Raw genomic sequence first — 57,671 nt, forward strand, 5'->3', positions numbered from 1 at the left:
TCGGCGGCTTTGTGATCAGTTTCGTTATCCATTTTGGTATCGGCTTCTTTAACAAGGTATCTGGCGCAACGCTTGACGGCGGATTTATCGTTTGGCTTTTCAATGCTCTATGGATGTTTTTCTGGCAGTTCATCGTTGTACGGATGATGCTTCGAAAACATTACAAAGGTTTTCGTCTAGCGATTGTCGCCGATGACGTGCCTGAAACGGCAGAAGCCAGTCACACCGTGACCTCCGCATGAAAATCGCGCTGTCGGCTCGCGCGCTTCAGGTCTCCAGATGTAAAAACACCCCGGTTTTGGCCGGGGTGTTTTTCGTTATCCGATCAAACAGGATCATGGTTGGTGATCAGGACTGCGCCGCCTTGCGATCGGCGATCATTCTGATGGTCAGGCTGATGATGCCAGCCAGGATACCGACCGCCATCACCGACAGATAACCGCCGCTGGCAAATAGCTGGGTGCCAAGAACCGATCCGGATGCCATGCCGACAAACATCACGGTAAAGAAGACCGAGTTCAGTCTGCTGCGGGCTTCGGGGGCGATTTGATAGACAATGGTCTGGTGCGAAACCAGAGACGCCTGAACCCCCAGATCAAAGCCGATGGTGCCGATGGCAAGGATGGCAAGCTGTGCACTGACCGATGACAGTGCGGGCACCATGCACATGATGGCAAAGGACAGGATCAGGATGACGGAGCCCAGTTTGGTAACCCGTGCCGGGCCATGGCGATCGGCAAGGCTTCCGGCATAGCGTGCCATCAGGGCCCCGACAGCACCGAGCAAGCCAAAGGCACCGGCAACGTCACTGCCAAGCCCATAGCGTTGATGGAGGATCAGCGAAAGCGACGACCAGAACGCGCTGAAGGCAACCGCAAGGAATGCCTGTGCAATGGCCGCATGGCGCAGCGATGGATGTTCAGTCCAGAGATGGGCAAGGGATTGCAGGAGTTTGGGATAGCTCATCGTTGCGTGGGTTTGGAACGGCGGCAGGATTTTCCAAAGCGCAAAGCCGATGATCAGGATTTGAACCGCAGCGAGTTGCAGCACAATCCGCCATCCGAAATATTCGGCGATCACGCCACTGACCGTGCGTGACAGCAGGATCCCGATCAAAAGACCGGTCATGACGGTACCAATGGTTTTGCCATGCAGATGTTTGGGCGACAGGATGGCGGCGGCCGGAACAATGTCCTGGGCCATGGTTGCGGTGATGCCGATCAGAAGACTTGTGAACAGGATGGTGTTCAGGCCCGGTGAAATGCTGCCGGTCAGAAGCATGGCGGCAAGCAGGACACTTTTAAGAACGATCAGGGTCCTTCGATCATAACGGTCGCCAAGCGGCAACAGGAACAGAATGCCCAAAGCATATCCGACCTGGGTCACTGTCGGGATCAGTCCGGTTGTCCCGGCACCAAGCCCAAGTTCGGTCCCGATCATGTTGAGAACCGGCTGGGTATAATAGATCGAGGCCACGGCCGATCCCGCACCAAGGGCAAGCGCAAAGATGATGTTGCGCGACGGGGCCGCCGTGATCTGCTGCGGATCAGCAGTTGTTTGCGCGGTGGTCATTGAAAGCTCCGTAAAGCGGAATTGATTTTGGCCCAGAATATGGATGACACGCTGGTTTGGTAGAGGGTTGTGCGGTAAGATGGTTATACGTAAAGCGTATGATAGGTGATGAATGTCTTCCGTTGATCGTATGGAGTTGATGCAAACATTTGTGCGTATCGTGGATGGCGGAAGTCTGTCGGCGGCGGCAGGATTGCTTGGCACGACCCAGCCGACCATCAGTCGCCGGTTGCGGACGCTTGAGGATATGCTTGGGGTCGAGCTGATCCTGCGCAATACGCATGCGATCAAGCTGACCGATGACGGGGAACGGTGTTATGCTCATGCCTGCACCCTGATTGAGGGGTGGGACGCCCTGACCGAAGAACTTTCGGGTACGGATGGCGAACCGGTCGGGCGGCTTGCGGTCAAGGTGCCCCATGCCTTTGGGCAGGATCAGTTGCTTCAGCCGCTGATCAAATTCCTGAAACGCTATGACCAGGTCAGTGTCGACTGGGTCCTGAGCGACCGGCCGCCGGACTTTATTTCCGAACGGATCGATTGTGCCATTCATGTTGGCGCGGTGTCCGATCCGTCACATGTTGCCGTGCTGCTTGCGGAAATCCCGCGTATTGTTGTCGCCGCACCCGACATTCTGGCAAACAGACCCGTTTGTGATGTCGGGATGCTGGCGGATCTGCCGTGGGTGTCTCTCAAGACATTTTACGGGTCGGAGATTTCGCTGCAAAATATCGGCAGCCGGGAACTGATCCGGTTTCCGATCAAGCCGCGTCTGAGTACAGACAGTCTGTTTGCAACCCGTCAGGCGGTGCTTGGCGGGCTGGGGGCGGGGATTGTGTCGCGCTGGATCGTGACCGATGACCTGCGAACCGGAAAGCTGATGCATTTATGCCCGGACTGGCAGGCGTCATCCTTGCCTGTTTATCTGGTTTATCCCTATGCCAGCTATTATCCGGCACGCATGCGGAAGTTTTTTGAAATCCTGCGCGATTTCATGCCAGGCCTGGCTGAGGTCGAAGCCCCGGCGCACAGGCGATAAAGCCACATATGAAAACACCCCGGTTTTGACCGGGGTGTTTGCGGTTGGATTGGATCCGGGATCCGGTGATCAATCGGTATTTTTGGAACCGAAATGCTTGTTGAAGTGCAATACCAGCAGGGTAACGATTGCCCCTGAAAGCAGGTAGGCACCAACACCGGGCAGACCGAACTTGTCACACAGATACAATGCGATCAGCGGTGCGAAACCGGCACCGAGCAACCATGCAAGGTCGGATGTCAGGGCAGACCCGGTATAGCGGTATTCACGCTTGAAGTTCGATGCCAGCGTGCCGGCCGCCTGACCAAAGCACAGGCCCAGAACCGCAAAGCCACCTAAAACAATCATGCCTTCATTGATGATGTTGAAGGAATAAAGCAGCGGGGTCAGAACAGCACCCAGGAAGATGATCCCGGCACTGTATCCCAGCAGGCGACGACGACCGAGCTGATCGGCGATGAAGCCCGATGCGACAATGCCAAAGGCGCAAAGTACGGCACCGACACCCTGGGTCAGAAGGAACTGCCCCGGATTGCCGTTGGCATACAGATAGACCCAGCTGAGCGCAAAGACCGTGACCAGATGGAACAGCGCGTAGCTGACCATCGGGACCAGTGCCCCAAGCACAACGGTACGACCGTTATGTTTGAGTGTGTCCATCACGCGGGCTGCTTCCAGTTCGTTCTTTTCAAGAAGATGGCCGAACTCCGAGGTGGCAACCAGACGCAGGCGGGCAAACAATGCGACCACGTTGATGGCAAAGGCCACGAAGAACGCATAGCGCCAGCCAAAGGCCAGGAAGTCATCGGGATGCAGGGTCAGAAGCAGATAGGCAAACAGTGAAGATGCCAGCATGAAGCCAAGCGGTGCGCCCAATTGCGGGATCATCGCATACCAGCCCTTGCGGTTGTCCGGCGCATTGAGGGCCAGAAGCGATGCAAGACCATCCCAGGCACCACCCCATGCAAGACCTTGCAGGAAGCGGAAGCTGCACAGCAGATAGATCGCAAGAACACCGGCAGAGGCATAGCTTGGCAGGAAGGCCATCGCCGCGGTCGAGCCGCCGAGCATGAACATGGCAATCGTCAGTTTGACGCCACGGCCATAATGCCGGTCAACCGTCATGAAGACCAGCGAGCCCACCGGGCGGGCGATAAAGGCCAGAGAGAAGATGGCAAAGGAATACATGGTGCCGACCAATGCCGTTTCGCCGGGAAACAGCAATTGCGGGAACACAAGTACCGATGCGATGCAGTAAACGAAAAAGTCGAAAAATTCCGAAGTCCGGCCGATGATCACGCCAAGCGCGATCTGACCGGGATCGTTGGTTGCGTCGGCATTAAGATGCCGTGCGTCGCGTTCCAAACCTGATGAGGTGGCGGTCGCGTAGTTTTCTGTTGTTTGGTTCACGCCGTTCTCCCTAAATCACTGGTCGGACCTTTTGGTCCTAACTACTTTTGATTGGATCACAAATTCGGATCAAAGGACGATACGACTTTGGATCGAGTCTAAGTATAGACATGTGAATTGCAAACGTCAGTGTCAATTATCTTTCTGCACCGCACAACGTTAGGTTTACATTGGAATGATAATTGTCATTAAGACCCAGCTATGCACGGCGGGTATCTTGACATTGTTGCGATGCAGCTATAGCAATTCCCGCGAAATTCCGACCTGGCGGGTTTTTGAAAAAAATTTGCCAAAATTGTGCCCTTTCCGTGGATGTTTGGAATGATTATTCCTATATGCCGTTGCGACGGGGTACGACGTGTGGCGATCTCCGATGGGTCGTTCATGCGGCTCGCAGGCATATTGTTGCCTGTGAGAACATCTTCCAGAAACTGACAAAGTATGAAGCGCATGCTTTCAAAACTTGTACGCGGCGTCGCTGTAGCCTCGATGTTTTCGCTTCTGGCCGGTTGCAACCTGGTTGTTATCGACCCGTCGGGTGATATCGCGTCCCAGCAGTCCGATCTGATTATCGTTTCCACGATCCTGATGCTGCTGATCATCGTTCCGGTGATGGCACTGACTGTCTTCTTTGCCTGGAAATACCGTCAGGGCAACAAGGACGCGGAATATGATCCCGAATGGCACCATTCCACGAAGCTGGAAGTCGTCATCTGGTCCGCACCACTGGTGATCATTATTGCGCTTGGCGCGATCACCTGGGTTACGACGCATACGCTTGACCCGTATCGTCCGCTGGACCGTATTGACGCTGAACGTCCGTTGGCCAAAGATCACGAACCGATGGTGATCGAAGTCGTTTCCCTCGATTGGAAATGGCTGTTCCTGTATCCGGAACAGGGCATTGCGACCGTCAATGAACTTGCAGCTCCGATTGATACCCCCATTCAGTTCAAAATCACTTCTTCGGGTATCATGAACTCCTTCTTCATTCCGGCTCTTGCGGGCCAGATTTACTCGATGGCGGGTATGGAAACCAAACTCCATGCCGTGATCAACGAAGAGGGCGTTTATGAAGGCTTCTCGGGGAACTATAGCGGTGAGGGCTTCTCTCATATGCGCTTCAAGTTCCACGGCCTGAGCGAAGAAGGCTTTGACAAATGGGTCGCTGATGTGAAGTCCGACGAGAACTTCCTTGGCCGTTCCCAGTATCTTGAACTCGAAAAGCCGAGCGTCGCCGAGCCGGTTCACTACTACAGCGCAGTGGACCCGGAACTCTATACCGCGATCCTCAACATGTGCGTCGACCAGTCGAAAATGTGCATGAACGAGATGATGGCGATCGACGCGAAAGGCGGCGGTGGACTGGCTGGCATCTATAACGTGATGTCGCTGACCTATGACGTTCCGCATATGCGCGGAAGTCAGCCGTTGCCCGAAAGCAAGTCCTATGTGGCGTCGCTTTGCACCACCCCTGAAAGTGGTTTTTCTGGCGAGCTTGCCAATCTGCCCTTGTTTGACAATGGACAGAGTGCACGCGCCATGAGCATTGCGCCCGCAGGCGTTTCGACAGGGTTCTGAAGCAGTGCCGGTTGGTGAAAGCCAACCGGCCCTTCGCAGTTTTCGCACCGGGTATCTGGTGCCTTGCTGCATTTGAAAGAAGAGTAATCCGATGTTCTCTAATCCGGACCTTTTACATTTTATATTTGGCCGGCTGTCAATCGACTCCATCCCGATGTTCCACGAGCCGATTGTCGCCGTGACATTTGCTGCCGTGGTGCTGGGCGGGCTCGTCGTTGTTGGCGCGCTTACCTATTTCCGTTTGTGGGGATATCTCTGGAACGAGTGGATCACCTCGATCGATCATAAAAAGATCGGCATCATGTATATCATTCTGGCGATCGTCATGCTTTTGCGTGGCTTTGCCGATGCACTGATGATGCGCGCCCAGCAGGCGATCGCGTTTGGGGATGTTGCCGGTTATTTGCCGCCCGACCACTATGACCAGATCTTTACCGCGCATGGCGTGATCATGATCTTCTTCGTGGCGATGCCGCTGGTGACCGGTCTGATGAACTTCGTTGTGCCGCTGCAGATCGGCGCGCGCGACGTTGCATTCCCGTTCCTGAACAATTTCAGCTTCTGGATGACCACCTGTGGTGCCGTCCTGATCATGGCGTCGCTGTTTGTCGGTGAGTTCGCAAAAACCGGTTGGCTGGCCTATCCGCCGCTTTCGGACATTGTCTATAGTCCGGGTGTGGGGGTTGATTACTATATCTGGGCCTTGCAGATTGCCGGTGTCGGTACGTTGCTTTCGGGTGTGAACCTGATTGTGACCATCGTCAAAATGCGCGCACCGGGCATGTCGATGATGAAAATGCCGGTCTTTACCTGGACCTCGCTTTGCACCAACATCCTGATTGTTGCAGCATTCCCGGTTCTGACCGCGGTTCTGGTTCTGCTTGGTCTTGACCGTTATGCAGACACCAACTTCTTCACCAACGATCTTGGCGGTAACGCCATGATGTATATCAACCTGATCTGGATCTGGGGTCACCCGGAAGTGTACATCCTGATCCTGCCGGCGTTTGGTGTGTTTTCCGAAGTTGTTTCGACCTTCTGCCGCAAGCGCCTGTTTGGCTACAGCTCGATGGTTTATGCCACGGTGGTTATTACCATCCTGTCCTATATCGTCTGGCTGCACCACTTCTTCACCATGGGTTCGGGTGCAAGTGTGAACGCCTTCTTTGGCATCACAACCATGATCATCTCGATCCCGACCGGTGCAAAGGTCTTCAACTGGCTGTTCACCATGTATAAGGGCCGCATCAGCTTTGATGTGCCGATGCTGTGGACGATCGGTTTCATGCTGACCTTTGTCATTGGTGGCATGACCGGTGTTATGCTGGCGGTTCCGCCGGCTGACTTCGTGCTCCATAACAGCCTGTTCCTGATTGCCCACTTCCACAACGTGATTATCGGTGGTGTGGTCTTCGGGATGTTTGCCGGTATCGTTTACTGGTTCCCGAAAGCATTCGGCTTCAAGCTGGATGAGTTCTGGGGCAAGATGTCGTTCTGGCTGTGGACCATCGGCTTCTACTTTGCCTTCATGCCGCTTTATGTTCTTGGCCTGATGGGCGTTACCCGCCGCATGAGCCACTTTGACGACCCGTCGCTTCAGATCTGGTTCGTTATTGCGGCCTTTGGTGCGGTTCTGATCGCCGGTGGTATCGGTTCGTTCCTGATGTCGATCGTGGTTGCCGTTATCAATCGCGAGAAGCTGCGTGACGAAACCGGTGACCCGTGGGGTGGTCGTACGCTGGAATGGTCGACTTCGTCGCCGCCCCCGGCCTACAACTTCGCCTTTACCCCGGTTGTTCATGAACTGGACGCCTGGGCGGATATGAAAAAGCGTGGCTTTGTACGTCCGACATCGGGCTTCATCGATATCCACATGCCGAAAAATACCGGCGCTGGCTTTATCCTGGCTGCGATTTCGCTTGTCCTTGGTTTCGCCCTTGTCTGGCACATCTGGTGGCTGGCGGCTGTCAGCTTCATCGTGCTGGTGGTTGGTGCGATTGCGCATACCTTCAACTATGACCGTGATTATCACATCCCGGCAGATGAAGTTGTGAAGACCGAAGACGAACGTACCGCCCTTCTGGCAAAACAGCAGGCGTAAGGGAATGACAATGGCGAATAATACTGCCTCTCAGACCGAAACGCCGGTCTTTTACCTGAAAGAAGAGCATCACCCGGAAACCGGTACGATGCTTGGCTTCTGGATCTATCTGATGAGCGATTGCCTCATCTTTGCGATCCTGTTTGCAACCCATGGCGTGCTTGGCCGCAACTATGCGGCCGGGCCTTCGCCGGCGGATCTGTTCGATCTTGAACTGGTGGCGATCAACACCTCGATGCTGCTGTTCTCGTCGATCACCTATGGCTTTGCCATGCTTCAGATGGAAAAAGGCAAGATTGCCGGCACCCAGCTGTGGCTGGCGATTACCGGTCTGTTCGGGATCGCGTTCGTCGGGCTGGAACTTTACGAGTTCCATCACCTGTGGAGCATTGGGGCAACCCCGATGCGCAGTGGCTTCCTGTCGGCGTTCTATACGCTGGTTGCGACCCACGGTCTGCACGTGACGTTCGGCATCATCTGGCTTGTGACCCTGATGGTTCAGGTGTCCCAGCGCGGACTGATCCCGGAAAACAAGCGTCGCCTGATGTGCCTGTCGATGTTCTGGCACTTCCTTGACGTGGTCTGGATCGGTGTCTTCTCTGTCGTTTATCTGCTGGGAGTTCTGGGATGAGTGCACATTCACACGCACATGATGACCATCACGGCGATGGTGCCTCTCACGGTACTTTCAAAAGCTATCTGATCGGTTTCATCCTGTCGGTTATCCTGACAGCGATCCCGTTCTGGCTGGTGATGGATGGCGTTCTTGACAGCAAGGTCGCGACCGCACTTTGGATCATGGGTCTTGGTGTGGTTCAGATCGTGGTTCACATGATCTACTTCCTGCATATGAACACCAAATCCGAAGGTGGCTGGAACATGCTGGCGCTGATCTTCACCATCGTGATCGTGGCGATTGCCATCGCCGGTTCGCTGTGGGTGATGTATCACCTCAATACCAACATGATGCCGCAGATGGATCATGAAATGATCAAGAGCTTTGGCTAGGCCGTTGCTTGATATCTGAAGGGGGCGCGATACTTTACCGGTATCGCGCCCTTTTTCGTTCGCAGACACAGATGCCCTTGGAAAGAAAGCGAGATGACGGACAACCGCATTTCCCGAACCGCCAAAACGACCACAGCAACGCAACCATCCCGGCGCGGACCATCCATGACCACCCGGATCGTGGTTCTGGCACTGGCGGTCATTCTGTTTTCCGGGTTTTGCGCCCTTGGATACTGGCAGATCGAACGCCGGGCCTGGAAACTTGATCTGATTGCGCGGGTTGATGCACGCGTGCATGGTGATGCCCAACCGGCCCCACGCCGCGATGACTGGGCCAATGTCAGCCGCGAACGCGATGAATATCGCAAGGTTACCGTTACCGGCACCTATCGCAATGATCTGGAAAGCCATGTCTATGCCGCGACCGATTACGGGGCGGGCTATTGGGTGATGACGCCGCTTGAACGCGACGATGGTACGATTGTCATGGTCAATCGCGGCTTTGTCCCGACCGACCGCCGCAACCCCGACACCCGCAGCGATGGCATGGTCGACGGGCAGGTCACGGTGACGGGGCTTCTGCGTCTTGACGAGCCGGTCGGGACATTCATGCGTGACAATGTGCCCGGGGATGATCGGTGGTATTCGCGCGATGTCCGCGCCATGGCCGAAAAGCGCGGGCTTGATGCCAATGATGTCGCCCCGTATTTCATTGATGGCGACGGGGCGGAAAATTCGGCAAAGCTTCCGGTCGGCGGACTGACCCGGATCAGTTTCCCCAACAATCACATGTCCTATGCGCTGACCTGGTTTGGCATGGCGGCATTGACGATTGTTGCAGCCTGGATCGTGTTGCGCCCGCGCCGGCGCCGCGAAGAGGGTGACGACCCGGACGAGGATTGATCCTTCCCCGATCTGATACCGAAGAACAAAAAGCCCGGCATTTCAGTTGCCGGGCTTTGTTTTGCAGATTACGTCGCGACAGGTTGGGGAAGGGACCTGTTCGCATGTTGGGCAGGATCACGGATTGGTGTGATCAACCACTTCGCCGCGTGCCGGGTAGCCCTTGGCAATCACGAAATCAAGCGCGCCAAGGATCTGGTCAAAGGCCGGGCGGGCAAACGGCATGGTCTGGACGGTGCCGAAATAAAGGGTGCCGTCCGGACGGACCAGAAACAGACCGGGTTCGGAAAAGATCGCCGGTTCTTCATAGCCGCTTGAGGTCACGCCGTTCGAGGTCGAGATATAAAGACCCCATTCGCGGGCCTTATCAAGATCAAGCCCATAGCCGAGATCAAGGTTTTCAAGGCCCCATTTTGCCTTGGCCTCGGTCGCACGGTCTTCGCCGTCCGAGGACAGGACGACAACATTTACACCGCGCTTGGCAAAATCGGCGAGCTTGTTATCAAGGTCTTTGAGATATTTGCCGCAGATCGGGCAATGCAGGCCGCGATAAAACACGACCATGGTGAAGTTTTCCGGTTTCTGATCGGCCAGCGACCAGGTGCCGCCCCCGACCAGCGGAACGCTGAGAGACGGGACAGGCTGACGGGGCAGAAGCGGGGTAATTGCAGACATTTCGTTCCTCAAGACTTGGTGTATGTGTTGTTTGACCTTATTATGGAATGATCATTCTATAATGCAACATGTTTCGAGACCGATCACTGAACCGTGATCGGAAACAGCGGTTTGCGGGGTTCACAAACCGGTCAGTTCAGGACTTCGAGAATGGTGTTGGTGTAATCTTCAAGCGTTTCACGATCCGCACCGCGGCGCGACATCAACTGAACGCCCTGGATCGACCCGGCAAGGAAGCGCGCCAGTGCGCGGATGTTCTTGTCCTTTGAAATCGTGCCATGTTTGATGCCACGGCTAAGCGCGGCGGCAAACATGTCTTCGACCCGGCGAAAGGCCTGATGGGCGATAGCAGCGGTTTCGGGATCATGCGGGGCCAGTTCCATCCCCGAATTCACAATCAGACAGCCTTTATGTTTGCCTTCTGCGCAGCCGGTTTTGGCGGTGTCGCGGAAAGTCTTTTCAATTGCTTCGCGGCCGTCTTCGATTTCGCGAAGATTGGCAAAACGCTCGGAACTGATTTTCTGGCTGTAATGGTCAAGCACACGCAGGAAAAGAGCCTTTTTGTCGCCAAAGCTTGCATACATGCTTGCCCGGTTCAGGCCGGTTTCTTCCACCAGATCCTGAACAGAGGTCGATTCAAAGCCTTTGCTCCAGAAGATGTTCATTGCGTTATCAAGAACGCTTTCTTCATCAAATCCGCGGGGGCGCGCCATGACATTTCCTTGGGTAGTGACGAGAACACTGGAACGAGTGTTCTATAACTGTTTTAAAGATGGATCGGCTGGCCTGGAAAATCAACCGCTGTGGCATCACGGCAGGGTGCAGCCACACGCATATCGCGCCTATATCCGATCAAGGGTCACGAAACTGTAGTCCGGACCATCGGGATTGTCGATCCTTTGACGGGCGGTTTCGCGCCATTCATCTTCTGCCAGCGGATCAAGGAATGTGTCGCCGTCGATCTTTGCGTGAACTTCGGTCAACTCAAAGCGCGTCGTAAAAGGCAGGGCGAGGTGATAAATCTGGGCGCCACCGGCAATGATGACTTCATTGATCCCGTCGCGCAGCGCAATTTCGTCGGCAAGCCTGATGGCCGTTTCGATGTCATGGCAGACGCGGACATTTTCATGATCAAATGACCAGTCCTTATCGCGGGTAACGACGATATTGGTCCGTTTGGGCAACGGGCGGCCAATGGCTTCAAACGTGACGCGGCCCAGGATCATCGGTTTGCCAAGGGTCAGGGCCTTGAACCGTTTAAGGTCTTCGGGCAGTTCCCACGGCATCCAGCCATCCTTGCCGATGGCGCCATTTTCGGCCGCAGCAACAACCGCAACCCGTTCAATCCGTTCATTGTTGTTTGCCGGCATCAGACAGCAACCTTGCCGGCAATATGCGGGTGCGGGTCATAACCGACCAGTTCGAAATCCTCGAACTTGAAATCAAAGATCGATTTGACATCGGGATTGATTTTCATGGTTGGCAGCGGGCGGGGATCGCGCGACAGCTGCAATTCAACCTGTTCAAGGTGGTTGGTATAAAGATGTGCATCGCCAAGGGTATGGACAAAATCGCCAACGCCAAGATCACAAACCTGGGCAATCATCATGGTCAAAAGCGCATAGGATGCGATGTTGAACGGCACACCAAGGAAGATATCGGCACTGCGCTGATACAGCTGACAGGAAAGCTTGCCGTCCGCGACATAGAACTGGAACAGGCAATGGCAGGGCGGCAGCGCCATGTTGGGCACATCGGCCACGTTCCAGGCCGAAACGATCAGGCGGCGGGAATCGGGATTGTTTTTGATCTGATCGATCAGGCCGGTGATCTGGTCAATGGTTTCCCCATTGGCCCCGCGCCATGACCGCCACTGGCCGCCATAGACCGGGCCAAGATCGCCGTTTTCATCGGCCCATTCGTTCCAGATGCGCACACCGTTGTCTTGCAGATATTTGACATTGGTGTCGCCATCAAGGAACCACAGCAATTCATGAATGATTGATTTCAGATGCAGTTTCTTGGTGGTGACCAGCGGGAAACCTTCGGACAGATCAAACCGCATCTGATGGCCGAAAATCGATACGGTGCCTGTACCCGTGCGGTCTTCCTTGCGCGTGCCGGTGTCGCGCACCAGACGCATCAGATCAAGATATTGCTGCATGCTCAGTCCTGCGTTTTTCGGAATCGTCTTTGGGGCAGCATAGTCAGGTCGGCGGTCATCGGCAAGCAACGCAGTGTCCCCTTTGATATCGCGTTTTAAACACGCCCCTGCTGACGGTTCCTGTCAGGAGAGATCGCGCAAATTCACCCCGTGTGGCTATACTTGATCGCATGAAATTTTGGCGCGTTTAACGCAGGGAGTGTCGGTCATATGCGAACGGAAGTTCAGTGGGTTGATTGGGACGGAAAGGGGCTTGAACATTGTGTCTGCCAAACCGACGCGGACGGGATCAAGCTTGAGGGTGTGGTGATTGGCACGCGTGAAGGCCAGTATGGCGGATCGTACCTTGTTGTGACCGACGCGTCATATGCAACGCGCGAAGTCCGGGTAAGCTATGTCGGCGGGGCGCATATGCATGTCACATCTGACGGCAAGGGAAACTGGTTTGACTGTCTGGCTGATCGGGATTTGCCGGCTCTGACGGGCTGTTTTGATGTGGATATCGGCATCACGCCAGCAACAAACATGCTTCCGATCCGGCGATTGCAACTGCCTGCGGGGGAGGCGTGCGATATTTCGGCGGCCTATGTGCCGCTTCCAAGTCAGATCGAGGGTGATTTTCTTCCGTCGCGTGCAGCGCAACGTTACAGCTGTCTGATTCCGGGGCGTCGTTATCGCTATGAAGGGCTGTTTCGCAATTTCTCGGCAGAGCTTGAAATCGATGAAGCCGGGCTGGTGATCGATTATCCCGATACGTTCCGCCGTGTTTGATGGTGGGCAAAATCGGCAATCCGGCATTGCCCGGATATCGGAATGTTCCGTTCGAATGAAAAAAAAGATTTCCCAAATCCCCTTGTGAAAAGGACCCGGTTTGACCTATATAGGGGCTGTCGGGGCAACCCGACTACGGCGCTAAACTGCGTGACAGAATAGGCTTTACGGACCCGGGGGCGGTACCCGGCGGCTCCACCAAATTTATCGGTTGTCCGACTCAGACAATCTTCGTGGGGCCGAAATAGGATCGACGTGAGCAGTAAAAGTCAATGTGGGCGCTCGGCATGGTACCACCGCATCGGGCCAATGTTTGTAAATGCAAACGACAACAATGCTCCGGTTGCTGTTGCCGCCTAAGCGGTACTAGCACCAAAGCGAAATTCCGGTTGCCGGGAGCGGTAATCTGGTGGGGGACGGGGCACCTAGCAACAGAACGCCCCACTCTTGTATTTATTCCCCGCTTCGTTATGAATAGAGTCATTATAAGGCACTCCAAGATGCAATTGGCGTGCAGAGATGCTATATGACAATGACGGGATTTGCCGGAAAGCACCGGTATCCCGCCAGATACAGGATTACTGATGCAGAAACCGGAAGAATTCCGTTACGATCTTATGGTCGACCAGGCGCTGCGCGGCGTGGTGAAAGATATTCTTGCGCGCGTGGCTGAAGAAGGCCTTTTCGGCGAGCATCACTACTATATCACTTTCCAGACCAACCATCCCGGTGTTGCACTGCCTGAAAGTCAGCGCAAAGCGCATCCCGACAACATCACGGTGGTGTTGCAGCACCGGTTCTGGGATTTGAAGTCCGAAGATGACCATTTCTCGGTTGGAATGAGCTTCGATGGCATGCCGACCACTGTGGTCGTGCCTTTTGATGCGATGCTGGCCTTTGTCGATCCGTCTGCCAACTTCATGCTGACCTTCAGCGTCGAAGAAGAAATGGATGACGATGATTTCGACTTTGAAGAAGATGATGATCTGGATGCCGATCTGATGGATGACGAAGAAGCGGCACCGACGCTGGTGGCCGAACCGTCAAAATCATCGCGCAAAAAATCCAAACCCGATGCGGGCGAAACCGGCGAGGTCATCGCACTGGACGCGTTCCGCAAGAAATAAAACCGACCCGCCTTCGGGCGCATGGCCGGAACATCGATCGCGGGTCTGACACCAATGTGTCGGACCCGTTTTCAATTGCGGTCAGGCAATCGCCAGATAGGCCGACAGGGTGCCAACCGACAGGATGGTGGTGATCAGGATCATGCGCCCGGTCAGTACACTTTCGCGGTTGTAAAATTCGGCCAGCATGAAGGGCCCGGTCCCGGTCGGAAGGGCTGCAAGCAGGACCGCAAGATGGGCCATGTGGCCCGGCAGGCCAAGAACCGGCACCGCCATCACCCAGGTCAGGGCCGGTTGGACAACCAGTTTGAGGATCACGAAAATCCCCGTGGTGCTCCATTTTTCGTGCTTCTGATTGGCGGTGCGATCAGCCAGAAACAGTCCAAGTGCAATCAGCGCACACGGGGCGGCCGCCCCGCCAACAAGTTTCAGATAAACATCAACCGGGCCGGGAATTTCCCACGGGGATAGCATCACCACTGTGCCAAGGGTCGGCGCAATCAGAAGCGGGTTTTTGACCAGTGCCTTGAGGGTCTTGAGAATGATGTCAAAACGGCTGGTTTCCTGTTGCAGGCCAAATTCGATCAGGATGATGGCAATGGCAAACAGCACACAGGCGGTCAGGATGGTGGCAATCAGGGTTGCGGCCAGACCGCTTTCACCAATCAGGGCCAGAACAAGCGGGAAGCCAAGAAAACCGGCATTGGCGTAACTGGTGGTAAGGCCGTCAATCACCGCATCGACCAGATGATGGCCGCTGGCAATCCGCATGATGATGGTCAGGATAAAGACCACGCCACAGCCGAAACCAAAAGCCAGAATGAAGTCAGGTTGCCAGATTTCATGGGGTTCGGCCTTTGCCATGATGTCAAACAACAGGGCGGGCAGGGCAAAATAGACCACAAGCCGGTTGATTTCGCGCGTGGCGGTCGGACCAAGGGCACCGCCTTTGCGCGCGATCCATCCTGTCAGGATCAGTGCAAAAATCGGCAGGATAATCAAAATCTGGGAAAGCATGGGCAAACCTGAAACAAAAAACGCACCCGATTGTGGGTGCGCAACCTTGATGCACTTTTAGAACGGGTAATGTCTAGGGCAGGATCAATCAGCGCGCTATCAGAATGATCGTTTACAGGCAATAGACACCCAATAACAGGCTTTGCTTATCCGCAGAACTGCGTATTTGCGGGCAAAAAACGCATACAAGGGCAAAGAACGTGGAAATTTCTTTGTCGAGGCGCTATGTTCCGCGTCAATTATCGAAAAAAACAATCCCACCTTGTTTTGAGAGAGACGAGAGCCTTCCATGAGTGATTTTGTCTATAAACCCATGTTCGATCAGGGGAAGGACACGACCCCGTACCGCAAGATCGGCGATGAGGGTGTTTCCACCGTTGACGTCAATGGCGAGACCTATTTGAAGGTCGAACCCGAAGCGATTGAAAAACTGACCCTTCAGGCGTTTTTCGATTGTTCGCACCTTTTGCGTCCGGGCCATCTTGAACAGCTTCGCAAAATCCTTGATGACGAAGAAGCCACACCGAACGACAAGTTCGTTGCGATGGATCTTCTGAAAAACGCATCCATTGCCTCGGGCGGTGTTTTGCCGATGTGTCAGGATACCGGAACGGCAATCGTCATGGGCAAACGGGGTGGCAAGGTCATCACCGATGGTTCGGATGAAGAAGCACTGTCCAAAGGTATCTGGCAGGCCTATCAGAAACATAACCTGCGCTTTTCACAGGTTTCCCCGATCAACATGTTCGAAGAAAAGAACACCGGGTCGAACCTTCCGGCACAGATCGATCTTTATGCGACCAAGGGCGATGAATATAAATTCATGTTCATGGCAAAGGGCGGCGGGTCTGCCAACAAGACCTTCCTGTTCCAGCAGACCAAGGCGCTTCTGAACCCGGAAAGCCTGCGCAAGTTCCTTGACGAGAAAATTCGCACCCTTGGCACTTCGGCTTGCCCGCCGTATCACCTTGCCATCGTTATTGGCGGTACGTCGGCAGAATCCTGCCTCAAGACCGTGAAAATGGCGTCAGCGCGTTATTACGACAACCTTCCGACCGAAGGTGGCGAGCATGGTCAGGCCTATCGTGACCTTGAATGGGAACAGAAGGTTCTTGAGATGACCCGCGAAATGGGCATCGGCGCACAGTTTGGCGGCAAGTATTTCTGCCACGATGTGCGTGTGATCCGTCTGCCGCGCCACGGGGCAAGCTGCCCGGTTGGTCTGGGTGTTTCGTGCTCTGCCGATCGTCAGATTCTGGGCAAGATCACCAAAGACGGTATCTTTATCGAGGATCTTGAACATGATCCGGCGAAGTACCTTCCGCAGGTGACGGACGAACATCTTGATGACGAAGTGGTCAAGGTTGACCTGAACCGTCCGATGGATGAAATCCGCAAGCAGCTTTCGCAATATTCGGTCAAAACGCGCCTGTCGCTGACCGGGACCGTGATTGTGGCCCGTGACATCGCGCATGCCAAAATCAAGGAACGCCTTGATGCCGGTGAAGAGATGCCCGAATACCTCAAAAACCATCCGGTCTATTATGCCGGTCCGGCGAAAACCCCGGAAGGCATGCCGTCGGGTTCGTTCGGCCCGACCACGGCCGGTCGCATGGATGCCTATGTCGAGCAGTTCCAGGCCGCTGGCGGTTCGTTCGTGATGCTGGCAAAAGGCAACCGTTCGAAGGCCGTCAAGGATGCCTGTGCGAAATATGGCGGTTTCTATCTTGGTTCGATCGGTGGCCCGGCTGCGCGTCTGGCACAGGATTGCATCAAGAAGGTCGAAGTTCACGAATATCCGGAACTTGGCATGGAAGCCGTCTGGAAGATCGAAGTCGAAGACTTCCCGGCCTTCATCGTTATTGATGACAAGGGCAATGATTTCTTTGCCGAATTCGGCATCTGATTTCGATCCGGTCATCGGGAAAATCAAAAACGGCGCAGGGGCAACCTTGCGCCGTTTTTTCATGGATTTTGCCGCGCATAGCTGACCTCCGGTCAAAGGGGTTGCCGTATTGGGCGCGGCATGGTCTGATTCGGGCAAAATCAACCCTTTATCGGATAACCTGTTATGTCTGAAACTTCCGCGCTTCGTGCCACCAGTGCGACGGAAAGCCGACTTGTCGGTGTGACATCTGCCTTGGCGACGGTCTTTATCTGGGCCGGTTGGCTTATTGCGACCCGCTATGCCATGACATCAAGCTTTACAGCTGTGGATATTGGTCTTTTGCGCTTTGTGGTGCCGTTTGTTCTGCTTGCCCCGATCTGGCTGAAAAAAGGCATCTGGCCCAAGGGGCTTTCGATTGCCAATGGTCTTTTGATGCTGGTCGGGTCGGGGGCGTTTTACACGCTGATGGTTGCCAGTGCGCTGCAATTCGTTCCGGCCAGCCATGTGGGCATTTTGTTGCCTGGTGTGATGGCGGTCTGGGCGGTTCTGATTGCTGTTGTGATGTTTGGCGAACGTCCGGGCAAGCTACGTTTGACCGGGTATGGTGCGGTGATTGTCGGGGTCTTGTCGCTTGTGGCGCTTAAACCGGCAGGCGAGGTCAGCAGTGACATGTTGCTGGGCTATGGCCTTGTTTCAGCCGGGGCGTTCATGTGGGCGTGCTATACCCATGCCATGCGCCAAAGTGGCCTTGGCGCGCTTGAGGCCGCGGCCTTTGTCGGTTTCTGGTCCTTTGTGATCATGGCCATCATTGCGGTCTTTACCGGCACCACGCTTGCCGATGCGCCGGTTGGCGATGTCATGATGCTGTTGACTGCCCAGGGGCTTTTGGCCGGTTGTGTTGCGGTGATTACCTATGGCCTTGCCGTGCGTCATATCGGATCAACCGGTGCGTCGGCATTCGGGGCGATGACGCCGGCCCTGACAGCACTTGGCGGTGTGATCCTGCTGGGTGAGCAGGGCAACCTTGCGCTGGCACTTGCCGTGGTGCTGGTGATCCTTGGTGTGATGATCGCATCGGGTGTCTTTCGCAAGGTCAGGGTTTAGGTCCGCTGATTGCCAACAGCGTGTTTCGCGCACCAGGTGGCGTGGCAAAGCACCTGCGGTCCGGTCTAAATGATTGATTGTATTGCACACGCGAAATGTTCTTTTCGCGTGTGCAATAGTACGCTAATATTCCCTTGTGACCGGGCAATGGCGCCCGGACATTTCGATGATTGGCAGGCAACGAGGCTTGCATGACCTGTTTGGTTTCCGTGTGGGGACCGAACTGTTTCAGCCTCGGAGTTTCAAGATGCTTGCCGGTTTCATCCGTTCTGTTTCCCCCGAAAACGATCCGCAATTCCGTCGCGCGCCTGATGGTTCTGCACTGGTTGATATTTTGCGTTTGCTGCGCAAGGTCAGCACGGTCGCAGACGAGGCCAGCGCACGCGATGAGGCGATTGGCGATATCCTGACCGCAGTGTGTGATTATTGTGCATGGCCGATCGGGCATGCCTATTTGCGATCAGGTGATGAATTGTCATCAGCGGGCATCTGGTCAATCAGTTCATCAATTTCCGGCGCAAGGATTGCCGATTTCCGAGCCCAGTCCGAACAGACTGTTTTTGCCCTGGGGCAGGGATTGATCGGCAGTGTCGCGGCCAATGGTACGGCGGTTTGTATCGCGGATGTCACGCAAAAGGACGGTTTCCTGCGTGCGCCGTCTGCGGCGCGAAACGGGCTTCGGGGATGCTTTGCCCTGCCGGTCAAGCTGTCAGGCCGCACAGAAGGCGTGATCGAGTTTTTCAGCCCCGACATTGCCCGGCTTGATGATGAATTGCTGGAACTTCTGGGATTTGTCGGCGGGCAGGTTGCCCGCATTCTGGAACGTGAACAGGTTTTGAAATCGCGCGAACAGCTGGCATCGGATTTTGAAAATCAGGTTCAGGGCACGGTCGGGATGCTTGGCGCTGCGGTCAGTCAGGTGCGCAGCGCGCTTGACGTTCTGGGCGACAGCCATGATCAGACGCGCAACTGCAATCAGGGGATCGCGCAGGCGGCACAAAGTGCGCTTCAGCGTATTGAAAATGTTGCCCAGCAGATGGAAACCCTGAAAAGCCAGCTGGTACATGTTGGCGGCGAGGCGGCCGAAACCGTGCGCACCACCCACGAAATCGGGTGTCAGGCCCGTGACATGCGCGAAACATTTGCCACCCTTCAGGCCCGCGCCGCCGATGCGGAAAAGATGCTGTCATCGATTTCTGCGATTGCCGCACAAACCAAGATGCTGGGGCTTAATGCATCGATCGAAGCTGCGCGCGTCGGCGAGGCCGGCAAGGGGTTTGCGATTGTCGCCAAGGAGGTCAAGGCCCTTGCCGGGCAGTCTGCCAGTGCAACAGACGAGATTTCGCGCTGGATGGAGCTGATGCTTGGAACCATTGCCAAGGCTGGTAATGACATCGATCAGATCGCCCTGGCGATGGATACCTTGCAGGCGCGATCCGAAACCACTGCCGCACAAACAGAAGAACAGGCCGAAATCTGTATTTCCGTGGCATCGGGGGCAACCAGTGCCGTTTCCGAAGCACGGTCGGTCGGGGACAGTGTCGAAGAAATCACCAATGCCATCGCCCATGCCGATGCGGTTGCCGGTGAACTCAGCGATGCGGCTGCAAATCTTGAAACCCAGGGAAGCGAACTTCGCACCCGGGTCGAAGGCTTTATCGGCAAGATCCTTACGATGTGACCTGATATCTGCGTGCGCAGATGTGATCCATCAGGCCTTCTCGTTTTCGGGGCCGGTCAGATGGGCGGTGCGCCGTGCAACCAACCGGGCAAGCGGCGCACCAAAGGCAAGGACCATGAAAAACCGGGTGGCCTGCAACACCAGTATGAATGACAGATCGACATTGGTGCTGGCAGCAATGATCGCGACCGAGTCAAGTCCACCCGGACTTGTCGCCAGATAGGCGGTCAGCGGATCAACATCCATGAAGATCACCAAAAGACCGGAAATCCCCGCACAAAAGCCGATCAGCATGATGATCGACAACAAGACCTTGGGAAAGGCATGGGCGGCGTGGCGCAAGACCGGCGGGGTGAATTTAAGCCCGATCACCCAGCCGATCATCGCATAGGTCAGGCCCAGAAACCATTCGGGCAACACGACATCAATATAGCCGCTGACATGCAGGATCATGGTGACAATGATCGGTATCAAAAGCGTGCCCGACGGCAGGCGCGATTTTTCCCCGACAAGGCAACAGATAGCTGCCAGCCCAAGCGTGATCGCAAAGCCCGGCACATCAAGCGGCGGGAACCATTGATGGGCTAATGCCGCAGCAGCGGCGACTTCGGGATCAACCCAGAAATTGGCAACACTGGATGCCACGGCAACCACGATCACCACCCGGACATATTGCATGAAGGCAACAAGACGGGCATCCGCGCCAAAGGCCTCGGCCATGATGACCATCGCCGATGCAGCCCCCGGTGACGATCCCCAGATGCCCGCGGTTCCCGGCAGAACCTGTTTGACGCACAGGATCCAGCCCAGAAAGCTGCTGGCCAGAAGCGTTATGGTTGTGACCCCGATGATCAGCGGCCAGTCCTGGACAAAGGATGTCAGGATGCCGATGGTCATTGATCCGCCAATCATCACGCCGAGCACGGATTGCGCCCCGAGATAAAGGGATTTCGGCGGTGTTATGGTGGCACCATTGGTTCCCATGACAATACCGATGATCATCGGCCCGACCAAAAGCGCAGCAGGCACATGCCAGCGATGAAGCAGCACCGAAAACACCAGCGATACCGATACCATTACCATCCACTGGACCGGCTTGGGCAATCGGCCAAGGCGTTCTTTTGATGGTATTTCGGGTGTGTGTTGCGGTTCTGATGACACGATGATTGCCTTTGCAAACAAAAGGATCGGCATATCGCGGGTGGCGCGATCTGACAGATATCGGCACAAGGGGCTTGCCGACCGGGTGGGGCAGGCAATTATAACCTTATAATCATTCAGGAATCGAGCTTTTGCAAAAGAGGTAATCTCTGCAACTGTAATTAGCTGCACGTAGCGTTACACATCGCAGCCGTGTGGTTCTGTGATCTGGTCTGCAATGACTGTCTGGAGATTGTCTGATGACGACGTATGAAATCCCGTTTCTGTTTGACGGGGATGAGAAGGCCGGTTTGACCATCGCGCTTGCACATGGTGCCGGGGCGCCGATGGACAGTCCGTTCATGAATGAAATGGCGGAGGCACTGGCTGCTGGCGGTTTGCGGGTGGCACGGTTTGAGTTTCCCTATATGGCCAAACGCCGGGTGGATGGCAAAAAGCGCGGGCCCGACCGCGCGGCAGTTCTTTTGCCGTTTTTAGGCGAGGTCGTGCGCCAGCTTGGTGGGCCGGAAAACCTGATACTTGGTGGCAAATCAATGGGTGGTCGCATGGCCAGCATGGTGGCAGATGATCTTGGGGTGGCGGGGCTTGTATGTCTTGGATATCCGTTCCATCCGCCGGGCAAACCCGAAAACCTTCGGACCGAGCATTTGGCCAGCCTTGTAACGCCCGCACTGATTTGTCACGGAACGCGCGATCCGTTTGGCAAACCCGACGAGATCGCCGGATATGATTTGTCAAAGACGATCGCGCTGCATTGGGTTGAAGACGGCGAACATGATTTCAAGCCGCGCAAAAGTTCCGGACGGACGCAAAGCCAGAACATTATCGAGGCGGCCGGTGCTATATCGGATTTTGCCCGAAAACTGACCTGATGATACCGGCCCGCCATTGACTGGCGGGCCGGTTTGGGTTGGGTTGCGTTGATTTGATTTGGGGCGTTCAAGTCGTACGGTTTGGCGCAAGGGGGATCAGGCCAGAATGGCCTGGGTATCATCAAGGAAGTGATGGGCATATTCCGGTGCGATTTGCCCGGTCTGGCTTGCGATATCAAGGCGCACGCCATTGGGATCAAGCAAGGCAAAATGACGTTGCCCCCACGGTTCGTCACGGACATCCATGGCGAATTCGAAACCGGCATCGCGCAACTCGCTGGCGGCAGTTCCCGCATCTTCGACTTCAAGACACATCACACTGCCTTCGCCAAGGGTGGCGGCATGGAATATGGCCGGCTGGGTTTCGTGGCCCGGTTTCATCAGGCCAAGCTGAACGGACGGAAAATCCGACCAGACAAGCTGGCAATACCAGTCGCCATCAAACACCGGGGTAAAGCCAAGCTTTTTGTAAAAGGCGCGGCTTTGGGTGAATTTGTCGGTGATGATGATGGGGTATGAGTTGGTGACTTTCATTGTCATGCTCCTGACATTGGCGTTTGATCCTGTCCCGATTTCTCAATGGTTGCACATCCCTCCTGACAGGAGCCTGTCAGGAGCGGTATGATAATTTTCAGGGCAGGATGACGAAGGAGCGATCATGAGAAGGGCCGACCGATTATTTCGCCTTGTTCAAATCTTGCGCCGCCGGAAATTGTGCCGGGCATGTGATTTGGCCGAGGAACTCGAAGTTTCCGAACGTACGATTTACCGCGATATTCGCGATCTTGCCGCGTCCGGTGTCCCGGTCGAAGGCGAGGCCGGTGTCGGCTATATCCTGCGTGATGGGTATGATTTGCCACCCTTGATGTTTGATGCCGACGAGATCGAGGCCCTGGTGGTGGCAGCCCGGATGGTGCAAAGCTGGACCGATCCGCAAATGGCCCGCGCGGCCGGGGATGCTCTGACCAAGATCGAAGCTGTCCTGCCGGAAAAAATGCGCGGTCTGATTGGCGGGGTGCCGATTGCTGTTGCCGAAATTGCACAGGAACCGATTTCGATTTCGATGCCTGATCTGAGGCGGGCCATTCGGGAACGCAATCTGATTGATATTGATTATACCGATGCCAAGGGCGACGAGACCAAACGTCGTGTCTGGCCGTTGGGGATGCTGTTTTTTGGCAGTACGTGGCTTTTGGCGTGCTGGTGCGAATTGCGCGAAGCATTCCGCGTGTTTCGGGCCGACCGTATCCGGGGGATGGAAATTTCAACCGCCAAATACCGCCCGGTTCCGGGGCGTTCTTTGCGCGATTACCTGATTTCCGAAGGTGTTGAAGGCGAAATCCTTAATGGCATCGGTCGATAACGAATTTGTTCTGACATTTGCAGAGATCCTTGCGCCACTGGGCACGATCCGGATCAAACGGATGTTTGGCGGGTTTGGCCTTTATTGCGACGGGGTGTTTTTTGCCATCGTTGCCGATGATGTTGCCTATCTCAAGGGGGATGAACAAACCCGCAAGGCATATGATGACATGGGCATGGCGCCGTTTGTTGTGCCATCAGGACGCGCGCAGACACTGTCCTATTTCGAAGTGCCCGGTGAATGGATCGAGGATGGCGATCAACTGATGGCGTTTGCCCATATGGCACTTGGCGCGGCCCATCGTGCCCGGTCGATCAAGGATGCCAGGGACAAAAGACCGCGCAAGACTGCAAAGAGAAATCCGTCAAACAAGTCAACGGTCAAGCCGGCCGGAAAAGGCGGCTAACGGGCCCGTCGGTGCGTAGTTTTTGTGGTACAGCCAAAACCGCTTAAAGTGGTGAATTGAGGAATAAATACGCGCTTTTGGCGAGTTTGGCGATCAAGGTATGTTATCTAATATAAATTCTGTGTAGTATTTTGCTACGACAATGAAAGTATTAGGTTCCTGATCCGTGGCAGTCGGCGAGTTTGGGCAACGTGTTGCCGATATCTTCAGAATACATACAGAGAAACCGGAACTGATCCGTGCACAGGTAAGGGCCCTGTCGCGGCAGATACCGGTGCTTTACATGTTGCTGTTGGCCAATGCGGTTGCGCTGGCCTACACCCATTACGGGGTCGCACCCGACTGGCTGACGATTTACGCCATCGGCATTCTTGCGGTGGTGTGCGTTGTGCGCGCCATTTCATGGAGCCGGGCGGGGCTTGATGTCAGTGACATTGCGGTCTGTATCGGGCATCTGCGCAAAATACGGGTTCTGGCGGCGGCGATCGCCGTGCTTTTCACGGCATGGGCGATCACGATGTTTGGCTATGGCGACCCGTATCAGAAGGGGCATGTTGCCTATTTCATTTCGATCACCGTTGTTGGCTGCATCTTTTGTCTGGTCAATTTCCCGCCCGCCGCGATGCTGGTGGTGGTGATCGTTCTTGGCACCTTTGTCATGTTTTTCGGGCTGAGCGGCAATGAAGTCTATGTCGCGATTGCGGTGAATATGGCGCTGGTGTCGGTGATGATCATTCAGATCATCCGAAGTTTTTATTCCAACTTTGCCGGTTTGATCGATACCCAGCTTGATCTTGAAGATCAGCATCAGACAACCATCGAGCTGTCGCGCCAGAATGAGGCGCTTGCGCTGATTGACGCATTGACCGGGCTGTCCAATCGTCGCGCCTTCTTTGCCATGCTCGAACAAACGGTCGCGCAGGCCGGTCCCAATGACCAGTTCGCCGTTGCGATGATTGATCTGGACGGTTTCAAGCCGGTCAATGACGTGCATGGTCATCCGATTGGTGATGAGTTGCTTATCCAGGCCGGGATGCGGTTGCGCCGTATTCTCGGCGATGAAACATTGCTGGCGCGCCTTGGCGGTGATGAATTTGGCGTCATTCTGACCAAAGGTCGCGATGCCATAGAACTGATCGAACTCGGATGCGAGCTGTGCAAGGCGCTGAACCGTCCATTTGTTCTAAGCAACATCACGGTTCAGGTGTCCGCATCCCTTGGTTTTGCGACATATCCAAGTGTGGCGCGTAATTCGAACGGATTGTTCGAACGTGCGGATTTCGCGCTTTATCACGCCAAGAAAAACTGCCCGGGCGAACCGGTGCTGTTTGCAGCCCACCATGAAACATTGATCCGTCATGATTCCCAGATCGAGCAGGCCCTGCGCAAGGCTGATCTTTCGCGGGAATTGTCGCTTCATTATCAGCCGGTCTTCAACATCAAGACCGGCCGGGTCAATTCGATTGAAGCCTTGGCACGCTGGGACAGCGAAACAATGGGCCGGGTTTCACCCGCAACGTTTTTCCCGGTTGCCGAAAAGACCGGCCAGGTCAGTTTCCTGACCCGTGTGTTGTTTGAAAAGCTGCTTGAAGATATGGCGGGTTGGCCGGGGAGTGTGCAGGTATCGTTCAATCTGTCAGCCCGCGATATTGTTTTGTCCGATACGGTTGAATGGCTGATCGAACAGATTACGCACAAGAATATCGATCCCGCGCGGCTGACATTCGAGGTTACCGAAACCGCATTCCTGCGCGATTTCGCCGCGGCACGCACCAGCATCCGTTATTTGCGCCAGCATGGGGCACGTGTCGCCCTGGATGATTTCGGTATCGGCTATTCCAGTTTGCGCTATGTGCATGAACTGGAATTTGACGCGTTGAAGGTCGATCGCAGCTTCATCACGCCGCTTGCCAATAACGAACGCAGCCGCCGTATTGTTAAAACCGTTGTCGATATGTGTGCCAATCTTGATATCGATTGCGTGCTTGAAGGCATTGAAACCGAAAGTCAGCGCGATGCGGTCATGGCGCTTGGCGGTCGGTTGATGCAGGGCTATTTCTTTGCCCGCCCGGACCGTGAACCACGGTTGGTCGCACTTTCGGATGCGCTTCGGGCGTGAATATCCTGCCTGTGTCAGAAAAAACAACAAACGGTGCAATCGGTGCGACTCGGTTAATCTTCCCGCAACCAGATGACGTTAATCTGTTCTGAACGGGATCATTGCCATCAGGCCAAAATGACGATGGTTCCCGGTTTTTGGCGAGAACGGGGCATCTGGCAATGTCGTCTCAGACACAGATTTCGCAGACATCTGACATCGCAATCGCGGGGGAGATTGACCTTGCCCCCGAGATCCGCACGCGTCTGCGTCAACTGATTGACAGTCTGCCAAGCCAACCGGCGCGGCTGCGCGTTTTGGGGCATGTCCTGCTTGATCTTGGTTTGGGTGAGCTTGCGCTTAATGCGTTCGGGCGGGCGTTGCTGATTGATGATCTTGATGCCGCGACCCATCTGGGACTGACCCGGGTTTATATCCAGACGGGCCGTCGTGACACCGGGCTTGAACATCTGGAAATTGCCATCAGTTTGCGTCCCGATGCCCGTGAATTACGGGTATTGGCCGCCGATCTTCTGGGATGCCGGGATAAAATGCGGGCCTTGGATCAGTTGGGTAATGTTCTTGCGGCTGAGCCCGATCATGCCGGGGCGCGCAAGGGGCTTGCCAACCTGGTGCGCACGGTTATTGCCGGACGCATCGAAGCCAAAAAACGCGATATCGTCATGCGTGACCGGGCCGAACCGATGGTCGATCACAGCCAGTTTGTCTGGAGTGACGCCGAACCGTTTGGTGATCTGGTCCATTCATCGCTTGGACGGGCGCGTTACCATTCCTGATGCCTGAATGTCCCCTGCATCAAATGGCGCAGGGGATTGGCGTTGATTGCAACGAAACGATGGTAAAGTCATCGGCAAGCTGAGCCGGGGCGCGGTCCATGAACTGATCGGCAATCTGGGCGGCCAGATCAATTTCCGACTTACTTTCAATGATGGTTTCACGCAGCATCGACAGCAGCTTTTCCTCGCTCAGGAACTGGCCGTCATCAAGTGTGGTTTCAATCAGTGCATCACTGTAAAGCAGCAGGAAATTGGCACCGGTAAACGGCACCTCGCGGGTTTCGTAACGTGCATTGCGCACCACGCCAAGCGGGACACCCGATCCGTCAAGATACCGTGCCTGACCGGTCAGGCTGTTGCCCAGAACCGGGGATGTGCAGGCCGCACTGGCATAGGTGAACTTGCTTTCGACCCGGTCGATGATCCCATAGAGCATGGTGGCATATTGCCCGATCGGCAAAAGCCCCTTGAGATGGCGGTTCAGGTTTTCAAGATATTCGCCCGGCTCCCGATCATGGAGCTGATCAGACCAGATCAGGGAATGCAGGCGGAATGTGTTCAGTGCGGCACCAAGACCATGTCCGGCAAAATCGACGATATAAACACCAAGTCGGTGTTCGTCGATCGGCATCAATCCCCACATATCGCCGCCAAGTTCCGATGACATCTGGAAAGTCGCACTGATCCGAAGCCCGTAATCAATACCGGTACCGCGGTAGTTTTCCGGGGTGGGGTTGAGGTTTTCCTGCATGTCGCGCGCCATGGTCAGTTCAGAACGCGTGCGTTCCTGATAGGCTTGCAACTGTTTGACCAGAAGCCGGTTTTCAAGATGAATGCGTGTGCGCGCGATCAGTTCCGCCTTGTTAAGCGGCTTAAGGATAAGGTCGGTCGCGCCATCATCGAAAATCCGTGTCCGGCCTTCGTTTTCTTCAAGGGCGGTCTGGGCGATGATCGGGGTTTCGGCGTAATCCGGATTGGCGCGGATGGCCTTGCACACCCCGTAACCATCAAGTTTCGGCATGATGATATCAAGGATGATCAGGTCGGGATTATGGATTTTGACCTGATCAAGTGCATCTTCGCCATCCTTGGCAAAGACCAGATTGGTAAACCCGTCCGATCGCAGATAGGACGCGATGATTTCGCGCGACAACATCGTGTCATCGGCAATCAGAATGGTTGCATTTTGCGGGTTGCGGATATCGGTATCGGGGACCTGGTCTTTATTACCGTCCAGTTCGGATACAAAGATATCCGATGTCGTCAGAAGGTCGGCCTTGTCCTGATCGAATTGCAGCTCGATGCTGCGCCCGCTGCGTGAAAAGCTGACGGAATGGCACAGGCTTTTGATCAGCGGCAATCCGCGGCCAAATGTTGTTTTGCGCCCGGCCACCGCGGTTGAGCAGGAATCGGATGGCGGGGTAAATCCATTGCCCTGATCATTGACGGTAATCACGATATGGCCGTTCTTTTTGCGGCGCGCGGTCAACAGAATGACGCGTGCGCCATGCTTGCTTGACGCCAGCCGGCGTTTGGTTTCTTCGCCCAGTTCGGTGAAGCTGTCCATCGACAGGTGGCCACTGGTATCGAGTTCGAGATTGCCGTGAATAAGCGAATTGGCGAAGGCTTCCTGAACCGCCATTTCAACGGTCGCCGCGATTTTTTCGGCGATCAGGCCGCGATGGCGCAGGGCGGTCACGAATTTGCGCGCGACAGGAAGGTGATAGGCACTGCGCGTTGACATACAGACCGAAAGCGCATGGCTGCGCCCGCCATTTGTCGGGATCAGCGGTGCCAGATCGGCGAAATCGATTTCAGATGAACATTCAACAAACGTGTCGCAGTCCAGACGGGTCAGGCCGCCAAGCCATTCCCGTCCGACACCGGATGGCAGGAAACACACCGAAAACCGCCTGTTGTGCGAAAAGTCTTCGGGTGTTTGCCCCGTAACGCTTTTGACTGAAACACGATCCGGGGCATCCCAGAGAGCACTGCTGGCAAGGAGGGCATCAATGTCGCTTTGGGCAAGCGACTGCGCAATGGCGACCGAATGGGCGGTGCGGCTTTCTTTGCCAGCAGTCATATCTTAGTCTTCCAATTTGAACAAAGTATCGAAGCGGGCGACTTCAAGCATGCGTTTGACCTGTCCCTGTGCGCCGCGAATGACCACGGATGTGTTGGTCTTTTCGCCTTCGTCACGGGCAAGCAGCAGCATGCCAAGGCCTGCGGAATCGATGAATTCCACACCGGCAACGTCGAGGACATATGTGTCTGAGCCGTGCGGGCGGATCTCTTCGATCAGTTTGCGAAAACTGGAATGGTCACCAAATGTAAAACGACCACTAAGTTCAACTTTTGTGGTCCCGTTAGCGGTTTCTGTCTTGTAGTTCAAAACTGGTACTCCTGGTGGCAGGTAACGGCGTAAAAACTATGCCTTTTTTAACCTTAGTCTGATTGTGTATGCTTTAGGAAGCCACTGCAAGAATGTTAGCAGTTGTGACGAACACAGCTCTATCGGTATGTTGGGCCATAGTGGCTATATCGGGACATGAACACGAAAATGCCAGATCAGGCACGCATTGTAATTGTGGAAGATACATTGTCGCTTGCGCGTGTGTATCAAGACTACCTGCGTGCGGATGGTCATCTGGTTGATCATGTGGTCAATGGCACGGATGCGATTGAACGATTGCGTCAAAACCCGCCCGATGTTCTGGTTCTTGATCTTGTTCTGCCTGACATGGACGGGCGTGACGTGCTGCGCAGTGCTGCCCAGATTTGCCCGGATTGCAAAATAGTCGTCATCACCGCGCACGGATCGGTCAATGTTGCGGTCGAAGCCATGCGCGAAGGGGCATGGGACTTTTTGTTAAAGCCGTTTACTGCCGACAAATTGCGTGAAACCGTGACCAAGGCGCTGGCCGGTGCGCCGTCAATTCCCGATGGACCTGATGTGGACCTTGCAGGGGCGGACACCGACGAGATGTATTTTGACATCATCGGCGGGTCGGACAATATGCGCGACATTTATCGCATCATTGAAAATGCCGCACCAAGCCGCGCGACCGTGTTCATCACCGGTGAATCGGGTACGGGCAAGGAACTTGCCGCCGAAGCCATTCACAGGCGATCGGAACGTTCCAAGGAACCGTTCATACCGCTGAACTGTGGTGCCATTCCCAAGGACCTGATGGAAAGCGAGATTTTCGGTCACGTCAAAGGGGCCTTTACCGGTGCGGTTTCCGACCGCGAAGGTGCGGCACACCGGGCCGAAGGCGGTACACTGTTTCTGGATGAAATCTGCGAAATGGATCTGGATCTTCAGACCAAGCTTCTGCGTTTCATCCAGACCGGCACATTCCAGAAAGTCGGTGGCAGTTCGATTGAAACGGTCGATGTGCGGTTTGTTTGTGCGACCAACCGTGATCCGCTTGAAGAAGTGCGTGCCGGGCGGTTCCGTGAAGATCTTTATTACCGTCTTCATGTGATCCCGCTTCATATGCCGCCCCTGCGCGACCGCGATAACGACATCCTTCAGATCGCCAATTTCTATCTTCAACGCTACACCCGCGAAGAAGGCCGTGACTTCGAACAATTCAGTCCGGAAGTATCCGCCCTGTTTGCGCGCTATACCTGGCCCGGAAACATCCGGCAGCTGCAAAACATCATCCGAAATATCGTTGTTTTGAATAACGGTACCGAAGTCACCCTTGCCATGGTGCCGCGTCCGGTCAATAGCGGGACCGAGGATGACCGTTTCGGGTCTGCGACAATCGAAGCCCCGCCGCCCCATCCGGTGGTCTCGCGTGATTCCGGGGGAAGTGGACGGCTGTGGGAAGGCGATCCCGAGGCGCTGGCCTTTCTGGCCGGGGCGCGCCAGATGCGCAAGGTTGTTGAAAATCACCAGTCAGACAAAAGCAGCCAGCTTGTCGGCACCAATGGTGCATCGAATGACCGCATAAGCATGCCGTCGCAAGGTCTTGGCGCGCCGGGACTGGGGTTTGGTGAAATCCGGCCACTTTGGCAGGTGGAAAAACAGGCGATTGAAGAAGCCATCGAACGTTGCGGCGGATCCATTCCGCGGGCTGCCGATGCGCTTGGCGTCAGCCCATCAACGATTTACCGTAAAAAACAATCCTGGGAAGAAAACGGTCTGTAAGACATTTGCGATCCCGACAGGTCAGAAGCGGCGCAAAGCTTTGCCGTCATGAACGATCCTGCCAGTCGTCAAGTGCGCTGATCAGGCGTTGCCAGTCATCTGACGTACCGGGAAAGCCAAACCGGATCTTGGCGCGGTCGTGATCAAACAGCCGGACCAGAATAGCGCGCCGCGCCAGATGATCGGCCAGTTCGGCACAATCGCCGCCATCATAATACCGAAACAGATCGGTCGTCCCGCAAAGGGCAAGCGACGTCTTGGTCGTAACTTCCCGATCCAGTCGCAGACCATCGGCATGCAGGCGTTGTCTGGTTCCTTGCTGCCAGTCTGTATCGGCAAATGCCCGGGTGGCAATTGTCATTGTCGGGCCGGGAATGGCCCATGGGCCAATGCGTTCGCTTAGCGATGTGACCAGATCGGGGGCCATGACAACACACCCCAACCGGATACCGGCCAGTCCGAAAAACTTGCCAAAGGAACGCAGCACCAATGTATGGGGTAAATCCGCGATCATCGGGCAGACCGACTGATCGGGCTGACAATCCATAAAGGCTTCATCAATGATCAGCCAGCTATCGGCCTGCCGTGCATACCGGGATAGTTCGCAGATATCCTTTACCGGGATAAGGCCGCCATCGGGATTGTTCGGATTGACAATGATGATGACGGCGCCGGGACCTGCCGATGCAAGCAGCCGTTTTGCATGATCAAGACGCGCATCGGCCGCGGTTTCATGGATATGGCAGATGTGACCGGCCCGGTCCCAGCAATGCGCATGTTCGCCATAGGTCGGCCCCATGATATGCACGGCAGACACTTCGACATGATCCCTGATCCAGAACGGGATTGTCTGGATTAGCGCCTGGGTCCCCGGTGCGCAGGCAAGATAGGCCGGATCGGGGATGCCGTAATATGCACAGGCAGCATCCCCAAGGGCTGCCAGTTCGGATGCCAGTGGCAGGCGTTGCCACTGAATGGCGGGGATGTCATCAACCTGATAGGGACATGGATTGATCCCGGTGGACAGATCAAGCCATTCTGCGGCCGGAATGCCGTATTTGCGTGCAGCTGTATCAATAGCGCCACCATGATTGATGGGCGCGGCCGTCCGGGATGATGTCATGTTGGGTGCCATTGAAAGAGCCAAACTCGTTTTTGAACGGGCAAACCAGTGCCACGGACCGTTTTGCCATGGCCGAAGGGGACTTGCCAATAGGGCGGGTGCTGCGTATCGTCCGGCCACCTTCAATACCGGACATTTGTCGATGATCACACCGAAAAACGCCATGCTGCCCGAACAGTGGCAAAAGCTTAATCCGCAATTGTCGATTTCTGATGGCGCACCAATCGGTCACGTGGTCGAGGAAATCGGGGCGCGTGACGGCGGCTTTGATGGTGGTGTGCTTTCGGAGCGTTTCTGGGACGAGGGATATTTCCTGATCGAGGATGTTCTGCCGGTTGCCGAACTTGCCAAATTGCGTGACGGGATCGAAACCCTTGTTGCCAACGGCATGTCGCCCGCGCTGATCTATCTATATGACGAGGCATGGCAGGTGTTTTTGCGCCTGCGCCCGTTACTTAGTCATTTTCTGGGCGACCGGGTTGCGTTGTTACCGCATTTCTGGGCCTGGCATGTTGATCCGGGCGAAGGCGGGCGCGGCTGGCCGCCCCATCGCGATTATCAGGGCGAAAGCGTCATTGGCGATGACATGCTGATCAGTCTTTCACTGTGGGTGCCACTGAGCAAGGCAAGCCCCGAAAACGGCTGTATGTACGTATTGCCGCGTTGTTTCGAAAGGTGTTATGGTGCGTCGGTAATGAAGCCAAAAGACGTTTTGTTGCAGGATGTCAGGGCGTTACCAGCCGAACCCGGGGCGGTGATGGGGTGGCGGCAGGATTTGTATCATTGGGGTGGTCGGGCCAGCAAACATGCCACCGAACCACGGATCAGTCTTTCGCTGGAATTCCAGAATGCGGCCTTTGACCCGCTTGCCGAGGAGCTTCTTAGTCTTGAATGTCCGCCGGCCTTTGACAAACGGCTTGTGCTGATTGCGAGCCAGTTCGAAAAATACCGGCATATGCAGGCCATAGACGACGCCACGGTAAACTGGGCGAAAGCGGTGCTGGAACAAGCGGCATAATGCCCCGACGATGCGGTATTGATGTGGGGCGGTGATCCGGTTCATGGGCGGATGCAGTATCAATAAGGTAGCGTCCCGGATATCGGGGATGTGTACGGTCTGAAACCACGACTTGTGACGAAAGATACATGAATGGATCTGATCGATAAAAGCCGGTTTGCAGAAGTCAGTTCAGCGTTGGGCAAAGAACATTTTGGGATGCTGGTCGGGTTGCTGAGCTCATCCTATCAGGAAGAACGCGCGCGACTAGTGAGTGCGGCAAGCAATCATGACAGCAAGGCCCTGCACGAAGCTGCCCACACCATCAAGGGGATGGCGGCAAATATGGCAGCTGCCAAACTTGCCGAAGAAGCCCGCCGCCTTGAAGGGTATGACGGCGCCTTTGGCGACGAGATCACTGCAAGGATTGCCGAACTCGACAAGACGGCCGATGACACGGTTGTGGCCATGAAGGCCGAACTTGGCCTGATCTAGGTCTGATCTCAGCCTGATAAAGATGGTGTGGGGGCGCCAATGTTTGATCGGTGTCAGATCGATATCAGATCGGCATAACGACTGGACTGAAAATGCAAAGGGCAACCCGACACAGGTTGCCCTTTGTTTACATGATCAGCGCGTGATCAGATCAAGGCCATGGCGCGATACGCTGTCATTGCCGGTTTCGGTGACAATGACCGAATGGCCCGGGCACATGGCAATTCCGCTTTCGCTGTCCATCAGGATCATGTGCAGGAAGAATACCATGCCCGGTTCGGCAATCACCGGGTTGCCGTGATAGAACATCGGCCAGTCCATCCAGTTCGGGGCAAAGGTCGTGCCCATCGAATAGCCACAGGCATTGAGCCGGTGGGCGCGCATTCCGGCCTTATCACAGACCTTGGCATAGGCATCAAACACCTTGCCGATTGGCTCGCCGGGGCGAAGCGCCTCGCGGCAGGCAACCAGCGCATCGGTTGCGACCTTGTGCATTTCAATATGCCGGGGCAGGGCCTTGCCAACCGGGATGGTGCGCATCATCGCCGCATGATAGTGCCGATAGGCACCCGCCCATTCCAAAGTGATCTGGTCGGTCTGGGCGATATGTTTGCGCCCGGTGAAATACCGGCACAACAAGGCATCGCGTCCGGCACCGATAATGAATTCATTGCCCGGATAATCCCCGCCGCCTGCGAAAATAGCGCCCTGCATAGCCGCCAGAATATCGCCTTCGAATGCGCCGGGATGAACCGTATCAAGCGCAGCATCCCATGCGTCATCAGCCAGTTCGGCAGCCTTGCGGATATAATCAAGTTCGGCCGGGCTTTTGACGACGCGCAATTCGGAAACCAGTCCCGATGCATCTTTAAGCGTACAAAAGCCGTCCAGCGCGGTTTCAAGCTTTTTGCCATTGGCTGCGGTCAGGCCATAGGCCTCATACTCGACACCAAGGGTTTTGCCGCCACAGCCGAATTCAGCCAGCATGTCACGCAACTGGAAGGCCGGATTGACGTCAGGGCCATCGACCCAGATGCGGATATCGTCGATATCGGATGTATGTTGCGCCTGTCGCAGATCAGGTGCCCGCGTAATCAGCGCAACCCGACCGTCAACACCAAGATACAGGCACTGGAAAAACACATAGCCGAATGTGTCATACCCGGTCAGGTAAAACATGCTTTCCTGACGGAACATCAACAGCCCGTCGAGACCGGCCTTTTCGAGCTTTTCAATTGTTCGTGCGCGGCGGTTTGCCAGTTCCTGGCGTTCAAAATGCAATGCCATATGACACATCCCTGATCAGTGTTTTGTTTGATGCTATCAGAGATTTCAGGCCCCCCCAACAGAAATGACATTTCAACAATAAAGTGACGATAAATTGTGATGGTGGAGATGTTCCCGATACTTATTTTTCGTTCCATATCAGGGGTATGCCGCACATTTCCGGGAAAAACCGGGCAGGGGGAATAGAAATTCTTCCAAACTCTCCTACATGAATTGTTACGGCACTTTTACAGTTTCGGGGGAAAGCACTGTGCCGAGATCGCTTGGACCGTCCCATAAAGGAGGCAAGAGTGGCGAGCTTTAACAGACTCTCGAAGTCAGAACGGGAAACATCCACGTTTCGTCCCTATCGAAAGCCGGACTTCAACAAATGGCGCCGGGATGATCTTTATCATCTTGCTCAGCAGCAAGGGATCGAAGATCGCGCCAACATGTCCAACGAGGAACTTGCCCGTGCACTTAGCCGTGCACAATCGGGTTCCCCGTAAGAGTCCCGCCCTTTAACGTCAAAATCGCGTACTGTCGGGCTGTTTCAGCCTGTTTCGTGCGGTGGACAAGATGATTATTCATCTATCCGCCGACAGTACCGTTTTGACGGTTTGTCATGCGCAAACAACAACTTGGATGGACTGCCAGATCAGGAAGATGTGGCAGTCATCATAATATTATAGGTATTCTAAATTAAATTCGCGCAGATCATTTGACCTTTGAAGCGAAATTCACTATCCGATCGTATGGATTGCTGAAATACGGTTTTGGCTGTGGCAGCGTTTCTTCGGGGAATGAGAAGTGCATAGGTTGTTTTGGGCTCTGCTTGGGGTCGGTTTATTGTGTGTTGTGGCAGCGCCATTAAAAACAAACGCACAACAAAATGGGGATCAGTCCGACCACATTCGTGTGGCCTTTATCAATCCGGGCTATGGTGATCGCGGGTTCTGGAAAGATGTTCGCGACACCATGCAGGCCGCAGCCGATCAGTTCGGCTATGAGCTGACGGTTTTTGACAGTGATCGAGACTGGAAAATGATGGTTGAAAGTGCCGAGCAGGCCTTTGCCATGCAACCACCCCCCGATTACATCATCGCGGTCAATGAACATCAGCAAGGAACACGCATCGTGCTCGAAGCCGAAAAGCGCGGCATTCCGGTGATCATGTTGCTGAATGATCTTACCCAGGAACAGAAATACACCTATGGCACCCCGCGCAAGGATATCAAAAACTGGATCCTGACGCTGACCCCCGATAACGAACGCGCGGGCTATGATATTGCCCTGTCGCTGATTGATGGCGCGCGCCTGGCACAAGGGGACGCGATGCCCCAGACACTGTGTCTGTTGTCAATTGCCGGAGACCGCAACACCCCGGCATCCTTGCAACGCCTTAAGGGGCTTGATCACGCACTTAGCCGCTATCCGGTGTTGCGCGAACAGCGCCGTATCGTTGCGAACTGGTCATATGACGAAGCATTCCGCCAGACCGAGGCGTGGATAAAGCGCGGTGGCTGCATTGATGCGGTATGGGCGGCAAACGATAATATCGCCCTTGGCGCGATCGCCGCATTGAAAGAAGCTGGGCGGGTTCCGGGCAAGGATGTTTTTGTTGGTGGCCTTAACTGGTCAACAGAAGGACTTGATGCCGTAACCGATGGCGAGATGACGTTGACCCATGGCGGGCATTTTTTTGCCGGTGCCTGGGTGATGGTTTTGTTGCATGATTACGTTAATGGCGTTGAATTTCTGAAAGACCATCCCGAAATAACGTTTAGAATGGAAGCTGTTACGCGCGAAAATATGGCTGACTTTAATGACATATTGTTCACGCGGGACTGGGATAAAGTTGATTTTTCCCGGTTTAGTCTTGTCAACGCGCCCTTGGGGGCAGAATATCGGTTTGGGCTTTTGTCGCACGACAAAGAACATAATTAACTGAAAGCCCAAAAATCAGGACCACTTAAAAGTGAGGGAATGCAGGCTTGGCTAGGCAATCGGACGAAGATGATAACGATGCGCTGGCCAGCCTGAAACTGGGAAGTACAATTGCCGCCCGGCAATTGAAATATTCCCTGTTGCTTGCTGTTGGTCTTGGTTTGCTGATCGTTGCATTTCGCGGATATCAGGATTATCGCTGGCTTGCCGAGATCTATCAGCAGGGCAATCAGCGTGTGACCGCATCCAACGTGCCGGTTGCCGTTGAAGCGCTTAAGAAACACGACCGTAGTCTCGCCGATGTGATGGTTGGCGGCATGATGAACCAGCGGTCCATTCAGCGCGTCGCACTGATGACGTCTGACGGTGATGTCTTCTATGAAAGACGCCGCGCGGCGGGGGAAATTCCGACCAGCCGTTGGGCCGAAAAACTGTTTGGCGGTTTGCAAACCATCAGCGTGCCTGTGCGCGACCCTGATGTCGAACCCGCCACCGTCATGGGCGAAATGATCATTGAATTCAGCCCGCAGGTTTTTGTCACCGCCCTGTTTTCACGTCTGTCCTGGTCATTTCTTGCGACCATGATATTGGCGGCATTGATGGCCATCATTTTTGCAGGCATGAGCTATTATATCTTTTCGCGGCCGCTGGTGCGTCTTGGCAACTATCTGGTCAAATCCGACCCGACCGATGAGTCCAAGCCGATGGAGATGCCGCCATATCACCGGCATGATGATGAAATCCAGTTGCTGGGGTCTGTCACGGTGGGTCTGTTTGGCATGATCCGCGGGCAATTGGGCCAGCTGCGCAAGGCACGCGACGAACTGCTTGATGCCAATGTCAATCTTGAGGCCCGCGTCGCTGCGCGAACCGAAGAATTGAATGCGGCAATGAAAAAGCTCGAAGTGCTGGCCTCGACCGATCCGCTGACCGGTTTGCCGAACCGCCGGTCCTATCTGACGCGGTTTGAAGAAGCGATTTCTGTCTGGCGTCGCCGCGACACGCCGGTTTCGATCATTCTGCTCGATATTGACCGCTTCAAGGCGTTTAACGACACACACGGGCATCAGGCCGGTGATGCGGTTCTGGTCGAACTGGCCAAAGTGATGCAGTCAAGCCTGCGCGACATTGATCTGCCGGCCCGAATGGGCGGTGAAGAATTCGCCGTTCTGTTACCCGGCGAAGAAATCGAAGGGGCGATGAAGCTGGCAGAACGTCTGCGCGGGGCCTTTGAAAAGGCTGTTGTTGCCTTTGGCGGCCATGATCTGCACTTCACGGCAAGTTTCGGGATTGCGGGGCTTCCGTCATCTGCCGGTATGGCCAACCTTGATCACGAAACAACCATGCATATCGACGGGCTTAAAAGCTGGGACAGCGGCGATATATCGGCTGTGATGTACTCGCTGGCGGATAGCGCGCTGTATGATGCCAAGGAAAATGGCCGAAATCGTTGTGAACCCTGCGATTTCAAGCAAATCCCCGAACATTCAAACCTGTCGGTTTCCGAAACCTGATCGCAGAACGTCGATGGCATTGACGGGCGGCGGTCTAGTTCCGGCCGTCGTCATTCCCCTGACGGGATATGCGAATGTCGCGGTGGATTGAAACACTCATCAACAGTCCGAAACTGACCAGAATGGTCATCATCACGGTGCCGCCATACGACACCAGTGGCAATGGCACGCCGACCACCGGGATCAGCCCCATCACCATCGCGATATTGATGAAGACATACAGGAAGAAGGTCGATGTCACCCCGATGGCAACCAGACGCCCGAACTGGTTGCGACAGCGCAGCGCAATCACATAGCCATAGGTAATGACCAGCGCATAAAGAGCCAGCAGCGCCAGACCACCGACAAGACCGAACTCCTCACCCAGCATGGTAAAGATAAAGTCGGTCTGCTTTTCAGGCAGGAAGTTCAGGTGGCTTTGCGACCCCAGCATGAAGCCTTTGCCAAACAGGCCGCCGGACCCCAGTGCAATCTTTGACTGGGTAATGTGATAGCCCGCACCCAGCGGATCATTTTCCGGATTAAGAAACGTCAGAACGCGGTTCTTCTGATAATCGCGCAGGAACTGCCAGCCAATCGGGATTGCGGCAAGGGCGGTGCCAAGAATAAGGGCAAATTTCCACATCCGGACACCGGCTAGCCAGAAAATCACACCACCCCCGGCAATCAGCAAAAGTGCCGTTCCAAGGTCAGGCTGGCGCAACACCAGTGCCGCCGGGGCCAGCACCATCAAAAGTGGCGGGATCAAAAGGGTAATCCGGCCGGAATCTTCGACCGTCAGACCGTGGAAATACCGGGCCAAAGCCAGCACCAGCGAGATCTTCATCAATTCCGATGGTTGCAACTGGAAGAAGCCAAGATTGATCCAGCGTTGCGCACCCATGCCGATATCACCCTTGATTTCGACGCCAACCAGCAAAACCAGCGCAACGAAATAGGAAAAATAGGCCAGTTTCAGCCAGACACGAATATCGGTTACTGCAATCACGATCATCAGGGCCGACCCGACCGCAAAACGCATCATCTGGCGTTCGGCCCATGGCTGGAACGATCCATTGGCCGCGGAATAAAGCATGGCAAAGCCGATCCCCGACAATGCCGCGATCAACAGAACCAGTGTCCAGTTCAACAGCAACAGTCGCCGTCCGATCGGCACATAGTCCGGATCTTCACCAATGCGATATTTGCTCATGGCCATGGATCAGCCCTCATTACGGTTGTTCTGGGCTGGTCTTGGGCGCAGCTGGGCGCTGTTGGGCAAGTTGGCAGCCGATATTCCCTGACGGGCGGATTGCAGTTCCTGTGCCTTCAAAAGAAGATCGCGGACAATCGGGCCAGCAACACTGGATCCACCGCCGCCATGTTCAACCACCACCGTACAGGCGTAGCGCGGATTGTCGACCGGGGCGAAGGCCACAAACAATGCGTGGTCGCGATATTTCCATGGCAATTCGTCATTGCCCAGAACGCCTGTGGTCTGGCGTTCGCGCATGGTGATACGGCGCACCTGGCTGGTACCACTTTTGCCGGCCATTTCCATGCCCTTGATCTTGATCCGGGCGCCATGGCCGGTACCGCGCAATTCGTTGGTCACACCGTTCATGCCGTCGCGGATACGCGCCAGATTGACACGGCTGACCTGAAGGTCAGGGAATTCTTCTGCTTCGCGGCTGGTGACACCTTCGGGTGTTACATGATCGCGTGTCAGGTGCGGTCGCACGGCCTTGCCCGATGCCAGACGTGCGGTCATGGTGCAAAGCTGAAGCGGGGTGGCCAGAACATATCCCTGACCGATCGAGGCAATCAGGGTTTCACCACCCTGCCAACGTTTGCCAAGCTGGATTTCCTTCCAGTCCTTGGTCGGGATCAGGCCGCTGCGTTCATTGGGAAGATCAATGCCGGTTTCTTCGCCCAGACCAAGCTTGTGAGCCATGGCGGCGATCCGGTCGATGCCGATCTTTTGCGAGATTTCATAATAATAGACGTCGCAGGAATGCTTGAGCGAGTCATGCATGTTCATCCAGCCATGACCACCACGTTTCCAGCAATGGAACCGGGCATTGCCAAGATCAAGATGGCCGCTGCAGAAGAATTTCTGATTGGGCGTGATGATCCCGGCCTCAAGCCCGGCAAGGGCGACGCACATCTTGAAGGTCGACCCGGGCGCATAGGTCCCGTTCACTGCCTTGTTCGACAGCGGCGCATAGGTATTGTTGACCAGACTGTTCCAAAGCTTGTGGGAAATGCCGTTGGTAAAGGCATTCGGGTCGTAGCTTGGATGAGATGCCAGGGCCAGGACTTCGCCATTATGGATGTCCATGACAACGGCCGATGCGCTTTCCTGATCCGAAAGGCGCTGATTGGCATAGCGCTGCAATTCAAGATCAAGCGTCATGACAACCGTATTGCCGCTTTCGCCTTCTTCGCGTTCAAGTTCGCGGATCACACGGCCAAGGGCGTTGACTTCGACCTGACTGGTGCCCGCCGTTCCGCGCAGGGCAAGGTCATAGACCTTTTCAACGCCGCTTTTGCCAATGGTAAATCCCGGCAGTTCAAGCAGCGGATCGCCGGTAAGTTCCTTTTCCGAAACCGCAGCAACATAGCCCAGCGTGTGGGCCAGATGCGGGCCTTCGGGATAGTCGCGTGACCGCCCTGCATCAATGATCAGTCCGGGAAGATCGGGCGCATTGACGCCGACACGGGCAACTTCATCCCAAGTCAGATTGTCGCGCACAGTCACCGGTACAAAGGACCGGCGGCGCGAAACATCGCGTTCGACCCGTTCGATGGTATCGGGGCCAAGTTCAATAATCTGATCAAGGATTTCAAGCGTGCGGCGCACATCGGGCGTCTGTTCGCGGACGATCATGATGTGATAGTTCTGCCGGTTCACGGCAAGCGGTGCACCGAACCGGTCGGTCACAAGCCCGCGTGGCGGCGGCAACAGCCGGTGGGAAATGCGGTTTTCATCAGCCAATGTCCGGTAGCGGTCGCTTTCAAGGACCTGAAGATAGTACATCCTTGCGGCCAGCCCCGTCAGCAAAACACCCTTGCCAGCACCCAGCATAAGGGCACGTCGGGTGAACATTCTGAACCTGTCTGAATCGCGATGCCACATGGGCGAAGAATACCTGTCTTTTCTAGGCGAACCGTTGCAGTGCAAAACTGCTGATTTTTGCCCGTTTTATCCCGGTTGGAAGGGCTTGGAAACCATCTTGTTCAAGCATATCCGATAGCCGTTGCCAAAACATCAATTTTGCACGGAATTTCGAAGGATACCCGATGCCCTAAACATAACGCAGCAGGCTGTTTTGCGCGCGCGCCAGAACCCAGGCAACAATCGGAAACAGCACCGCGGTCAGCACATAGCTGATCATGGTTGCCTTGATCGGCAACAATGCGCCAATCAGGGCGGAACTCAGCAACCACTGGATCAGCAGGGCCGGGATCGCCACCAGGGCAAAGCCCCACCACATGACGCTGAAGGGCTTGTTATGGAAAAAGCGTCCCTGACTTGCCGAGCCGGTCTGTACCAGAAGCAAAACCAGCGGGCTTACGCCAAGCGGCAACCCCATCAGAAGATCCTGAAGCAGGCCCAGCAGGAAGGCCGCCACCGCCGTCAAAAGATCGGGCCGGTTCACCGACCAGTAGAACACCGCCATAAGGGCAAGCGCCGGTGATGCTGTGGACAGCAACGGTACACTGATTGGCAAAAGGTTGATCAGCAGAAGGACGAAAACGCTGAATGCCGGAAAAAGACCACGTGCGATGACGTCCAGTCGTTGCCAGACGCCGGGCTTCACGGAAGTTCCCCTGCCGGCGGTTTCTGTGCTGACGGGGCGGGTTCAGCCGGTGCTGCGGGAACCACGCCAACCCCGGCCGGAATTTCGGGCGACAGTTGGGTGGCATTGGTATTTACCGGTGCCTGACTGTCGCGGATGCGCTTTTCGCTCAGGATACCTTGCAGGCCGTAATCGGCGACACGCAGATATTCAAGCTGATGACGGCGGAACAGCGGGGCGACACGAACGGCATTTTCCGATACCGATGACACGACACCGATCGGAATACCCGGCGGGAATGCACCGCCATGGCCTGATGTCAGAATGCGATCACCCGGTGCAACGGCCGCATCGGCGGTCAGGAACGTCAGAAGCGGACGGTTGGTGTTGTCACCAGACAGGAACGCACGGTCACGGGAATTTTCGACAATGACCGGCACGCGCGAATTGATATCGGTGATCAGAAGAACGCGCGATGCCTGATATCCGGCTTCTGCGACGCGTCCAACCAGACCTTCGTCGGAAATAACGGCCTGTCCCTTGGCGACACCGTCACGCGAACCGGCCGAAATCATCACACTATGGGCATAGGCCCCGCCCATGTCGGCGATGACACGCGATGTCACAAGATGCAGGGCAGGCGGATTGGTGTAATGTGCAAGTTCACGCAGGCGCACATTTTCATGCGAAAGATTACGTGCGGCTTGCTGCCAGGCCAGCAATTGCTGGTTTTCACGGCGCAGGCGTTCGTTTTCTTCGTAAAGATGGGCCAGATTGTAAATCTTGTCGGTGAGCTCGTTGATGCTGGCTGCCGGGCGGGAAACAACATTCATGACCGGGGATACGAGATCGGCAGATGCCGCACGGATACGTTCAATCAGAACCGTATCGGCCTTCCCCAGAAGCATCAGCCCGAAAGCTGTGAATATCAGCAATATGAAAGCGAAGCGGTGAAGCGCCGTGCGTAACGGCGAAAAGATTCGCTGCTGCGGACCGCCATGCTGTGCCAATGTATTCCCCGCGATTTCCCAAAAGTTCGTCTTGTATCCCCAACGGGATATTCAACCATAACGAAATCACCGAGTCGCGTCCAGTACGGATACGACCCGGTGATGATATTTCAGGCCAAAATTTTAGTATGCTGTGTGCAGAACGTTGCGCAGCATCTTTTTCTCTTCGAGTGCGCGACCGGTACCCAATGCAACACAGGAAAGAGGATCGTCAGCGATCGAAACCGGAAGGCCGGTTGCATGACGCAGGACATAATCAAGATTGCCAAGCATCGCGCCACCGCCGGTCAGGACGATGCCCTTGTCGACGATATCTGCTGCCAGTTCCGGCGGGGTCTGTTCAAGTGCGACCTTAACAGCCTCGATAATGGCTGAAACCGGTTCTGCAAGGCTTTCTGCGATCTGGCGTTCGGAAATCAGAAGTTCCTTCGGAACACCGTTCATCAGGTCGCGGCCACGGATTTCAACCGTTGCGCCATCACCATCATCGGGTGCACAGGCCGAACCGATTTCCTTCTTGATGCGCTCAGCAGTGCTTTCGCCAACCAGAAGGTTATGGGTGCGACGGATGTAAGCAATGATTGCTTCGTCCATCTTGTCGCCACCAACGCGTACCGAACGTGCATAGACGATACCGCCCAGCGACAGAACGGCAACCTCGGTGGTGCCACCGCCGATATCAACAACCATCGATCCGGTCGGCTCGGTCACCGGAAGACCGGCACCGATTGCCGCAGCCATCGGTTCGTCAATCAGCCAGACCTTGCGTGCGCCGGCACTTTCAGCACTTTCCTGAATGGCGCGGCGTTCAACTGCGGTCGACCCGGACGGTACGCAAATGATGACTTCCGGGCTGGCAAAGTTGCGACGGTTGTGAACCTTGCGGATGAAGTGCTTGATCATTTCTTCGGCGATATGGAATTCCGCAATAACGCCGTCACGCAGCGGGCGGATCGCCTGAATGTACCCCGGGGTACGACCGAGCATCTGTTTGGCTTCTTCACCAACCGCAAGGACCTGTTTCTTGCCTTTTTCGTCGGTAATGGCCACCACGGACGGTTCGTTGAGGACGATGCCACGCCCCTTAACGTAAACCAGTGTGTTCGCGGTGCCCAAATCCACCGCCATGTCGGAGGATAAAACCCCAAGAAGCTTGGAAAACATTCCTGCCCTATGCCCCGGTTAATAGTAAAATCTTGAATGCGAATGTACCGGCTTTGATAGCGCAAGGAACAAGCCGATGCACGAATAATCTGCGCAGGGGATTGAGGAATAATTAAGGCGCGTAAATTTCCTGAAATAAGGGTGGAAAAACATGATCAGGAATATGGTCTTGGCGGATAAATTCAATTTTCTCTGTTTTTGGTGATTACCCCGGATTGGGACAGGAATTCTGTCACAATACTGACAACCTCCGGGCTTTTTTCTGGTGCGACGACTTTACGAGTCGCTTGTTTTTCAACTGTTTCACCATTTCCGATCAGCTCGAAACGGACCAATGCACGCGCAGGTGTCAGGTCGCGATCCATCCGCCATTGGCACCAGGCAGGCGGGTTGAACGGATCACCGCGCAGTGCGATCAGAAGACTTGGCGCAAAATTGTTCATTTCCGACATGCATTGCGGGCGCAACCCGATCAGGGCGCGAAACCGTGCGGCAAAATGTTTGGCATGACCATCACGATAAATCGCCAGTTGAGCCGCGCCGCCACCATATCCATACCCGAAAATGGCAATCCGTTCAGGGTCGATGTCAGGCTGCTTTGCAAGATAACCAAGCGCGCTTAGCCCATCAAACGCCCAATAGGTCAGGCCGTGTTTGGGATTTCCAAGTGACCCTTCGCTGCAATAGGCCTGCGATGGATGGGCGCGGTTTGGTGATATCACCAGAACACCGATGCCAAGATCGCGCAGGATATTGATCCAGTCTTCGGGAAAGTGATCATCGCAATCAGGAAGGGCTACGATTGCAGGGTGGCGGTTTGCGTCGGGAATGTCCGTGCCGATCTGACGCGGGGGATAATAGAGGCCCGGAATATCGGCCTGCAGGCTGTTATCAATGGCGGGAAGTGTTTTCCCGGCATCGGATAACCGTTTGCGCAGTCCGCTTTGCGGATAGGGCAGGGCAGGAACCAAAACGGTGTGTGGCTGTTGGTTTGTTGTGTCACTTGAAGCCTGGCTGATGGTGGTGACACAGACCGACATGGTCGCCATCACAACAGCGATCCTTAACAGGATGTTCCCGTATCGTTTGAATGTGCCCGACATGCCATCACCTGATCCGGCTTTCTGGTCAGGACCAAGGATACCACATGGCGGCAGCGGGCAAAACAGCTGGCAAAACAGCAAGCCGGGGCAATGCCGGTCCAACGGATCAGGATGCAATGTCGCAAGACACATCGAACCGCGATGAACCGGGACAACCCGGCGTTCGTGACCGGCAAAGAAAAGGGGGCGGCGAAAACGCCACCCCCAATGTCTTGTCAGGCAATAAGGCCGATCAGGACGCCATGGCGTCCGGGGCGGTCTTCTTGCTTTTCTCGATCAGTTTGTTCACGGCGGTCACATAGGCCATGCAGGAAGCAACAACCGTATCGGTATCGGATGCATTGCCAACCACAGTGCGGTCTTCGCCATCGAGTTTAACCGTCACGGTGCCCTGGGCGTCGGTGCCCTCTGTCACGGCGTGAACCTGATAGAGTTTCAGGCGCCAGTCATGCGGATAGATTTCCTTGATCGCGTTAAAGGTCGCGTCAATCGGGCCGTCACCGGTGGTTTTGGCCGTGCGGATTTCACCATCGACATTCAGTTCCAGTTCCGCAGTCTGCGGACCTTTGGAGCCACAGGTCACGGTCAGGCCAACGAATTTGATATGTTCGTTATCGCGCATGCCGTCATCGACCAGTGCGACGATATCATCGTCATAGACTTCTTTTTTCTTGTCCGCCAGATCCTTGAAGCGGGCAAAGGCATCTTCGATGGCATTGTCGCCCAAATCGGCAAAGCCCAGCTCTTTGAGCTTCTCACGGAAGGCATGGCGACCGGAATGTTTGCCCATGACCAGGCTTGATTTGTTCAGGCCGATCGATTCCGGCTTCATGATTTCATAGGTTTCGGAATTCTTCAGGAAGCCGTCCTGATGGATGCCGCTTTCATGGGCGAAGGCATTGGCACCAACGATTGCCTTGTTCGGCTGAACGACAAAGCCCGAAACGGCCGAAACCAGACGCGATGCATTCATGATCTTGGTGCTGTCGATCCCGGTGGTGAAGGGGAAGGCGTCGTTACGGGTATTGATCGCCATAACGATTTCTTCGAGTGCGGCGTTGCCCGCGCGTTCACCCAGACCGTTGATCGTGCATTCGATCTGACGGGCCCCGGCATTGACCGCCGAGATCGAGTTGGCAACCGCCATACCCAGATCGTTATGGCAGTGAACCGACAGGATCGCCTTGTCGATGTTCGGAACCCGGTTAAACAGCATGGTCATCAGATCGGCATATTCCGTCGGGGTGGTGTAACCGACCGTGTCCGGGATGTTGATGGTGGTTGCACCGGCATTGATCGCAGCTTCGACGCAGCGGCACAGGAAGTCATGTTCGGTACGCGAACCGTCTTCTGCCGACCATTCGACGTCATCGGTAAATTTGCGCGCCAGGGTCACGCTTTCGATGACCTTTTCCAGAACGCGTTCCGGTTCCATCTGCAATTTGTATTTCATATGCAGCGGGCTGGTGGAAATGAACGTATGGATACGTTTGTTTTCTGCGGGTTCCAGCGCCTCGGCAGCGCGTTCGATGTCGCCCTTGGCCGCGCGGGCCAGCGAACAGATGGTCGGGCCTTTGACCTGTTTGGCGATCTCGTTGACGGACTGGAAGTCACCATTCGATGCGATGGCAAATCCGGCCTCGATCACATCGACCTTCAACTCAGCCAAGGCATTCGCCACGCGCAGCTTTTCATCAAGCGTCATCGACGCACCCGGGGACTGTTCACCGTCACGCAGGGTGGTGTCGAAAATGATGACGCGATTGTCGTTTGCACTAGCCATTATATTGTTTCCTGATCAAGCGGGCCTTGCCCGGTATGTAAATTCTGTCTGGAAGGAGTGCGGGCCGTCTGGCGCGACTTTATTCCCCTGAGCTGCGGCAAATGGATCGACAATGTGTCCTGTGATCCGGGCCGTCATATTACGCTCAGGGGCGCGTAAGTCGTAGCGAGCCTAGGGCTGCAAGACCAATAAGACCGAGTAGAAGGTTTAGGGCAGACAGCACAAAGGCGCCCGAAGCATCGGCTTCGGCGCGATCGGCATATGCATCAATGTTGCAAATGTCTGCGGTCATCGGTCTTCATCAATTGGCTTGGGTGCCAGTCTTGGCTGGCGATGTCCCCAATTTCGTCGGACGACCCGCCGGGGTCAAGTAATTTTTGTACCTTTTGGCTTCTTTTTGGGGTGGAATTTAGCGGGACGGCAAAAAGCAGGGGGCAAAAGCAGGCTGTATTTTCCCGGTTCCAAAGGCTTTCCGGGGATGATTACAGGGAACCGGATTGCGCTTTGTGATGGGAATGAAGCCATGCCAAAAAGACGCTGGTCGGAAATCGCCTTATCGGGTAGTGGTTTTGTCTGATCCTGCCATGCCCCAAAAATGGCGATCAGAAATGCGCACCACACCAAGCCACAGGAACCTTTGATGGTCAGTCTCTCCTTGATCGGGGCCTTTATCCCGACGGCCTTTTTTGTGTCGATTACGCCGGGCATGTGCATGACCCTTGCCCTGACGCTTGGCATGACCATCGGTCTGCGCCGTACTCTTTGGATGATGGCGGGCGAACTTGTTGGCGTCGGGATTGTGGTGGTGGCATCCGCGCTTGGTGTTGCCACCGTGATGTTACAGTACCCGGCCGTCTTTGCGGTTTTCAAATATGTCGGCGGTGCGTATCTGGCTTGGCTGGGCATTCAGATGTGGCGTTCACGCGGGCGTATGGCGCTCTCGGCCGAGGTCGACGGGGTCAAGACAGCAAAGGCAACCGCCCTTATGGCGCAGGGCTTTGTGACCGCCATTGCCAACCCCAAAGGCTGGGCTTTCATGATTTCATTGCTGCCGCCATTTATCAGTCTTGAACATGCCATCGCCCCGCAACTTTCGGTTCTGGTGGCGATCATTCTGGTGACCGAACTGATTTGCATGACCCTGTATGCGACCGGTGGTCGGTCCTTGCGTCGGTTCCTTGAAAAAAGCGGCAATGTACGGGTACTGAACCGGGTGGCCGGAACCCTGATGATCGGTGTCGGCATCTGGCTTGCCAGCAGCTAAGCCGGATTTCGATCACGGGCGGGCCAACCCCTGTGCGTGACGCAGCATCGTCTCTGTTAATGTTTGTTTTGTGGTTCTGCAGTAACCATATGTAATCAAACAACTGTTACAGGATGTGCGGCATGCGCGAGATACGCTGTATCGTTTTTGAAGATGGCGAACTGATCAAGGCGCTGGTCGCGCATGGTCGGCGCACGGGCAAGTCGCTGCCGCCGGGCCAGATCAGCAGTTTTGAAATCGAACGATCAAAAGAAGTCGTCGCCCGCATGACCATCACCTCGGACGAGGGGCAGAAAACCGTCATCCCGACATCCGGTGCCCAGCTTGCCGCAGCGATGATCGCCTATTGCATTGATCGCAAGGTCCCGGTACCCGCACATGCGGCCAAATCGATTACCGTGATTGATGATCACGTTGCCCTGAAAATCACCATGGCAGGGGACTGACCGTTGCCCCAAGGTCGGGCTTACCGGGTCGCATCGGTCAGCAGTCAGGAAAAAAGGCGCGAATTTGATTTCGCGCCTTTTGTGTATCCGAACCGATGGGGTGGGTTACCACTGCATCATCTTGCCCTTGAGCGCGCCCATGCGTTCATCTTCGTTCTTGAAGCTGTGCTGTTCGGCCACGCCATCCTGCACCTTGGTCATCAGAAGCCATTCCTTGACCTTCATGAAGCGCGGGGCAAGGAACTGATAGGTTTCCTTGACAAGCCTTACAGCCGCCGGACCACGTTCAAGCTGAAGGTCTTCCCACAGCTCGATCAGGGGTTGCCAGGCGCGCAGGCGTTTGTGCAGGTCATCACGTTTGCTGCGGATATATTGGCGCTGGGATGTGAAGTTGCGCAGCACCGACATGATTTCCCCGGTATTGGCATCAAGTTCGTCAAATGTCGTTTCGAACTTTTTCTTGGCATCATCAAGCAGGCGGATGGCCTGGGTGACGGTTTCAAGAACGCCTTTTTCGTGGGCATAGATACGGCGCAGTTCCTGCAACTTGCGGTCAACCATCAGGATCTTGCGGTATTTCACGCGCAGCGTTTCGATATAGGACAGCTCGTCTGCGACCTGATGGACCAGATTGACGACTTCCTCGCGGTTGTTCTTGCCAAGGCCAAGCTTTTCGGCAACTTCGTCAAAAGCCTGGTTGATCTTTTTCTTGGTGTTGGGGTCCTCGGCGATCTGCATCAATTCGTCCGGGTCGGTAATGAGTTCCTCACTGCCGGACATCCAGGTGACCAACTGCATGGTAATACGGTTATAGGCAATCGCCTGATGTTCTTCGTCGACTTCCCAGGATGCTTCGCCGGTCAGAACCTCAAGCGGCAAATTGTCGCCGGGGCGCAGCACATTGATAAAATTCAGGGCCTTGTCGATCAGGCTGATCAGATCGCCATCTTTGGATTCCGGATCGATATCGAATTCACGGCAGATGGCCTTAAGCGGCAATGACACAACAGATCCTTCTGCCATTTTAAGGACAAAAAGAGCTTCGTCTGAAATATCAGACTTCTGAAAGTGGCATTCTTCGAACGTTTTGAAAATCTTGTGTTCAAGTTCGATCTTACGTTCGGTCTTTGGTGTCTTCATATGGTTGCTCCGCCCCGCAAAGCCTTTGCACATGTATGTTGTGCATAACAGGGACGATTATAAGGGCTCGAACCTGCTGATTTTGGCCTGTCAGGACACGTGTGTTGGCTCGGTGTCTTTACCTGTTGATTATGTGCCCCGGTTTTCTCTTGTGTCAGAGATTTAATGACCCGGAACGTTTGTTTAGTGCCTGTTTATGCGTATGACCTACTGCAGGACACAGGTGTTTCTACCATCCTGTTTTGCGAGATAAAGAGCCTTGTCCGCGCGATCAACAAACTCAAGTATATTCTCCCCTAGTTGGTAGGACGTCAAGCCAATAGAAACGGTTAACTTACCGAAATCTTTGCCTGTTTTTTTGTTTATAATCCGCTGGTTTGACACGTTTTCACGCAGCTTGTTTGCCAGTTTTTCAGCGTTTTCACGCGTTGTATCAGGCAAGATGACCGCGAATTCTTCGCCGCCATATCGCGCGACCGTATCTGCGCCTTTGGTCGAGCGTACCAGTACCCGCGAGACCGCCTTGAGAACCCCGTCACCGGCCCGGTGCCCGAAATTGTCGTTGAATTCCTTGAAGTGGTCGATATCGATCATCAGCAAGGTCAATGGCGCACCGGTTTCCATGGTCGAGGTCACGGCTTCGCGAAGCGAGCTGTCAAAATTCTTGCGGTTGGCAATGCCGGTCAGCGTATCGGTCAGGGCGTCACGGCGCACCAGTTCCAGTTCGGTTCTGACCCGGCGGACTTCCTTGTGATATTCTTCAAGGCTGCCATTGAAGGTGCCGTAACAGTCGCGGGCCTTGTTCGATGTGCCCGACAACTGGCGGCTGACCGAACGGGCATCTTCAAGGGTAATGTCATCTGCCAGAAGCCGTTGGGATGCGGTATCGAATTCGCCACAGAACTGTTCGGTGTCGCGCATGACCGAATGCACGGCTTCCTCGACGCGTTCAACCGCTGCCTGAAGGCCTTCGACCCCCTGGTTGATATGCTGTTCGACCGCGTGGGTGCCCAGATATTTGTGGTAAATCCGGTATACGGTTTCTTCATCCAGTTCCTGCGTGTTGCGGATCAGGACCTTTACCAACTGGCTGAGTTCGGGAATCTCGTCTGACAAATAGCTGTAAAAAACGTGATAAACCTGAGGTGTCGGCTGCAGGTTAAGCTCGTTTATCAGCGCCATGGCGTTTTGCGCAATGTCACGCGGGTTTGCGATCTTGGTTGTCGCTGTCACTTACTGTATTCCGATCCGAAAGTCGTTCCCATTCAAGTATTTTCGGTGTCCCGGTCGCGTTTGCTGCATCTTATGGTCTGATGCATTGATCTTGTGAATTCGCATCCATTTGATGCGTTTTGGATTCATTGTTCCATAATCAAACCAATTCAGGGGCAATGTCACGTGAAACCGTCCCCGAAAAAATGACAAAATCAGACATTTCTTTTCATCTGGTCTGTAAGTTACTGCGACATAACAGCTTATTTCATTGTGCCCGTTTAACCGCCATTTGGCGCAACAGGATGTGCCGATCTGAAATTTGAATTCATGCGGGTTCCAAGGCGGATCGGCATTCGGTACGCAGGGAAAAGTCACAAGGATCAGTCGCCTATCTGATTTGCCTGTATTGAATATGCGGTTCGATGAAAAAAAATATCCCCATGATATAACTGCATTCTTGCATCTGGAACCGTTGCGAGAATTCGCCGTGAAGATTGTTTTATCTAGGGGTGATGTGTCCTTGCGGGATTTTCAACCGCACGAAATCATGCATTTTACCGATGACATCAGACGGCGAAAAAAGAACTTCATACATGAATCCATTGCACTAAGCCCAAATTTCGCGTAATTGTTGAAACGATGCAGTGCATCTTTCATGCGCGTGGTTGCTTCCTGGTTGATGGTGATCATGCTCTTAATGGGTGTGTTGCAGGGACTGTTTTCTTGCATCTCCTTACTTCGGGGATGCGCCTACTAAACTAAGGACGACTACGGATATGGCTACCGGAACGGTTAAGTGGTTCAATGCGACCAAGGGTTATGGCTTCATCACCCCTGACGAAGGCGGAAAAGATGCATTCGTGCACATCACCGCAGTTCAGCGTGCTGGTCTGCAGGGACTTGATGAAGGGCAGAAAATTCAGTTTGAGCTGATTGAAGGTCGCAATGGCCGCATGTCGGCAGAAGAACTCGCCATTCTCTAAATTTCTATCTGGCTTGCAGCTTTTTTGCTGACAACCGTTAACGCGCCGGGTTCCCGGCGCGTTATGCGTTTATGGGGTTTTGCTGTAGGCTTGTGGCTTCTGTCCTCTGCACATCCTATCTGCTATCCCATCTGCAAACTGTGATCGCGCCCATGAGCCTGAATTTGCCAACCCCGCCACAATCGGACGATGAACAAAGCCAGTCTGAATGGCGGCAAACCGTTCGGCGTATCCTGCTTGGCTGGCGATCGGAACTCGATAGCGTAACCCACCAAAATCTGTCCGATCAGATCCGCGCGCATTTTGACAGTTTCCTGTCGGCGCGGCGCGGTGCCACGGTGGGGTTTTACTGGCCGATCCAGAATGAAGTCGATCTGCGCGCGGTGATAACTGACCATATTTCCGAAGGCGGTCGCGCTGCCCTTCCTGTTGTTCCGGGCCGGGATATGCCGATGGTCTTTCACGACTGGACGCCCGATACCGTAATGACCCCGGGCTTTGCCCGCATACCCGAACCGCAAGATACCCCCGAAATTCCGGTGCATGTATTGCTTGCCCCGCTGGTCGGATTTGATCGGGCAGGGTACAGGCTGGGTTATGGGGGCGGTTTTTTTGACCGCACACTGGCGGCAATGACGCGCAAGCCACTGGTGGTCGGGATCGGGTTTGAAGCAACCCGACTTGAGGACATCAAACCCCACCAATATGACGTGCCCGTCGATGTTTTGATCACCGATGCCGGGACAAGCGTTTTGTCCGATGCGGGCGAGGCGGCCGAAAACAAACCTGATCAGTCATCGCCCCCCTGTCATTTGTGTTCCTGACGATCTGCATGATGATCTGTTTGGTGTCGGCCAGGCAGTATCAATCTTCGTTGCGATCGGTTTCCGGGCGATCTTTTTCATAAGAATGACGAAGCGCAAAATCCGGTAGCCAGCTTTCGCGCCGGATCGTCCAGAGCTCGTAACTCGGGGTGAATTGATCCGGGGCATCGAGAATGCCGAGATTGACTTCGATCTCGTCATCGGTGTGACCATAAACCGATGATCCGCAGGTCGGGCAAAAATGCCGTCCATTGAATGATGTGGTTTCACCGGTAATGGTCACGGCCTTTTCGGGAAAGATCGCGGATGCATGAAACAGCGCGCCATGATGTTTCCGGCAATCCAGGCAATGGCACAAACCGACCCGGTACGGCGCACCGGTTGCCGTGATCGTGACCTTGCCGCAAAGGCAGCCGCCCGTGACCTGATCCATCGCCTGTCTCCTGAAAACGTGATCGAGATTACAGATGTATATCAAAGCTGCCATCACGTGCAATTTGCGTGCGCGCAGGATTGATGATTGATCGACGCCAATTAGAACGACAAAGAACAAAGGTCGAAATCGGGAAGGGCGGGCAAAGTGGCTGGGGAACCTGGATTCGAACCAGGACTGACGGAGTCAGAGTCCGTAGGTCTACCGTTAACCTATTCCCCAGCAGTACTTTGGTGTGCGTTATTTATACCCCGGACCGCATGTTTTGCGCAATGTTGGGCCATTGCAACGTCCGGCAAAGTTGGCTGGGGAACCTGGATTCGAACCAGGACTGACGGAGTCAGAGTCCGTAGGTCTACCGTTAACCTATTCCCCAACAAAACTTGGTCCGCCGCGACACGCGATGCATCGTGGCGTGGGCCGCTATGTATAAAACCCGCCCGGGTTTGGCAACCCCTTTTTTGTTTCGATTTATTCAACCATGCGATTACTGCATACGGGATTTGCCTTGTCGGGGATTGTCGTTACACTCATATAGCTGATTCGCGGGATCGTCATATAAATGTCTTGATGATCCGCGATACAGACAGTGCGATTAACAGAAAGCAGGTTTTCGAAAGGTGAAGCAGGTCAATCCCCATAGCAACTCGCACCGGGCAGAAAGCCCCGCAGGCGGCGCTGCAATGGGCGACCATGCGGTGCTTGATGTGCCTGACAAACCGGCAATGCCGCAGCCGGGGCAGGCTGTGCATGTGCCCGGTGACCGTGAAAAACCTGCGCGCATGGTCGATTGTATCACCGTGCCGCTTTATGCCGCGATTGACCTTGGCAGTTCGAACTGCCGGCTTCTGGTGGCGCGTCCATGTAATGACGGGTTCAAGGTTATTGATGCCTTTTCGCGCGTCGTGCGCTTGGGCGAAGGTGTCCGCGAAAAGGGATATCTGTGCGAAGCGGCCATGGAACGCGCGATTGATGCCCTTCGTGTCTGTGCCAAAAAATTGCGCCGCCATCCCGGTGCACGTTTGCGCGCAGTTGCGACCGAAGCCTGCCGGACGGCCAATAACCGCGAAGAATTCGTGCGTCGTGTTTTTGACGAAACCGGCATCACCCTTGATATCATCAATCCAGACGAGGAAAGCCGCCTTGCGCTTCAGGCCTGCTCGGCGCTGCTGGATGAACGCCCCTATGCGGTGGTGTTTGATATTGGCGGTGGCAGCACGGAAATCTGCTGGATCAAGGTCGACAAAACCGGCAAAACCCAGTGCATTGAAACACTTTCGATGCCATGCGGGGTTTTGTGCCTGACCGAACGCTATGCCTCGGTCGAGGAACGGCGCGAACGGTTCGAAGCAATGCGGACCGAAATCCGTGAACGTCTTGAAGAATTCGCCAAACGCAATTGCTGTACTGACATGCTGGATGATGACAAGGTCCAGATGGTCGGGACATCCGGTACGGTGACGACTTTCTGTGGCATCGCGCTTGGTCTTGAACGCTATGAACGTCATAAGGTTGACGGATCGGATCTGCGCTTCGACGATGCCGAACGGGTGACCGAGCTGCTGTTGCGCATGGAATCAGACAAGCGCAAGGGGCATCCCTGTATCGGGAATCAGCGGGCCGAACTGATGGATGCAGGGGCGGCAATTTTCGCAGCGATTCGTGATATCTGGCCTTTGGCGACGCTCAAGGTCGCGGATCGGGGCCTGCGCGAAGGTATTTTGGTCGATTTGATGCGTGCGGACGGTCATGCTATTGACCCGTGCGACGCGCGCCGTCATACAGTGTCGCATATTCCGGCTTCATCCTGATCGGTAGACGCATCGTCCCGACAGGCCATTGGCCAAAACAGAATTCAGTTCAGGAAAGATCATGAGCGAAAATCGCAGCGGAAAAGGCGGGCAGCGCCGCCGCAAGGGTTCAGCCATTGCAGCCATTGATACCGGCGCACGCCGTGGCCTGCGCACGCGTGTCAAAAGTGCAAAGGGGCGCAAACTGTCTTCGACGCGTTGGCTCGACCGTCAGCTCAATGATCCCTATGTGCAGGAAGCAAAACGTCTGGGCTACCGGTCGCGTGCGGCCTTCAAGCTGATTGAAATCAACAACCAGTTTGATCTGCTGCGCCCGGGTATGCGCATTGTTGACCTTGGTGCCGCACCAGGGGGCTGGACGCAGGTCGCGATTGACATGGTCGGCTCCAAACATGGCAAGGGCCAGGTCGTTGGTCTGGATATTCTGGAATGGGAAGGTCTGTCTGGCGCAACCTGCTTGCAAGCCGACTTCCTTGATCCCAAGGCGCCCGACATGATCAAGCAGGCCCTTGATGGCCCGGTTGATGCGGTAATTTCCGACATGTCGCCTGAAACCACCGGGCATCGTCAAACCGACCATATCCGCATTATTGACCTGGTCGAACATGCCTTGCTGTTTGCCGAGGAAGTTCTGGCGCCGGGCGGTATTTTCATCGCCAAGGTGTTCAAGGGTGGTACCGAAAACGATTTGCTTGACCGGGTTAAGAAGAATTTCCGTGTGACCAAACACGCCAAGCCGCCGGCATCGCGCCCCGAAAGCCCGGAAGCCTATCTGATTGCCACCGGTTTCCGCGGCCAGAACAATGCCGAAGACGACATCAAAAACGCCGAACTGCGTGAAGATGACGGCTGGTCGCCGGTTGAATAATGATCGGGCCGGTCGTGCCAAAGGTCACGACCGGCACCGCCAAATAATCGTCTTTTCCCTTGCGCTACATCAAACCCCGTAATTGGCATTGCGGGATATAGTTACCCTTCAATCTGCGACGAAATGTTTGTGCGCAGATGGACCGATTGGGGTGGGTCCTTTGTTGTGGGGTGTAACTGATGAAGCAGGACAATCTGTTCTTGACCGGCGTCGAACGCTATTTCGACGAACACGAAATTATCGTTTCAAAGACCGACCTTAAAGGTCGGATCACATATGCAAATGATGTGTTCCTTCGGGTGGCCGGATACCGTGAACGCGACATCCTTGGCCAACCCCACAGCATCATTCGTCATCCCGGCATGCCAAGATGTGTGTTTTCCCTGTTATGGCAAACCATCGAAGCCGGTCGCGAAATTTTCGCCTATGTCATCAATCGCTGCTCGAACGGTGACCATTACTGGGTTCTGGCCAATGTAACGCCGACTTTCGGCCCGGATGGCAAGATCATCGGATATCATTCAAATCGTCGCGTACCGCGTCGTGATGCCATTGAAAAAGTCATTCCGCTTTATGCCGCCCTTTGCGAAGAAGAAGCCAAAGAACGCAATCGCAAAGAAGGCATGGCACGCGGAACGGCAATGGTCACGAAGCTTCTGGGGGATGCGGGCGTCGATTATGATCAATTTGTTTTCACTCTCTAACCTGCGTCTGGTATTGGCCGGGGGCTGGTGTCTGGGCCTGTTGGCTGTTGTTGCCGGATTTGTCTGGTCATCGCATATGGGCCTTGTTGTGGCGGGCCTTGCCGGGGTGCTCAGCGTTTGTTGTGCCGCTGGGCTTCTGACCATCTATCGGCAGCAGCGATATCTTGATGAGCTGTGCGACATTGTTCGTGCGGCGGCCAATGGCAATATGGATGCGCGCGTGTCCAACCGGTTGCACCGGGGCAAGCTTGCCAATATGCAAAATGCCGTCAATCAGTTGCTTGACCTGACAGAAGCCTTCACCAAAGAAGCCGCTGCTGCGATGAATTGTGCATCGCGCGGGGATTATTTCCGCAAGATCATTCCACGCGGGCTGCGCGGTGATCTGGTCGGATATGCCCAGAAGGTCAATCAGGCACTTGATGTCATGGATGCCCAGACCAGAACATTTCGCAACAGTGCCGGGCAGATTGGTGATGATCTCAAGCTTGTTGTCGGCGATTTGTCTGATAGTGCGCGCAAGCTGACCACCAATTCCGACTTCCTGTCGCAGAATGTTGGTAAAATTGCGATCCAGGCGGCGGAAATGCGCCGGGCCGCAGATGAAAGCAGTGCCGCACTTGACGGGATTGCGACCGCCACCGAACAATTCAGCGGATCGATCCAGCAGATCGGATGCCAGATTGACGGATCGGCGTCACTGTCAGAAACCGCTGTTGAACGTGCGCGGTCGGCTGGTGAGCATATGGGGCGTCTTGATGCGCTGGCAGTAAGGGTCACCGGTGTGGTTGAACTGATCACGGATGTTGCCGATCAGACAAATCTTCTGGCCCTGAATGCATCAATCGAAGCTGCGCGGGCAGGCGATGCCGGCAAGGGATTTTCCGTTGTCGCATCCGAGG

At 55.0% G+C, this 57,671-nt stretch carries 54 protein-coding genes, 2 tRNA genes and 1 other RNA gene (2 of these 57 running past the window's edge); 32 read left to right on the forward strand and 25 right to left on the reverse strand.

Annotated features, from left to right (window positions below; genetic code table 11):
• On the forward strand, positions 1–242 hold the 3' portion of the coding sequence (locus WA429_RS15825; RefSeq protein ID WP_206927202.1) for a hypothetical protein. Its footprint begins 82 nt before the window's first position; only the last 242 of its 324 coding nucleotides appear in the window; its start codon lies beyond the left edge, outside the window; it ends in the stop codon at positions 240–242.
• Positions 243–348: 106 nt separating this feature from the next.
• Here WA429_RS15825 and WA429_RS15830 read toward each other — a convergent pair whose 3' ends face one another.
• Positions 349–1,572, reverse strand: a complete 1,224-nt coding sequence (locus WA429_RS15830) for an MFS transporter (RefSeq protein WP_287466448.1) — start codon at positions 1,570–1,572, stop codon at positions 349–351.
• A gap of 112 nt (positions 1,573–1,684) precedes the next feature.
• On the opposite strand from WA429_RS15830, the gene WA429_RS15835 reads away from it, so the two are divergent.
• Positions 1,685–2,611 (forward strand): LysR family transcriptional regulator, encoded by a 927-nt coding sequence (locus tag WA429_RS15835; RefSeq protein WP_287466447.1) that lies wholly within the window; start codon positions 1,685–1,687, stop codon positions 2,609–2,611.
• Positions 2,612–2,680: 69 nt separating this feature from the next.
• On the opposite strand, the gene WA429_RS15840 is transcribed toward WA429_RS15835, so the two are convergent.
• Positions 2,681–4,021 carry an MFS transporter gene (locus WA429_RS15840; protein WP_101247861.1) on the reverse strand — a complete coding sequence of 447 codons (1,341 nt, stop codon included), beginning with the start codon at positions 4,019–4,021 and terminating at the stop codon, positions 2,681–2,683.
• A 450-nt stretch (positions 4,022–4,471) separates the two neighbouring features.
• Between WA429_RS15840 and cyoA the strand changes: the two genes are divergently transcribed.
• From cyoA to WA429_RS15865, 5 genes are all read left to right on the forward strand, one after another.
• The gene (gene cyoA / locus WA429_RS15845; RefSeq protein ID WP_228195743.1) at positions 4,472–5,602 is read left to right on the forward strand and encodes a ubiquinol oxidase subunit II; all 1,131 of its coding nucleotides are present in this window, start codon (positions 4,472–4,474) and stop codon (positions 5,600–5,602) included.
• 91 nt (positions 5,603–5,693) lie between these two features.
• The gene (gene cyoB / locus WA429_RS15850) at positions 5,694–7,703 is read left to right on the forward strand and encodes a cytochrome o ubiquinol oxidase subunit I (RefSeq protein WP_068517079.1); all 2,010 of its coding nucleotides are present in this window, start codon (positions 5,694–5,696) and stop codon (positions 7,701–7,703) included.
• A gap of 10 nt (positions 7,704–7,713) precedes the next feature.
• Complete coding sequence (gene cyoC / locus WA429_RS15855) at positions 7,714–8,334, forward strand: cytochrome o ubiquinol oxidase subunit III (RefSeq protein WP_068517080.1); 621 nt, start codon at positions 7,714–7,716, stop codon at positions 8,332–8,334.
• A complete protein-coding gene (locus tag WA429_RS15860; RefSeq protein WP_068517081.1) occupies positions 8,331–8,711 on the forward strand; it encodes a cytochrome o ubiquinol oxidase subunit IV in 381 nt (126 codons plus the stop codon). Before cyoC ends, WA429_RS15860 begins: the two co-directional genes overlap by 4 nt.
• Before the next feature lie 93 nt (positions 8,712–8,804).
• A complete protein-coding gene (locus WA429_RS15865) occupies positions 8,805–9,614 on the forward strand; it encodes an SURF1 family protein (protein WP_287466446.1) in 810 nt (269 codons plus the stop codon).
• Positions 9,615–9,731: 117 nt separating this feature from the next.
• Here the strand turns inward: WA429_RS15865 and WA429_RS15870 are convergent, their stop codons facing one another.
• The 4 genes from WA429_RS15870 to WA429_RS15885 form a co-directional block, all read right to left on the reverse strand.
• Positions 9,732–10,289, reverse strand: coding sequence for a peroxiredoxin-like family protein (locus WA429_RS15870; RefSeq protein WP_101247863.1), 558 nt, complete (start codon positions 10,287–10,289; stop codon positions 9,732–9,734).
• 131 nt (positions 10,290–10,420) lie between these two features.
• A complete protein-coding gene (locus tag WA429_RS15875; RefSeq protein WP_101247864.1) occupies positions 10,421–11,002 on the reverse strand; it encodes a TetR/AcrR family transcriptional regulator in 582 nt (193 codons plus the stop codon).
• Positions 11,003–11,131: 129 nt separating this feature from the next.
• The gene (locus tag WA429_RS15880) at positions 11,132–11,659 is read right to left on the reverse strand and encodes a dihydrofolate reductase (protein WP_068517084.1); all 528 of its coding nucleotides are present in this window, start codon (positions 11,657–11,659) and stop codon (positions 11,132–11,134) included.
• Entirely contained in the window at positions 11,659–12,453 is a 795-nt protein-coding gene (locus WA429_RS15885) for a thymidylate synthase (RefSeq protein ID WP_068517170.1), read from the reverse strand. Before WA429_RS15885 ends, WA429_RS15880 begins: the two co-directional genes overlap by 1 nt.
• A 210-nt stretch (positions 12,454–12,663) precedes the next feature.
• On the opposite strand from WA429_RS15885, the gene WA429_RS15890 reads away from it, so the two are divergent.
• The 3 genes from WA429_RS15890 (at position 12,664) to WA429_RS15900 (ending at position 14,351) form a co-directional block, all read left to right on the forward strand.
• Positions 12,664–13,224, forward strand: coding sequence for a putative glycolipid-binding domain-containing protein (locus WA429_RS15890; protein WP_287466445.1), 561 nt, complete (start codon positions 12,664–12,666; stop codon positions 13,222–13,224).
• Positions 13,225–13,303: 79 nt separating this feature from the next.
• Positions 13,304–13,670: a transfer-messenger RNA gene (ssrA, locus tag WA429_RS15895) on the forward strand.
• Positions 13,671–13,808: 138 nt separating this feature from the next.
• Complete coding sequence (locus tag WA429_RS15900) at positions 13,809–14,351, forward strand: SspB family protein (RefSeq protein ID WP_068517086.1); 543 nt, start codon at positions 13,809–13,811, stop codon at positions 14,349–14,351.
• An 81-nt stretch (positions 14,352–14,432) separates the two neighbouring features.
• Here WA429_RS15900 and WA429_RS15905 read toward each other — a convergent pair whose 3' ends face one another.
• Entirely contained in the window at positions 14,433–15,368 is a 936-nt protein-coding gene (locus tag WA429_RS15905) for an AEC family transporter (protein WP_287466444.1), read from the reverse strand.
• A gap of 289 nt (positions 15,369–15,657) precedes the next feature.
• On the opposite strand from WA429_RS15905, the gene WA429_RS15910 reads away from it, so the two are divergent.
• The 3 genes from WA429_RS15910 (at position 15,658) to WA429_RS15920 (ending at position 20,041) form a co-directional block, all read left to right on the forward strand.
• Positions 15,658–17,274: a fumarate hydratase gene (locus WA429_RS15910; RefSeq protein ID WP_287466443.1), complete on the forward strand. Its 1,617-nt coding sequence runs from the start codon at positions 15,658–15,660 to the stop codon at positions 17,272–17,274.
• 165 nt (positions 17,275–17,439) lie between these two features.
• Complete coding sequence (locus WA429_RS15915) at positions 17,440–18,360, forward strand: DMT family transporter (protein ID WP_287466442.1); 921 nt, start codon at positions 17,440–17,442, stop codon at positions 18,358–18,360.
• Positions 18,361–18,607: 247 nt separating this feature from the next.
• On the forward strand, positions 18,608–20,041 hold the full coding sequence (locus tag WA429_RS15920; RefSeq protein ID WP_287466441.1) for a methyl-accepting chemotaxis protein: 1,434 nt from the start codon (positions 18,608–18,610) through the stop codon (positions 20,039–20,041).
• A gap of 30 nt (positions 20,042–20,071) precedes the next feature.
• Here WA429_RS15920 and WA429_RS15925 read toward each other — a convergent pair whose 3' ends face one another.
• Positions 20,072–21,202: an AbrB family transcriptional regulator gene (locus WA429_RS15925; protein ID WP_228195752.1), complete on the reverse strand. Its 1,131-nt coding sequence runs from the start codon at positions 21,200–21,202 to the stop codon at positions 20,072–20,074.
• Between the two features lie 239 nt (positions 21,203–21,441).
• Between WA429_RS15925 and WA429_RS15930 the strand changes: the two genes are divergently transcribed.
• Complete coding sequence (locus WA429_RS15930) at positions 21,442–22,074, forward strand: alpha/beta family hydrolase (protein ID WP_287466440.1); 633 nt, start codon at positions 21,442–21,444, stop codon at positions 22,072–22,074.
• A gap of 96 nt (positions 22,075–22,170) precedes the next feature.
• Here the strand turns inward: WA429_RS15930 and WA429_RS15935 are convergent, their stop codons facing one another.
• Positions 22,171–22,608 carry a VOC family protein gene (locus tag WA429_RS15935; protein WP_068517092.1) on the reverse strand — a complete coding sequence of 146 codons (438 nt, stop codon included), beginning with the start codon at positions 22,606–22,608 and terminating at the stop codon, positions 22,171–22,173.
• 124 nt (positions 22,609–22,732) lie between these two features.
• Here WA429_RS15935 and WA429_RS15940 point away from each other — a divergent pair, with 124 nt between their 5' ends.
• From WA429_RS15940 to WA429_RS15955, 4 genes are all read left to right on the forward strand, one after another.
• Entirely contained in the window at positions 22,733–23,437 is a 705-nt protein-coding gene (locus WA429_RS15940) for a helix-turn-helix transcriptional regulator (RefSeq protein WP_068517093.1), read from the forward strand.
• Positions 23,421–23,843 (forward strand): TfoX/Sxy family protein, encoded by a 423-nt coding sequence (locus tag WA429_RS15945; RefSeq protein WP_287466439.1) that lies wholly within the window; start codon positions 23,421–23,423, stop codon positions 23,841–23,843. Before WA429_RS15940 ends, WA429_RS15945 begins: the two co-directional genes overlap by 17 nt.
• 166 nt (positions 23,844–24,009) lie before the next feature.
• Entirely contained in the window at positions 24,010–25,962 is a 1,953-nt protein-coding gene (locus WA429_RS15950) for a putative bifunctional diguanylate cyclase/phosphodiesterase (RefSeq protein WP_287466438.1), read from the forward strand.
• A gap of 161 nt (positions 25,963–26,123) precedes the next feature.
• Positions 26,124–26,738 carry a hypothetical protein gene (locus WA429_RS15955; RefSeq protein ID WP_287466437.1) on the forward strand — a complete coding sequence of 205 codons (615 nt, stop codon included), beginning with the start codon at positions 26,124–26,126 and terminating at the stop codon, positions 26,736–26,738.
• A 19-nt stretch (positions 26,739–26,757) separates the two neighbouring features.
• On the opposite strand, the gene WA429_RS15960 is transcribed toward WA429_RS15955, so the two are convergent.
• On the reverse strand, positions 26,758–28,821 hold the full coding sequence (locus tag WA429_RS15960; RefSeq protein WP_287466436.1) for a SpoIIE family protein phosphatase: 2,064 nt from the start codon (positions 28,819–28,821) through the stop codon (positions 26,758–26,760).
• Between the two features lie 3 nt (positions 28,822–28,824).
• Entirely contained in the window at positions 28,825–29,130 is a 306-nt protein-coding gene (locus WA429_RS15965) for an STAS domain-containing protein (RefSeq protein WP_068517097.1), read from the reverse strand.
• Between the two features lie 168 nt (positions 29,131–29,298).
• On the opposite strand from WA429_RS15965, the gene WA429_RS15970 reads away from it, so the two are divergent.
• Positions 29,299–30,897 (forward strand): sigma-54-dependent transcriptional regulator, encoded by a 1,599-nt coding sequence (locus tag WA429_RS15970; RefSeq protein ID WP_250282760.1) that lies wholly within the window; start codon positions 29,299–29,301, stop codon positions 30,895–30,897.
• Between the two features lie 46 nt (positions 30,898–30,943).
• Here the strand turns inward: WA429_RS15970 and cobD are convergent, their stop codons facing one another.
• On the reverse strand, positions 30,944–32,020 hold the full coding sequence (gene cobD, locus WA429_RS15975) for a threonine-phosphate decarboxylase CobD (protein WP_287466435.1): 1,077 nt from the start codon (positions 32,018–32,020) through the stop codon (positions 30,944–30,946).
• 142 nt (positions 32,021–32,162) lie between these two features.
• On the opposite strand from cobD, the gene WA429_RS15980 reads away from it, so the two are divergent.
• Positions 32,163–33,038 carry a phytanoyl-CoA dioxygenase family protein gene (locus WA429_RS15980; RefSeq protein ID WP_287466434.1) on the forward strand — a complete coding sequence of 292 codons (876 nt, stop codon included), beginning with the start codon at positions 32,163–32,165 and terminating at the stop codon, positions 33,036–33,038.
• 132 nt (positions 33,039–33,170) lie between these two features.
• Positions 33,171–33,512, forward strand: coding sequence for an Hpt domain-containing protein (locus tag WA429_RS15985; RefSeq protein WP_287466433.1), 342 nt, complete (start codon positions 33,171–33,173; stop codon positions 33,510–33,512).
• A 135-nt stretch (positions 33,513–33,647) separates the two neighbouring features.
• On the opposite strand, the gene WA429_RS15990 is transcribed toward WA429_RS15985, so the two are convergent.
• Complete coding sequence (locus WA429_RS15990; RefSeq protein WP_101247877.1) at positions 33,648–34,799, reverse strand: M24 family metallopeptidase; 1,152 nt, start codon at positions 34,797–34,799, stop codon at positions 33,648–33,650.
• Positions 34,800–35,089: 290 nt separating this feature from the next.
• Between WA429_RS15990 and WA429_RS15995 the strand changes: the two genes are divergently transcribed.
• From WA429_RS15995 to WA429_RS16005, 3 genes are all read left to right on the forward strand, one after another.
• On the forward strand, positions 35,090–35,287 hold the full coding sequence (locus WA429_RS15995) for a hypothetical protein (protein ID WP_082817667.1): 198 nt from the start codon (positions 35,090–35,092) through the stop codon (positions 35,285–35,287).
• 349 nt (positions 35,288–35,636) lie between these two features.
• Complete coding sequence (locus tag WA429_RS16000) at positions 35,637–36,725, forward strand: ABC transporter substrate-binding protein (protein WP_287466432.1); 1,089 nt, start codon at positions 35,637–35,639, stop codon at positions 36,723–36,725.
• Between the two features lie 47 nt (positions 36,726–36,772).
• On the forward strand, positions 36,773–38,239 hold the full coding sequence (locus WA429_RS16005; RefSeq protein WP_287466431.1) for a GGDEF domain-containing protein: 1,467 nt from the start codon (positions 36,773–36,775) through the stop codon (positions 38,237–38,239).
• Between the two features lie 34 nt (positions 38,240–38,273).
• Here the strand turns inward: WA429_RS16005 and rodA are convergent, their stop codons facing one another.
• From rodA to WA429_RS16040, 7 genes are all read right to left on the reverse strand, one after another.
• Complete coding sequence (gene rodA / locus WA429_RS16010) at positions 38,274–39,437, reverse strand: rod shape-determining protein RodA (protein WP_287466430.1); 1,164 nt, start codon at positions 39,435–39,437, stop codon at positions 38,274–38,276.
• A gap of 3 nt (positions 39,438–39,440) precedes the next feature.
• Positions 39,441–41,357 (reverse strand): penicillin-binding protein 2, encoded by a 1,917-nt coding sequence (gene mrdA / locus WA429_RS16015; protein WP_068517104.1) that lies wholly within the window; start codon positions 41,355–41,357, stop codon positions 39,441–39,443.
• 169 nt (positions 41,358–41,526) lie between these two features.
• Entirely contained in the window at positions 41,527–42,042 is a 516-nt protein-coding gene (gene mreD, locus WA429_RS16020; RefSeq protein ID WP_068517105.1) for a rod shape-determining protein MreD, read from the reverse strand.
• Positions 42,039–43,031 (reverse strand): rod shape-determining protein MreC, encoded by a 993-nt coding sequence (gene mreC / locus WA429_RS16025; protein WP_068517106.1) that lies wholly within the window; start codon positions 43,029–43,031, stop codon positions 42,039–42,041. The genes mreD and mreC overlap by 4 nt, the downstream gene beginning before the upstream one ends.
• 123 nt (positions 43,032–43,154) lie before the next feature.
• Positions 43,155–44,195 carry a rod shape-determining protein gene (locus WA429_RS16030; RefSeq protein WP_008892088.1) on the reverse strand — a complete coding sequence of 347 codons (1,041 nt, stop codon included), beginning with the start codon at positions 44,193–44,195 and terminating at the stop codon, positions 43,155–43,157.
• Positions 44,196–44,377: 182 nt separating this feature from the next.
• The gene (locus WA429_RS16035) at positions 44,378–45,298 is read right to left on the reverse strand and encodes an alpha/beta hydrolase family protein (protein WP_287466429.1); all 921 of its coding nucleotides are present in this window, start codon (positions 45,296–45,298) and stop codon (positions 44,378–44,380) included.
• 232 nt (positions 45,299–45,530) lie between these two features.
• The gene (locus tag WA429_RS16040; protein ID WP_101247880.1) at positions 45,531–47,081 is read right to left on the reverse strand and encodes a 2-isopropylmalate synthase; all 1,551 of its coding nucleotides are present in this window, start codon (positions 47,079–47,081) and stop codon (positions 45,531–45,533) included.
• Positions 47,082–47,721: 640 nt separating this feature from the next.
• Between WA429_RS16040 and WA429_RS16045 the strand changes: the two genes are divergently transcribed.
• Both WA429_RS16045 and WA429_RS16050 read left to right on the forward strand, forming a co-directional pair.
• Positions 47,722–48,345 carry a LysE family translocator gene (locus tag WA429_RS16045; protein ID WP_068517108.1) on the forward strand — a complete coding sequence of 208 codons (624 nt, stop codon included), beginning with the start codon at positions 47,722–47,724 and terminating at the stop codon, positions 48,343–48,345.
• Between the two features lie 122 nt (positions 48,346–48,467).
• Positions 48,468–48,791: a hypothetical protein gene (locus WA429_RS16050; RefSeq protein WP_068517175.1), complete on the forward strand. Its 324-nt coding sequence runs from the start codon at positions 48,468–48,470 to the stop codon at positions 48,789–48,791.
• Between the two features lie 105 nt (positions 48,792–48,896).
• Here the strand turns inward: WA429_RS16050 and WA429_RS16055 are convergent, their stop codons facing one another.
• Entirely contained in the window at positions 48,897–49,931 is a 1,035-nt protein-coding gene (locus WA429_RS16055; RefSeq protein ID WP_068517109.1) for a hypothetical protein, read from the reverse strand.
• A 207-nt stretch (positions 49,932–50,138) separates the two neighbouring features.
• Entirely contained in the window at positions 50,139–51,164 is a 1,026-nt protein-coding gene (locus WA429_RS16060) for a GGDEF domain-containing protein (RefSeq protein ID WP_068517110.1), read from the reverse strand.
• A gap of 758 nt (positions 51,165–51,922) precedes the next feature.
• Here WA429_RS16060 and WA429_RS16065 point away from each other — a divergent pair.
• Both WA429_RS16065 and WA429_RS16070 read left to right on the forward strand, forming a co-directional pair.
• A complete protein-coding gene (locus tag WA429_RS16065) occupies positions 51,923–52,129 on the forward strand; it encodes a cold-shock protein (protein ID WP_008892097.1) in 207 nt (68 codons plus the stop codon).
• Between the two features lie 152 nt (positions 52,130–52,281).
• Positions 52,282–52,953: a 5-formyltetrahydrofolate cyclo-ligase gene (locus tag WA429_RS16070; RefSeq protein WP_287466428.1), complete on the forward strand. Its 672-nt coding sequence runs from the start codon at positions 52,282–52,284 to the stop codon at positions 52,951–52,953.
• A 40-nt stretch (positions 52,954–52,993) separates the two neighbouring features.
• Here the strand turns inward: WA429_RS16070 and WA429_RS16075 are convergent, their stop codons facing one another.
• The 3 genes from WA429_RS16075 to WA429_RS16085 all read right to left on the reverse strand — a co-directional run bounded on the left by WA429_RS16075 (position 52,994) and on the right by WA429_RS16085 (position 53,762).
• Positions 52,994–53,386: a GFA family protein gene (locus tag WA429_RS16075; protein WP_250282777.1), complete on the reverse strand. Its 393-nt coding sequence runs from the start codon at positions 53,384–53,386 to the stop codon at positions 52,994–52,996.
• Between the two features lie 148 nt (positions 53,387–53,534).
• Positions 53,535–53,608: transfer RNA gene (locus tag WA429_RS16080), tRNA-Gln, on the reverse strand.
• Between the two features lie 80 nt (positions 53,609–53,688).
• Positions 53,689–53,762: transfer RNA gene (locus WA429_RS16085), tRNA-Gln, on the reverse strand.
• A 244-nt stretch (positions 53,763–54,006) separates the two neighbouring features.
• Between WA429_RS16085 and WA429_RS16090 the strand changes: the two genes are divergently transcribed.
• The 4 genes from WA429_RS16090 to WA429_RS16105 all read left to right on the forward strand — a co-directional run.
• Positions 54,007–55,197, forward strand: a complete 1,191-nt coding sequence (locus tag WA429_RS16090) for a Ppx/GppA phosphatase family protein (protein ID WP_287466427.1) — start codon at positions 54,007–54,009, stop codon at positions 55,195–55,197.
• A 61-nt stretch (positions 55,198–55,258) separates the two neighbouring features.
• Positions 55,259–56,065: an RlmE family RNA methyltransferase gene (locus WA429_RS16095; protein WP_101247885.1), complete on the forward strand. Its 807-nt coding sequence runs from the start codon at positions 55,259–55,261 to the stop codon at positions 56,063–56,065.
• A 179-nt stretch (positions 56,066–56,244) separates the two neighbouring features.
• Positions 56,245–56,769 carry a PAS domain-containing protein gene (locus WA429_RS16100; protein WP_068517115.1) on the forward strand — a complete coding sequence of 175 codons (525 nt, stop codon included), beginning with the start codon at positions 56,245–56,247 and terminating at the stop codon, positions 56,767–56,769.
• Positions 56,744–57,671: the 5' portion of a methyl-accepting chemotaxis protein gene (locus WA429_RS16105; RefSeq protein ID WP_170310295.1), read on the forward strand. It continues 401 nt past the right edge of the window; the window shows 928 of its 1,329 coding nt (coding positions 1–928); its start codon is at positions 56,744–56,746; its stop codon lies off the right edge, out of view. The genes WA429_RS16100 and WA429_RS16105 overlap by 26 nt, the downstream gene beginning before the upstream one ends.

It is taken from the genome of Thalassospira sp. CH_XMU1420-2, assembly GCF_037029325.1.
GTDB lineage: Bacteria > Pseudomonadota > Alphaproteobacteria > Rhodospirillales > Thalassospiraceae > Thalassospira > Thalassospira povalilytica.

What these genes read in the sequence shown, in the direction of transcription:
- WA429_RS15830 (WP_287466448.1), bottom strand. Translation starts at nt 1,572, where the DNA reads ATGACCACCGCGCAAACAACTGCTGATCCGCAGCAGATCACGGCGGCC.
- WA429_RS15835 (WP_287466447.1), top strand. Translation starts at nt 1,685, where the DNA reads ATGTCTTCCGTTGATCGTATGGAGTTGATGCAAACATTTGTGCGTATC.
- cyoA (WP_228195743.1), top strand. Translation starts at nt 4,472, where the DNA reads ATGCTTTCAAAACTTGTACGCGGCGTCGCTGTAGCCTCGATGTTTTCG.
- cyoB (WP_068517079.1), top strand. Translation starts at nt 5,694, where the DNA reads ATGTTCTCTAATCCGGACCTTTTACATTTTATATTTGGCCGGCTGTCA.
- cyoC (WP_068517080.1), top strand. Translation starts at nt 7,714, where the DNA reads ATGGCGAATAATACTGCCTCTCAGACCGAAACGCCGGTCTTTTACCTG.
- WA429_RS15860 (WP_068517081.1), top strand. Translation starts at nt 8,331, where the DNA reads ATGAGTGCACATTCACACGCACATGATGACCATCACGGCGATGGTGCC.
- WA429_RS15865 (WP_287466446.1), top strand. Translation starts at nt 8,805, where the DNA reads ATGACGGACAACCGCATTTCCCGAACCGCCAAAACGACCACAGCAACG.
- WA429_RS15870 (WP_101247863.1), bottom strand. Translation starts at nt 10,289, where the DNA reads ATGTCTGCAATTACCCCGCTTCTGCCCCGTCAGCCTGTCCCGTCTCTC.
- WA429_RS15875 (WP_101247864.1), bottom strand. Translation starts at nt 11,002, where the DNA reads ATGGCGCGCCCCCGCGGATTTGATGAAGAAAGCGTTCTTGATAACGCA.
- WA429_RS15880 (WP_068517084.1), bottom strand. Translation starts at nt 11,659, where the DNA reads ATGCCGGCAAACAACAATGAACGGATTGAACGGGTTGCGGTTGTTGCT.
- WA429_RS15885 (WP_068517170.1), bottom strand. Translation starts at nt 12,453, where the DNA reads ATGCAGCAATATCTTGATCTGATGCGTCTGGTGCGCGACACCGGCACG.
- WA429_RS15890 (WP_287466445.1), top strand. Translation starts at nt 12,664, where the DNA reads ATGCGAACGGAAGTTCAGTGGGTTGATTGGGACGGAAAGGGGCTTGAA.
- WA429_RS15900 (WP_068517086.1), top strand. Translation starts at nt 13,809, where the DNA reads ATGCAGAAACCGGAAGAATTCCGTTACGATCTTATGGTCGACCAGGCG.
- WA429_RS15905 (WP_287466444.1), bottom strand. Translation starts at nt 15,368, where the DNA reads ATGCTTTCCCAGATTTTGATTATCCTGCCGATTTTTGCACTGATCCTG.
- WA429_RS15910 (WP_287466443.1), top strand. Translation starts at nt 15,658, where the DNA reads ATGAGTGATTTTGTCTATAAACCCATGTTCGATCAGGGGAAGGACACG.
- WA429_RS15915 (WP_287466442.1), top strand. Translation starts at nt 17,440, where the DNA reads ATGTCTGAAACTTCCGCGCTTCGTGCCACCAGTGCGACGGAAAGCCGA.
- WA429_RS15920 (WP_287466441.1), top strand. Translation starts at nt 18,608, where the DNA reads ATGCTTGCCGGTTTCATCCGTTCTGTTTCCCCCGAAAACGATCCGCAA.
- WA429_RS15930 (WP_287466440.1), top strand. Translation starts at nt 21,442, where the DNA reads ATGACGACGTATGAAATCCCGTTTCTGTTTGACGGGGATGAGAAGGCC.
- WA429_RS15935 (WP_068517092.1), bottom strand. Translation starts at nt 22,608, where the DNA reads ATGAAAGTCACCAACTCATACCCCATCATCATCACCGACAAATTCACC.
- WA429_RS15940 (WP_068517093.1), top strand. Translation starts at nt 22,733, where the DNA reads ATGAGAAGGGCCGACCGATTATTTCGCCTTGTTCAAATCTTGCGCCGC.
- WA429_RS15945 (WP_287466439.1), top strand. Translation starts at nt 23,421, where the DNA reads ATGGCATCGGTCGATAACGAATTTGTTCTGACATTTGCAGAGATCCTT.
- WA429_RS15955 (WP_287466437.1), top strand. Translation starts at nt 26,124, where the DNA reads ATGTCGTCTCAGACACAGATTTCGCAGACATCTGACATCGCAATCGCG.
- WA429_RS15960 (WP_287466436.1), bottom strand. Translation starts at nt 28,821, where the DNA reads ATGACTGCTGGCAAAGAAAGCCGCACCGCCCATTCGGTCGCCATTGCG.
- WA429_RS15970 (WP_250282760.1), top strand. Translation starts at nt 29,299, where the DNA reads ATGCCAGATCAGGCACGCATTGTAATTGTGGAAGATACATTGTCGCTT.
- cobD (WP_287466435.1), bottom strand. Translation starts at nt 32,020, where the DNA reads ATGACATCATCCCGGACGGCCGCGCCCATCAATCATGGTGGCGCTATT.
- WA429_RS15980 (WP_287466434.1), top strand. Translation starts at nt 32,163, where the DNA reads ATGATCACACCGAAAAACGCCATGCTGCCCGAACAGTGGCAAAAGCTT.
- WA429_RS15985 (WP_287466433.1), top strand. Translation starts at nt 33,171, where the DNA reads ATGGATCTGATCGATAAAAGCCGGTTTGCAGAAGTCAGTTCAGCGTTG.
- WA429_RS15990 (WP_101247877.1), bottom strand. Translation starts at nt 34,799, where the DNA reads ATGGCATTGCATTTTGAACGCCAGGAACTGGCAAACCGCCGCGCACGA.
- rodA (WP_287466430.1), bottom strand. Translation starts at nt 39,437, where the DNA reads ATGGCCATGAGCAAATATCGCATTGGTGAAGATCCGGACTATGTGCCG.
- mrdA (WP_068517104.1), bottom strand. Translation starts at nt 41,357, where the DNA reads ATGTGGCATCGCGATTCAGACAGGTTCAGAATGTTCACCCGACGTGCC.
- WA429_RS16030 (WP_008892088.1), bottom strand. Translation starts at nt 44,195, where the DNA reads ATGTTTTCCAAGCTTCTTGGGGTTTTATCCTCCGACATGGCGGTGGAT.
- WA429_RS16035 (WP_287466429.1), bottom strand. Translation starts at nt 45,298, where the DNA reads ATGTCGGGCACATTCAAACGATACGGGAACATCCTGTTAAGGATCGCT.
- WA429_RS16040 (WP_101247880.1), bottom strand. Translation starts at nt 47,081, where the DNA reads ATGGCTAGTGCAAACGACAATCGCGTCATCATTTTCGACACCACCCTG.
- WA429_RS16045 (WP_068517108.1), top strand. Translation starts at nt 47,722, where the DNA reads ATGGTCAGTCTCTCCTTGATCGGGGCCTTTATCCCGACGGCCTTTTTT.
- WA429_RS16050 (WP_068517175.1), top strand. Translation starts at nt 48,468, where the DNA reads ATGCGCGAGATACGCTGTATCGTTTTTGAAGATGGCGAACTGATCAAG.
- WA429_RS16055 (WP_068517109.1), bottom strand. Translation starts at nt 49,931, where the DNA reads ATGAAGACACCAAAGACCGAACGTAAGATCGAACTTGAACACAAGATT.
- WA429_RS16065 (WP_008892097.1), top strand. Translation starts at nt 51,923, where the DNA reads ATGGCTACCGGAACGGTTAAGTGGTTCAATGCGACCAAGGGTTATGGC.
- WA429_RS16070 (WP_287466428.1), top strand. Translation starts at nt 52,282, where the DNA reads ATGAGCCTGAATTTGCCAACCCCGCCACAATCGGACGATGAACAAAGC.
- WA429_RS16075 (WP_250282777.1), bottom strand. Translation starts at nt 53,386, where the DNA reads ATGGATCAGGTCACGGGCGGCTGCCTTTGCGGCAAGGTCACGATCACG.
- WA429_RS16095 (WP_101247885.1), top strand. Translation starts at nt 55,259, where the DNA reads ATGAGCGAAAATCGCAGCGGAAAAGGCGGGCAGCGCCGCCGCAAGGGT.
- WA429_RS16100 (WP_068517115.1), top strand. Translation starts at nt 56,245, where the DNA reads ATGAAGCAGGACAATCTGTTCTTGACCGGCGTCGAACGCTATTTCGAC.